This is a genomic window from Planktothrix pseudagardhii (assembly GCF_904830925.1).
GTDB lineage: Bacteria > Cyanobacteriota > Cyanobacteriia > Cyanobacteriales > Microcoleaceae > Planktothrix > Planktothrix tepida.
Genome location: NZ_LR882967.1, coordinates 1,845,488 through 1,903,158, shown reverse-complemented (window position 1 = coordinate 1,903,158; position 57,671 = coordinate 1,845,488). Strand labels below are relative to the sequence as shown.

At 38.9% G+C, this 57,671-nt stretch carries 53 protein-coding genes and 1 pseudogene (2 of these 54 running past the window's edge); 27 read left to right on the top strand and 27 right to left on the bottom strand.

Going from position 1 to position 57,671, the window contains the following annotated elements:
* Positions 1-112, top strand: partial view of an isoleucine--tRNA ligase gene (gene ileS, locus NMK36_RS08130; protein ID WP_254173497.1) — the end only. The gene continues 2,780 nt to the left of window position 1, outside the view; 112 of the gene's 2,892 nt are visible here — the last part of the coding sequence; its start codon lies off the left edge, out of view; it ends in the stop codon at positions 110-112.
* A gap of 343 nt (positions 113-455) precedes the next feature.
* Positions 456-968, top strand: coding sequence for a DUF29 family protein (locus NMK36_RS08125; protein ID WP_072720871.1), 513 nt, complete (start codon positions 456-458; stop codon positions 966-968).
* 115 nt (positions 969-1,083) lie between these two features.
* On the opposite strand, the gene NMK36_RS08120 is transcribed toward NMK36_RS08125, so the two are convergent.
* Positions 1,084-2,490: an ammonium transporter gene (locus tag NMK36_RS08120; RefSeq protein ID WP_245824327.1), complete on the bottom strand. Its 1,407-nt coding sequence runs from the start codon at positions 2,488-2,490 to the stop codon at positions 1,084-1,086.
* A 190-nt stretch (positions 2,491-2,680) separates the two neighbouring features.
* Positions 2,681-3,679: a PRC-barrel domain-containing protein gene (locus tag NMK36_RS08115; protein WP_072720859.1), complete on the bottom strand. Its 999-nt coding sequence runs from the start codon at positions 3,677-3,679 to the stop codon at positions 2,681-2,683.
* A 716-nt stretch (positions 3,680-4,395) separates the two neighbouring features.
* On the opposite strand from NMK36_RS08115, the gene NMK36_RS08110 reads away from it, so the two are divergent.
* Positions 4,396-4,923, top strand: a complete 528-nt coding sequence (locus tag NMK36_RS08110; protein WP_072720857.1) for a hypothetical protein — start codon at positions 4,396-4,398, stop codon at positions 4,921-4,923.
* A gap of 266 nt (positions 4,924-5,189) precedes the next feature.
* On the opposite strand, the gene NMK36_RS08105 is transcribed toward NMK36_RS08110, so the two are convergent.
* Both NMK36_RS08105 and NMK36_RS08100 read right to left on the bottom strand, forming a co-directional pair.
* Positions 5,190-10,580, bottom strand: coding sequence for a trifunctional serine/threonine-protein kinase/ATP-binding protein/sensor histidine kinase (locus NMK36_RS08105; RefSeq protein WP_072720855.1), 5,391 nt, complete (start codon positions 10,578-10,580; stop codon positions 5,190-5,192).
* 461 nt (positions 10,581-11,041) lie between these two features.
* Positions 11,042-11,797, bottom strand: a complete 756-nt coding sequence (locus NMK36_RS08100; RefSeq protein ID WP_072720854.1) for a COG4705 family protein — start codon at positions 11,795-11,797, stop codon at positions 11,042-11,044.
* A gap of 274 nt (positions 11,798-12,071) precedes the next feature.
* Between NMK36_RS08100 and NMK36_RS08095 the strand changes: the two genes are divergently transcribed.
* Complete coding sequence (locus NMK36_RS08095) at positions 12,072-12,257, top strand: hypothetical protein (RefSeq protein WP_072720853.1); 186 nt, start codon at positions 12,072-12,074, stop codon at positions 12,255-12,257.
* A gap of 210 nt (positions 12,258-12,467) precedes the next feature.
* On the top strand, positions 12,468-13,154 hold the full coding sequence (locus NMK36_RS08090) for a manganese catalase family protein (protein WP_072720852.1): 687 nt from the start codon (positions 12,468-12,470) through the stop codon (positions 13,152-13,154).
* Positions 13,155-13,355: 201 nt separating this feature from the next.
* Here the strand turns inward: NMK36_RS08090 and secA are convergent, their stop codons facing one another.
* The 7 genes from secA to NMK36_RS08050 all read right to left on the bottom strand — a co-directional run bounded on the left by secA (position 13,356) and on the right by NMK36_RS08050 (position 22,958).
* Positions 13,356-16,139 carry a preprotein translocase subunit SecA gene (gene secA, locus NMK36_RS08085; RefSeq protein WP_254173496.1) on the bottom strand — a complete coding sequence of 928 codons (2,784 nt, stop codon included), beginning with the start codon at positions 16,137-16,139 and terminating at the stop codon, positions 13,356-13,358.
* A 115-nt stretch (positions 16,140-16,254) separates the two neighbouring features.
* Complete coding sequence (locus NMK36_RS08080) at positions 16,255-18,024, bottom strand: ABC transporter ATP-binding protein (RefSeq protein WP_254173495.1); 1,770 nt, start codon at positions 18,022-18,024, stop codon at positions 16,255-16,257.
* Between the two features lie 260 nt (positions 18,025-18,284).
* Positions 18,285-18,617: a P-II family nitrogen regulator gene (locus NMK36_RS08075; protein ID WP_072720849.1), complete on the bottom strand. Its 333-nt coding sequence runs from the start codon at positions 18,615-18,617 to the stop codon at positions 18,285-18,287.
* 98 nt (positions 18,618-18,715) lie between these two features.
* Positions 18,716-19,864: a sodium-dependent bicarbonate transport family permease gene (locus NMK36_RS08070; RefSeq protein WP_072720848.1), complete on the bottom strand. Its 1,149-nt coding sequence runs from the start codon at positions 19,862-19,864 to the stop codon at positions 18,716-18,718.
* 697 nt (positions 19,865-20,561) lie between these two features.
* Positions 20,562-21,032: a hypothetical protein gene (locus NMK36_RS08060; RefSeq protein WP_072720847.1), complete on the bottom strand. Its 471-nt coding sequence runs from the start codon at positions 21,030-21,032 to the stop codon at positions 20,562-20,564.
* The gene (locus NMK36_RS08055) at positions 21,007-22,230 is read right to left on the bottom strand and encodes an urease accessory protein UreH domain-containing protein (RefSeq protein ID WP_306341366.1); all 1,224 of its coding nucleotides are present in this window, start codon (positions 22,228-22,230) and stop codon (positions 21,007-21,009) included. The genes NMK36_RS08060 and NMK36_RS08055 overlap by 26 nt, the downstream gene beginning before the upstream one ends.
* Positions 22,231-22,238: 8 nt before the next feature.
* The gene (locus NMK36_RS08050; RefSeq protein ID WP_254173494.1) at positions 22,239-22,958 is read right to left on the bottom strand and encodes a class I SAM-dependent methyltransferase; all 720 of its coding nucleotides are present in this window, start codon (positions 22,956-22,958) and stop codon (positions 22,239-22,241) included.
* A gap of 774 nt (positions 22,959-23,732) precedes the next feature.
* On the opposite strand from NMK36_RS08050, the gene NMK36_RS08040 reads away from it, so the two are divergent.
* From NMK36_RS08040 to NMK36_RS08030, 3 genes are all read left to right on the top strand, one after another.
* Complete coding sequence (locus NMK36_RS08040; RefSeq protein WP_254173493.1) at positions 23,733-26,264, top strand: mannose-1-phosphate guanyltransferase; 2,532 nt, start codon at positions 23,733-23,735, stop codon at positions 26,262-26,264.
* 112 nt (positions 26,265-26,376) lie between these two features.
* The gene (locus NMK36_RS08035; RefSeq protein WP_072720842.1) at positions 26,377-26,985 is read left to right on the top strand and encodes a single-stranded DNA-binding protein; all 609 of its coding nucleotides are present in this window, start codon (positions 26,377-26,379) and stop codon (positions 26,983-26,985) included.
* Between the two features lie 145 nt (positions 26,986-27,130).
* Positions 27,131-29,845, top strand: a complete 2,715-nt coding sequence (locus NMK36_RS08030; protein WP_186440432.1) for a bifunctional diguanylate cyclase/phosphodiesterase — start codon at positions 27,131-27,133, stop codon at positions 29,843-29,845.
* Between the two features lie 284 nt (positions 29,846-30,129).
* Here NMK36_RS08030 and NMK36_RS08025 read toward each other — a convergent pair.
* Positions 30,130-31,201: pseudogene (locus NMK36_RS08025) on the bottom strand (IS1634 family transposase).
* Positions 31,202-31,635: 434 nt separating this feature from the next.
* Here NMK36_RS08025 and NMK36_RS08020 point away from each other — a divergent pair.
* From NMK36_RS08020 to NMK36_RS08005, 4 genes are all read left to right on the top strand, one after another.
* Positions 31,636-31,938: an RNA recognition motif domain-containing protein gene (locus tag NMK36_RS08020; RefSeq protein ID WP_072720839.1), complete on the top strand. Its 303-nt coding sequence runs from the start codon at positions 31,636-31,638 to the stop codon at positions 31,936-31,938.
* A 184-nt stretch (positions 31,939-32,122) separates the two neighbouring features.
* Positions 32,123-32,443, top strand: a complete 321-nt coding sequence (locus NMK36_RS08015; protein WP_254173492.1) for an RNA recognition motif domain-containing protein — start codon at positions 32,123-32,125, stop codon at positions 32,441-32,443.
* Between the two features lie 293 nt (positions 32,444-32,736).
* Positions 32,737-35,529: a TIGR02921 family PEP-CTERM protein gene (locus tag NMK36_RS08010; protein WP_254173491.1), complete on the top strand. Its 2,793-nt coding sequence runs from the start codon at positions 32,737-32,739 to the stop codon at positions 35,527-35,529.
* A gap of 3 nt (positions 35,530-35,532) precedes the next feature.
* Positions 35,533-35,763 carry a type II toxin-antitoxin system Phd/YefM family antitoxin gene (locus NMK36_RS08005; RefSeq protein WP_072720833.1) on the top strand — a complete coding sequence of 77 codons (231 nt, stop codon included), beginning with the start codon at positions 35,533-35,535 and terminating at the stop codon, positions 35,761-35,763.
* Between the two features lie 51 nt (positions 35,764-35,814).
* On the opposite strand, the gene NMK36_RS08000 is transcribed toward NMK36_RS08005, so the two are convergent.
* Both NMK36_RS08000 and vapB read right to left on the bottom strand, forming a co-directional pair.
* On the bottom strand, positions 35,815-36,198 hold the full coding sequence (locus NMK36_RS08000; protein WP_072720830.1) for a type II toxin-antitoxin system VapC family toxin: 384 nt from the start codon (positions 36,196-36,198) through the stop codon (positions 35,815-35,817).
* A gap of 1 nt (position 36,199) precedes the next feature.
* Entirely contained in the window at positions 36,200-36,421 is a 222-nt protein-coding gene (gene vapB / locus NMK36_RS07995) for a type II toxin-antitoxin system VapB family antitoxin (RefSeq protein WP_072720828.1), read from the bottom strand.
* A gap of 214 nt (positions 36,422-36,635) precedes the next feature.
* Between vapB and NMK36_RS07990 the strand changes: the two genes are divergently transcribed.
* The 3 genes from NMK36_RS07990 to NMK36_RS07980 all read left to right on the top strand — a co-directional run bounded on the left by NMK36_RS07990 (position 36,636) and on the right by NMK36_RS07980 (position 38,689).
* Positions 36,636-37,469, top strand: a complete 834-nt coding sequence (locus NMK36_RS07990) for an IS630 family transposase (RefSeq protein ID WP_254173490.1) — start codon at positions 36,636-36,638, stop codon at positions 37,467-37,469.
* A gap of 729 nt (positions 37,470-38,198) precedes the next feature.
* The gene (locus NMK36_RS07985; RefSeq protein ID WP_254173489.1) at positions 38,199-38,414 is read left to right on the top strand and encodes a hypothetical protein; all 216 of its coding nucleotides are present in this window, start codon (positions 38,199-38,201) and stop codon (positions 38,412-38,414) included.
* Positions 38,414-38,689 carry a type II toxin-antitoxin system RelE family toxin gene (locus NMK36_RS07980; RefSeq protein ID WP_281250320.1) on the top strand — a complete coding sequence of 92 codons (276 nt, stop codon included), beginning with the start codon at positions 38,414-38,416 and terminating at the stop codon, positions 38,687-38,689. Before NMK36_RS07985 ends, NMK36_RS07980 begins: the two co-directional genes overlap by 1 nt.
* Before the next feature lie 144 nt (positions 38,690-38,833).
* Here NMK36_RS07980 and NMK36_RS07975 read toward each other — a convergent pair whose 3' ends face one another.
* The 7 genes from NMK36_RS07975 to NMK36_RS07945 all read right to left on the bottom strand — a co-directional run bounded on the left by NMK36_RS07975 (position 38,834) and on the right by NMK36_RS07945 (position 42,665).
* The gene (locus tag NMK36_RS07975) at positions 38,834-39,277 is read right to left on the bottom strand and encodes a type II toxin-antitoxin system VapC family toxin (protein ID WP_072718788.1); all 444 of its coding nucleotides are present in this window, start codon (positions 39,275-39,277) and stop codon (positions 38,834-38,836) included.
* A gap of 529 nt (positions 39,278-39,806) precedes the next feature.
* Positions 39,807-40,067, bottom strand: a complete 261-nt coding sequence (locus tag NMK36_RS07970) for a hypothetical protein (RefSeq protein ID WP_072718790.1) — start codon at positions 40,065-40,067, stop codon at positions 39,807-39,809.
* Between the two features lie 448 nt (positions 40,068-40,515).
* Positions 40,516-40,881 (bottom strand): clan AA aspartic protease, encoded by a 366-nt coding sequence (locus tag NMK36_RS07965; protein WP_254173488.1) that lies wholly within the window; start codon positions 40,879-40,881, stop codon positions 40,516-40,518.
* A complete protein-coding gene (locus NMK36_RS07960) occupies positions 40,878-41,150 on the bottom strand; it encodes a hypothetical protein (RefSeq protein WP_254173487.1) in 273 nt (90 codons plus the stop codon). The genes NMK36_RS07965 and NMK36_RS07960 overlap by 4 nt, the downstream gene beginning before the upstream one ends.
* A 131-nt stretch (positions 41,151-41,281) precedes the next feature.
* Positions 41,282-41,602: a type II toxin-antitoxin system RelE/ParE family toxin gene (locus NMK36_RS07955; protein WP_254173486.1), complete on the bottom strand. Its 321-nt coding sequence runs from the start codon at positions 41,600-41,602 to the stop codon at positions 41,282-41,284.
* Entirely contained in the window at positions 41,599-41,871 is a 273-nt protein-coding gene (locus tag NMK36_RS07950; protein WP_254173485.1) for a hypothetical protein, read from the bottom strand. The genes NMK36_RS07955 and NMK36_RS07950 overlap by 4 nt, the downstream gene beginning before the upstream one ends.
* A 233-nt stretch (positions 41,872-42,104) precedes the next feature.
* On the bottom strand, positions 42,105-42,665 hold the full coding sequence (locus tag NMK36_RS07945) for a hypothetical protein (protein WP_254173484.1): 561 nt from the start codon (positions 42,663-42,665) through the stop codon (positions 42,105-42,107).
* 220 nt (positions 42,666-42,885) lie between these two features.
* Here NMK36_RS07945 and NMK36_RS07940 point away from each other — a divergent pair, with 220 nt between their 5' ends.
* Entirely contained in the window at positions 42,886-44,265 is a 1,380-nt protein-coding gene (locus NMK36_RS07940) for an NB-ARC domain-containing protein (protein ID WP_254173483.1), read from the top strand.
* A gap of 8 nt (positions 44,266-44,273) precedes the next feature.
* On the opposite strand, the gene NMK36_RS07935 is transcribed toward NMK36_RS07940, so the two are convergent.
* The 3 genes from NMK36_RS07935 to NMK36_RS07925 form a co-directional block, all read right to left on the bottom strand.
* Entirely contained in the window at positions 44,274-44,939 is a 666-nt protein-coding gene (locus tag NMK36_RS07935) for a lysophospholipid acyltransferase family protein (RefSeq protein ID WP_254173482.1), read from the bottom strand.
* 32 nt (positions 44,940-44,971) lie between these two features.
* Entirely contained in the window at positions 44,972-45,190 is a 219-nt protein-coding gene (locus NMK36_RS07930) for a hypothetical protein (protein WP_072720802.1), read from the bottom strand.
* Between the two features lie 114 nt (positions 45,191-45,304).
* Complete coding sequence (locus NMK36_RS07925; protein WP_254173481.1) at positions 45,305-45,898, bottom strand: sulfite oxidase-like oxidoreductase; 594 nt, start codon at positions 45,896-45,898, stop codon at positions 45,305-45,307.
* Positions 45,899-46,196: 298 nt separating this feature from the next.
* Between NMK36_RS07925 and NMK36_RS07920 the strand changes: the two genes are divergently transcribed.
* The gene (locus NMK36_RS07920; protein ID WP_072720799.1) at positions 46,197-46,433 is read left to right on the top strand and encodes a hypothetical protein; all 237 of its coding nucleotides are present in this window, start codon (positions 46,197-46,199) and stop codon (positions 46,431-46,433) included.
* Positions 46,434-46,452: 19 nt separating this feature from the next.
* Here NMK36_RS07920 and NMK36_RS07915 read toward each other — a convergent pair whose 3' ends face one another.
* Positions 46,453-47,070, bottom strand: coding sequence for a hypothetical protein (locus NMK36_RS07915; protein WP_254173480.1), 618 nt, complete (start codon positions 47,068-47,070; stop codon positions 46,453-46,455).
* A gap of 109 nt (positions 47,071-47,179) precedes the next feature.
* Between NMK36_RS07915 and NMK36_RS07910 the strand changes: the two genes are divergently transcribed.
* From NMK36_RS07910 to NMK36_RS07900, 3 genes are read left to right on the top strand one after another with little or no spacing between them, the layout of a single operon-like run.
* Complete coding sequence (locus NMK36_RS07910) at positions 47,180-47,449, top strand: hypothetical protein (protein WP_254173479.1); 270 nt, start codon at positions 47,180-47,182, stop codon at positions 47,447-47,449.
* 41 nt (positions 47,450-47,490) lie between these two features.
* Positions 47,491-48,126 (top strand): uracil phosphoribosyltransferase, encoded by a 636-nt coding sequence (gene upp / locus NMK36_RS07905; RefSeq protein ID WP_254173478.1) that lies wholly within the window; start codon positions 47,491-47,493, stop codon positions 48,124-48,126.
* A gap of 22 nt (positions 48,127-48,148) precedes the next feature.
* The gene (locus tag NMK36_RS07900) at positions 48,149-49,627 is read left to right on the top strand and encodes a CoA-acylating methylmalonate-semialdehyde dehydrogenase (RefSeq protein ID WP_254173477.1); all 1,479 of its coding nucleotides are present in this window, start codon (positions 48,149-48,151) and stop codon (positions 49,625-49,627) included.
* Positions 49,628-49,744: 117 nt separating this feature from the next.
* On the opposite strand, the gene NMK36_RS07895 is transcribed toward NMK36_RS07900, so the two are convergent.
* Positions 49,745-50,932 (bottom strand): ferrochelatase, encoded by a 1,188-nt coding sequence (locus tag NMK36_RS07895; RefSeq protein ID WP_254173476.1) that lies wholly within the window; start codon positions 50,930-50,932, stop codon positions 49,745-49,747.
* Between the two features lie 133 nt (positions 50,933-51,065).
* Between NMK36_RS07895 and NMK36_RS07890 the strand changes: the two genes are divergently transcribed.
* The 6 genes from NMK36_RS07890 to NMK36_RS07865 all read left to right on the top strand — a co-directional run bounded on the left by NMK36_RS07890 (position 51,066) and on the right by NMK36_RS07865 (position 56,490).
* Complete coding sequence (locus tag NMK36_RS07890; RefSeq protein ID WP_254173475.1) at positions 51,066-51,692, top strand: hypothetical protein; 627 nt, start codon at positions 51,066-51,068, stop codon at positions 51,690-51,692.
* An 11-nt stretch (positions 51,693-51,703) separates the two neighbouring features.
* Positions 51,704-52,588: an alpha/beta fold hydrolase gene (locus tag NMK36_RS07885; RefSeq protein WP_254173474.1), complete on the top strand. Its 885-nt coding sequence runs from the start codon at positions 51,704-51,706 to the stop codon at positions 52,586-52,588.
* A gap of 94 nt (positions 52,589-52,682) precedes the next feature.
* Positions 52,683-53,348 (top strand): DUF3318 domain-containing protein, encoded by a 666-nt coding sequence (locus tag NMK36_RS07880; protein ID WP_254173473.1) that lies wholly within the window; start codon positions 52,683-52,685, stop codon positions 53,346-53,348.
* Positions 53,349-53,532: 184 nt separating this feature from the next.
* Entirely contained in the window at positions 53,533-53,895 is a 363-nt protein-coding gene (locus tag NMK36_RS07875; protein WP_254173472.1) for a four helix bundle protein, read from the top strand.
* A gap of 59 nt (positions 53,896-53,954) precedes the next feature.
* Positions 53,955-54,956, top strand: coding sequence for an ABC transporter ATP-binding protein (locus NMK36_RS07870; RefSeq protein WP_254173471.1), 1,002 nt, complete (start codon positions 53,955-53,957; stop codon positions 54,954-54,956).
* A gap of 136 nt (positions 54,957-55,092) precedes the next feature.
* Positions 55,093-56,490 carry a WD40 repeat domain-containing protein gene (locus tag NMK36_RS07865; protein ID WP_072720788.1) on the top strand — a complete coding sequence of 466 codons (1,398 nt, stop codon included), beginning with the start codon at positions 55,093-55,095 and terminating at the stop codon, positions 56,488-56,490.
* 121 nt (positions 56,491-56,611) lie between these two features.
* On the opposite strand, the gene NMK36_RS07860 is transcribed toward NMK36_RS07865, so the two are convergent.
* Positions 56,612-56,884 (bottom strand): hypothetical protein, encoded by a 273-nt coding sequence (locus NMK36_RS07860; RefSeq protein ID WP_072720787.1) that lies wholly within the window; start codon positions 56,882-56,884, stop codon positions 56,612-56,614.
* A gap of 345 nt (positions 56,885-57,229) precedes the next feature.
* Between NMK36_RS07860 and NMK36_RS07855 the strand changes: the two genes are divergently transcribed.
* Positions 57,230-57,671, top strand: partial view of a glycoside hydrolase family 10 protein gene (locus tag NMK36_RS07855; protein ID WP_254173470.1) — the beginning only. 2,450 nt of this gene lie beyond the right edge of the window; 442 of the gene's 2,892 nt are visible here — the first part of the coding sequence; it begins with the start codon at positions 57,230-57,232; the stop codon falls past the right edge of the window.

Here is a 57,671-nt window from a genome sequence, read left to right as displayed (position 1 = left end):
GGATGGGGAAAAATGCGATCGCTGTTGGAATTATTCTGTTCATGTTGGGGAATCAAAAGAAGATCCCACCATTTGTGAACGGTGTGTTGAGGCGTTAGCGGGAACGTTTTAAACCCGACTAGAAACCTGGTTTCTTTAAGAAACTGGGTTTCTAATAAATAAATAAATAAATAAAAATTAATTGATTTAAACCTTTGAGATTATGAAATCTATTAAAATTATTGTTGAAAAACATTCTGATGGTTATATTGCTTATCCTTTAGGAATTAAAGGTGTTGTTGTTGGGTAAGGAGAAACCTATCAAGATGCTTTAGTCGATGTTAATTCTGCAATTCGTTGTCATATTGAAATGTTTGGCGAAGAGGTTTTAGAAGAACAATCAGCTATCCTAGATGCTTTTATTGCTGAAGTGAGTGTTTAAATGTCCAAGCTTCTTAATATTGAGAGATTAATTTATGAGTCAAGAATTAATAGATTTAAAACAAAGTATTATAGAGGGTCGATATGACGATGCTTTAGCGATCATAGATGAATGGGAATGGATGAGTAAAGAACAAATTTTACAAAAAATTGAAAGTTTTTTAGTACGGTTATTAGTGCATTTAATTAAAAACCAAGTCGAACAACGTCTAACAAATTCTTGGGCGGTTTCTATTAGAGATTCTATCTTAAAAATTCAACGATTGAATCTTAAGGCTAATAAAACATCTTATTATATTAAAGTTAATGAGTGGGATGGTGATTTAGAAAATGCCTTTAAAGATGCTATCTTTGAAGCGAGTGTGGAAGTACAACAAGGGATTTATAAGCCGAATCAATTACGTCAAATGGTCGATAAAGTTGAGGTGAACAATACAGCGAAAAGATTAATCTCTTTGACTTACAATTATTCCACTGAAGGTTTGCGAGATGTGATTGATGATGAGTTTTGTAAATTACCTGGGGGTGAGGAGTGGAACCGAAAATAACATGAAATCTTTTCCTCTTAGCTCCCTATTATAATACAAAAAAACAGGTTTTTACTCCCTTCTGATGGGGCAAAAACCTGATTGATCAATTAATTATTTTGAATTTTAAATTTCTCTAACCTTCTTTTCGCGAAAAGGTTTCGGTGGCAAAACTCAAACCAGAAGCAAAGTCTTCACCATAAGCTTCTTCACCGTGTTGATCAACATCCAAACCTTGTTCTTCAACCATCGATTTAACTCGCAGTTCCATCAGAGAAGCGAGAATCTTGACAATTACAAACGTTCCAACAGCAGCAAAAATGTAAGTCGCCAGTACCCCAACAATTTGAGGAATTAATTGCCCTGGATTTCCATACACAACTCCATCAAACCCGGCAGGATTCACGCTTTTTGTTGCAAAAACTCCGGTTAAAATAGCTCCAATGGTTCCACCGACGCCATGAACCGAATAGGTATCTAAGGAATCATCAAATTGCAATTTCACCCGCCAACTCACGGCATAGAAACAGCAAACGGCTGTGATTGAACCAATTAAAATTGCACCAACGGGGGTAACAAATCCGGCGGCGGGAGTAATACCCACTAATCCTGCTAAGAAACCACTGGCAATCCCAACGGCTGTGGGTTTACCGCGTAAATACCATTCCACCAGAGCCCAAGTTAACCCTCCGGCTGATGTTGAGACCATGGTGGCGACAAAAGCAACAGTCGCTAAAGAACCTGAACTTAAAGCACTGCCAGCATTAAAGCCAAACCAGCCAAACCACAACATCCCAATCCCTAACAGGACAAAAGGAACATTATGGGGGACATGGGGAATTACCATAAAATGCTTCCGAGAGCCAATCATCCAAGCGAGAATCACCGCCGAGACCCCGGAACTGATATGAACAACAGTTCCGCCTGCAAAATCTAATGCACCAATGGCTTGTAACCAACCCCGACCCCAAACCCAATGGGCTAAGGGAGAATAAACAAACGTAGACCACAGCAAGACAAACCAAAAATAAGCTTTAAAGGTCATCCGTTCAACAATCGCCCCACAAATTAACGCGGGGGTGATGATGGCGAACATCATCTGATACACCATAAACAACTGGTGAGGGATGGTTCCTGCATAGCCAATGGGGTCAGGAGCATCGGCTGCGACGTTATGTAAAAAAGCCCAATCTAATCCACCAATAAACCGTTCAATGCCTTGACCAAAGCCTTCAGAAACGGGAGTCGAGACATCAAAGGCAAGGCTATATCCCCAGAATACCCAGGTTACACCAACGATTCCCATCAAGATGAAGCTCATCATCATCGTGTTGAGAACGTTACGAGAGCGGACTAATCCACCATAAAAGAACGCTAACCCCGGTGTCATAAATAGCACTAAGGCGGCAGAAACCAACATAAAGGCTGTATCCCCAGAATTAATCGGGTTTTCTGCGGCTTCTTGCGCCCAAGCGGTTCCCGTCAGAGGGCCGACCAGCAGAGCGAATGCAACTAATCCAATAATTCCTAATTTTTTGAGCACGTTACTATTCTTTCCCTATAACCAAAAATTATCCAGACAGTGAATCTGTATTTTGCCCATTGGTTCCAGCAATCATTCTGTATCCTAAAATACAAAATACCAGGAATCACGCTCGGTTAACATTTGGCATAGAAGCAGTTAGGAGCCAGGAATTCATCAATTCTTCCTCGGCTCCCGTGGCTCCCCCTAACTACTCCTCATATTCCGGCATTTTCTTCTTCTCTGGAATATTAATTCGGGGTGGCTGATAGGGTTTAGGCGTTTCATCATCATTCCAAGCATCGGAATCTACGTCATTTTCGTATTCGTAATTTAATTCTCTGGCGTAGAGTTTTTGTTCCTGACGGGGAGGTTCAATGGGAACTAATTCCCGTTCTCGGTAGCGATCATCTTCATCCCGTTCCACATCGCCCCAATTATCTTCTTCTTCATACTCATCATAAATCGGTTGGGGCTGACGCAAGGGTTGAACGGGGGCGGGATGTTCTTCCCAAGCATCATTTTCGTCCCAAGTTTCTTCCTGAGCCACAGCAGGGGCGCGACTGGCTCGTTGGGGGGGCGTTTGGGGAAGTCCGGTTCCTAACTGGTTGGCGGGTTTAACCGTTGGGGGATAATACATTCCCTCTTCTTCTTTTTCCCAAGGGGCTTCTCCCAAGCCTAAGCGTTCTAACAAACCCACAGACAACTGTTGTAAGCGATCTTCTGATCCTTCAAACACAATTAATCGATTGGGGCCACTACTGACAATTTCCTCAATGGACAATTCGTAGGTGCTGATCACTTGGTCGGGAATTTGAGGTAGACCAATGGAGGCGATAATTAAGGATTCTAATTTGCCATCCCGGGTATCGAATCTGAATCCTCGGACTCGTCCTAACGGTTCTCCCGTTTCGGTGATCACTTCACTATTGATCAGGGTACTGTAGCCTTCTACATCCACGTCTTCTTCGAGGACGGTATCATCATCCACCAAAATTACGTCACCGATTTCGCGGACACTACTCAGGTACATAAATTTTGGCATTCCAGCGATCGCCAGAATATTATCGCGGATTCCGATCGCTACAATTTCACGCTGATCTACGTCTACCCATAATTGGCTCACGATCCCAAGTCGTTTACCTCTGTCACGGGTGATAACTTGAGTGCCGAGAATTTCGGAGCGTTGGCGGATATGTTCAGATGTCATGCTAGGCAGAATTTCAGTTTTAACTGTTAAAGATACAGATTACTCTACAAATTCTAATGGCGTAGATGCGTATCCATGCCATTAGTTTTTCGGGTTTTCTCTACAAGGTGGATAGTCCACCGATAATCCATTAGTTCTGATGCTATCAGAATATTTTGTTTTTGGTTCCTATCAGGGGGTAGAGCATCGTTAATCTGCTCCCTCAATTATAAATTAGCGTAGGGAGACAAAAATGGTTGCTCGGTTGCCGAAAAACTGTTTCCGGGTCTGCTGAATCAGGATATCGGTTCAGCGTAGAGTTGCCAAGGTTGTCATGAATACTAGGCCCATCTGCATTTTCTCCCAGGGGAGTTGAATGGAGAGGATAAAGGAATAGATAGAAACGCGGGTAAAATTTTCTCTGACCATCTCACACCCCAGACCCGATATTAAAAGATAGTTTCAAAGGAACACTGTTTCTTGCTGAAGATAGATGTTTTTTGGAAAAATTAAAGACAGGACACTCTACATCTTCTGATAAATTCAATGATGGTTTAAGAATACAATTGATTTCCTAAAGTTTTAACCTGCTTTTTACCGAAATGAGTAGAATCAACTTTTAGGAACTCATCAAATTTCATCCCTGAGTTAGAGGTTCAAAACATTGAATATTCTTAAGCTAAGAGAGTAATAAAAGCAAATTCAATGATTTGAATGCCACTTTAGGAGTTATCAACATGAAAAAATTAATTCAAGCTTTGCGCTCTATCTCCTTAAAAAGTATTGTCGGTGTTTTTTTAGCAGGATCATTACTGTTTATCAGTACCGCTTGTAGTAGTAATCCTCCAACGGCTCGGTTATCAGGAGAAGGTAGTATTAATGAAACAAAAGGATATAAAACTGAACTTTATAACCCGGTTCAACCGGAACAGAAAGGGGGAATGTACCCTTATAGCGACACGGACACCCCTAACCGCAAAGCTGAAGCAAAAGGAAAAGCGTTAGTTGATAATGCTAAATCCAATATTAGTAAAGTCAACAACCCTAAAGAATTCGTTGAAAATTACAAAAATGGCAAGCCTTTTCCTGAACGGGTGAAAGATTTATCTGAAAGTATTGGTGACTCTGTTAGTGAAGTAGCGGACGATTGGAGAGGGGGAACCCAACGGGGACTTCGGAACCTCAAAAATAACGCCAAACAAGGTGTAGATAAAGCTCAGGACACCGCAGAAGATGCTGGACGGGCTATTGAACGTTCCCTATAAATGGACTGGAAAATTAATTCAGTTGGCATATCTATCTAAAGGTAGATGTGTCAGCCAATCTTGTCCGCTTATATTAAAAACACTATCGCACGTTCTCAATTCGCGCTTTCCCCAGTCAACCAAAAGCTGGGGATTTTTCATAAACAATCACGTCTCTTTTTTCAGCTTGATCCGGTTAATGAATTTCATAACTTTTTTCCCATCCCTTTTGTTATTAACTGATGACCACCCCGTCATCGATCAAGAGCGTTCAGTCCCCAAAACTTTCAATGGATGGGAATTAAAATCGTAAATTCTGCGCCTTCCCCAAGGGTAGAAGTACAACTCATTTCTCCTTGATGACGATCAACAATAATTGAGTAACTAATTGATAGTCCTAAGCCCGTCCCACTACCGACGGGTTTTGTGGTAAAAAAGGGATCAAAGATTCGTTGCAAAATATCTGGACTCATCCCTGAACCATTATCTAAAATAGAAATTTTGGCTTTATTATTATCAATTAAACGGGTAGAAATCATAATAGTGGGTCGTGCATCCCCAGGATTCATCAAGCTGCGACGATGTTCTAAAGCATCAATGCTATTACTAATAATATTCATAAACACTTGATTTAATTGGGAGACATAACAGTTGACTTTGGGAAGTTGACCATACTGTTTAATGATTTCAATTTCTCCGCTATGGGTAGAAGCTCGCAGTCGAGGTTGTAAAATCATTAAGGTGCTATCAATACCTTCATGAATATCCACAGGTTTCATCTCGGCTTCATCCAAACGAGAAAAATTTCGCAGACTTAAAACAATATTACGAATGCGTTCAGCACCCACTTTCATGGATACTAAAAGTTTTTGTAAATCTTCTACGAGAAACTCTAAATCAATATCTAAAATCGTTTCTTCGACTAAAGGTTGAGGTTGAGGATATTCCTGTTGATAAACTTGAATTAATCGCAATAAATCTTTCACATATTCACTGGCGGGGGTAAGATTCCCATAAATAAAGCTGACCGGGTTATTAATTTCATGGGCTACCCCTGCCACCATTTGTCCTAAAGAAGACATTTTTTCACTTTGAATCAGTTGAGCTTGGGTGCGTTGTAGTTGAGTTAACGCTTGTTCTAAACGTAAATTTTTCTCATTGATTTCTTGGGTACGTTCTTGAACTTTATTTTCAACGGAGGCATATAACAAAGCATTTTCTAAAGAAACAGCTGCTTGAGAAGACAGTAAGTTTAAAACTTCAATTCGTTCAGAGGTAAAAGCCCCCGCCGTTAAGTTATTTTCTAAATATAAAATTCCTAAAAGTTTTCCCTGGCTAATAATCGGGGTACATAAAATTGATTTAACGTGATGGGAATTAATATAAGAATCATGGGTAAATTGTCCTTCCAGAGTGGCATTCATTAACACCACATCTTGACTCGTGCGTTCAACATAATAAATCACCGTTAAGGGTAAATAGTTGCAGGTTTCAACAGGAGTTTTAGGATGAACAATCACATCTTCGATATCCGTTGAAGCTTCAGCTTCAATCACTAATTTTTCCCCCTGATATAAGATTAAAAAGCCTTTTTGAGCTCCGGCATTTTCAATCACAATCTTCATTAAATTTCCTAACAATCGTTCTAAAACAATTTCACGCGAGATCGCTTGGGATGCTTTAATCACTGTGCTTAAATCCAGCAACGCTAAACGGCTACCGTGAGAGGTATTTAAGGTAATAGATTGGGCTTCAAATAAAGAGCTTTTAAGCGACCCTAACTGTTTGAGTTGAGGATATTGGGTTTCTAACTGTTCTACTTTCCGAATTGCACCCCAACGTTGATAACTATAATACGCTTCTCGTAGGTGAAGATTGGCATATTTAACTTTTGCGTGAGTCATCCAAAATTTAGCTGTGAGTTCATGACTTAAAGCTACATTTTGAATTAATCCAGCTTCTTGGGCGGTAGAAATGGCTTGTTCATATAAATCAATGGCTTCAAAAGAACGTTGCGAAAATCGAGCGAGTTCTGCTTCTATTAACAGATATTTAGCCCAGAAATTAGCAGGACAATTTTCTGACCATTGTTTAAATTTTTCTTGGTTACTCTTGATTTTCTCTAACAATTCTTCCTGTTCTGATGCTGAAACCCGGTCTAAATTGGCAATAAAGGTTAAAGATGAATAAAAATAATATTCTGTCACCGAAATTAAGCCAACAATAAATTGCAGTAACGGTTCAGTCTCTTTGACTAATTGTAAAGCCTGTTCTACTTCGCCATATAAATATAACACTTGTATTTTAAAAATTTGATAAAGACCGAGAGAGTAAAATTTTTGATGATCTTGGCTACTCTTCAAATAATAAACTTCGGTCATTTCTAAACTATCAAAGGATGATAAATTGGGGGTTTCACCAATTAAATTTAGGAGAATGCCTCGCAGTCCCGTTAAACTATCAATCACTAACTGATTTTCTGCTTTTTTACTAAATTTTAAATAGTTTTTAACTTCAACTAAAAATTTTGGCAGATTGACTCCTTGTACCATTAAATTTAAAGATTGATTATTTAATATATAACTTGCATATTGTAAATCTCCTGATTCTAAAGCCGATTGATAACCGTCATGGCCCAAGGCATTAGAATTTTTAAGGGGTTCTAACCAATAATTGAGGCAACTAATTGAGGACGCAGCCACCTTATAGATAGGATAATTCCACTTTTTATTTAACTTTAATCCCAGTTGACCTAACTCATAGGAAGTTTGATATTGATTAAACAGCGTCGCGAGTAAAATTCCATAGGTCGCATAGAAAAATCCGGCTTCTGGACTATAACCAAATTCCAAAGCCACTTTTACACCGTTGAGAATGATAACTGTCCATAAACTGGGATTACTGACATAGGCGGATGGTGCTAAATTATTGAGTAATTTTAAAATAATTTTGGGCTCTGGTTCAACAATGGGGCTTTGATGAACTAAATTTGATAAGCTATTAAGATTAAGTTGATTTTGGAGATACTCTAATTCCTGGGAAATGACTGTTTGTAGGTTTTCTGTGGGAATATCTAACCCCAATAAAGCTAAGGCTTTAATCCCGGCATTGAGGGCGGATTCATATTTTAATTGTAAGGTATATTGAATTAAAAGAAGATTATAAACTTCGGCTTTTTCTAAAACAGATTGGGATTTTTCTAAAATTAATTGAATCAACGTTTCACTGTCTGCAAAATTTCCATTTAAGTATTCAACTTCTGCCTGTTCTCGATAAAGGATAAAGGCTAAAGGATAATGTTCTACCCAAATATCACCGGGCAAAGTTTCAATTCCTGCTCTTAAATATTCCCGTGCGGCGCTATAAGCCGTGGCATCCTTGGCTTTTTTTCCCGCTTCTAAATTTAAACTTGCCAGTTGTAATTTTTCTTGTTCATCGGTAATTAAAGATCGACCGACATTGAGATGATCGACTAAATCAAAAACCCGTTCTAACCAATATTGAGGGGGAGTATTTGCCAGTAGTAACCGACCAATAGTGAGATGAACGGATTGTTTTTGAGAGTTGGCAATTAAGGAATAAGCAGCTTGTTGTACTCGGTCATGGAGAAATTTATAATTTAAGACTAAATAAGGATTAATTTGTTCGGGTTTTAAATTATCAGCATCGGATAAGGGTTTAATTAATCCTTCTTTTAAAGCCGGTAATAAATCTTGAAAGGTTCCCAAGGATTCTTTGCCATAAATTAACGATAGGGTATTCAAATCAAATTGATTCCCGACACAGGCGACTAATTGCAGAACTTGTTGACTTTCTAGGGGAAGTTTTTGCAATTTTCCAATCATTAATTCAACGACATTATCGGTAATATCGAGAGCTTTTATTTCGTCTAAATCCCACTGCCAAGCAATTCGTTCTGAGTTGAATGTGAGGAGTTTCTCTTGATAGAGGGTTTTGAAAAATTCATTAACAAAAAATGGATTTCCGGCGGTCTTTCCTAACACTAATTCTGCCAAGAGTTGAACAGTGGTACGATCACTATGTAAGGTATCGGCTAGGAGTTCAGTGACTTGTTCTAAATTTAAAGCGGTTAAATGAATTTCATGAACTAAGTGATGAGAATGCTGTTGATTTTCTAAGGTGAAAGACTCAGATTTTAACACTTCTAACATCATCATTAACGGATGGGTTGGACTGACCTCATTATCTCGATAAGCGCCAATTAAAAATAAATACGGAGTTGAATCATCCGTTAACATTAATTTAATTAATTTTAGGGTGGCGGAGTCAGCCCACTGTAAATCATCGAGAAAAATGACTAACGGATGTTCGGGTTGGCAAAACAGACGAATAAAGTTTTGAAAGACTAAATTAAACCGATTTTGAGATTCCGCAGGGCCTAATTCTAAGACTGGGGGTTGGGTTCCGATAATCAGTTCAATTTCGGGAATCACATCAATAATAATTTGTCCATTTGGCCCTAAAATTTCTAACAGTTTTTCCCGCCATTGATCTAAATGCTGTTGAGTTTCACTTAAGAGCAATCTTGCTAATTCTGAAAAGGCACTGACCAAAGCAGAATAGGGAATACTGCGTTGAAATTGGTCAAATTTACCACTAATAAAATAGCCGTGTTGATCAATAATTGATTTAGAAATTTCTTGAACTAAAACCGATTTGCCAATACCGGAATATCCGGCAATTAACATCATTTCAGTTTTTCCTTGACTCACCCGGTCGAAGGCTTGCATTAAAGTGTCAATCTCGGTTTCTCTGCCATAGAGTTTTTTAGGAATTTTAAATTGATCGGAAATATCTTGCATTCCTAATGGAAATTGACTGACAGTTCCTGTCGCTTGAACTTGTTTTAAACTCTTTTCTAAATCAGCAATTAATCCCCAGGCACTTTGATAACGTTCTTCGGCAGTTTTGGATAATAATTTTAAGACAATTTCAGAAATAATCGGGGGAATTTCGGGGTTAATTTCATGAGGTGGAATCGGTTGTTTAGCCAGGTGAGAATGAACGACTTCCATCGCATCACCCGTAGGAAAGGGAACCTGTTGAGTTAATAGTTCATAGAAGGTTGCTCCCAGCGAATAAAAATCCGTGCGATAATCAACAGAGCGATTCATCCGCCCGGTTTGTTCGGGTGAAATATAGGCGAGGGTTCCTTCCAAATTTTGGGGGGGATGCAGACGTAAAGAGTCCTGAGTTAATCCACTAGAAATACTAAAATCAATTAATTTAACTTGTCCTGTGGCAGGATTAAAAACAATATTAGAGGGATTAATATCTTTATGAATTAAGTTAGCTGCATGAATTTCTCGCAACCCTTGGGCAATTTTTATAGCGATATTGAGAAATCCTAATAAGGTAAATTTTTGGGTTGCTAATAAGATTTTTAACGATTCTCCGCCAAAATCTTCTAAAGCCATAACTAAAGTATTTTGATAGGTTTGAAGTTCATAAACTTTAATAACGCTTTCTAAATTGAAGCAGTGCAGGATTTTATATTCTCGCTCATATTTTTGCAGATCGGACTGTGAAGGAAATTCTCCTTGAAGCACTTTCAAAATAACAGGTAAATTATCTTTTTCTCGAATGGCTCGATAAACAATGGAGTTAATACTTTCATAAATTTGTGCTAAAATTTGATATCCGGGCAAGGCAATCATATTAGTTTCCTTATGCACTGATTTTAGGATGAGTCCGTTAAGCTTTAGTAATTCATAAAAAGATCAATATAACCTAGAGATGAGAGTTGCTACACCTTAAAGGACTACGTTCTGTGAGTTATTTGAGGGACAGAACTTATATCGACCTGATAGTTTCACGGGTGATCTTCGGGAGAAGTAGAATTATAGCGGAGTAGTTCTATTCTAGCGTGATTTGAGGACAGGAACAAATTTATACCCTACGGAGAATAAAAAAGAATAATTAATTAAATTTAAGATTTATAACAAGCTCTCTTAATTTTAGAATTCTAGGACTTACACATTGACAAAATAATGGTATTGTGCAACTTTTATAGGGTGGCTTCAAGCTCTACAAAAGTTGCTTTGTTGTCCCTATTCAAAACACCCTGATTTTTTATACTCCCAGAGGGAGTTCGCTTCAACTTTCAATCCGCGAAATATTATTCATTGTCAGCAATTTTCGTGGCTGTTATTCCTCTTTGCTGTAAAGTAGTGAATAAGATACAAGCTACCAATATCGATAAAAGAACAATAGATGAGCCAATGGTTCCATAACCCAAACCGCCTTTCTCGTGAGTTTTTGTTAGAACGTCTCCCAATGTTGCCCCAAAGGGTCGGGTGAGAACAAATGCCATCCAAAATAACGCAACTTTAGAAATTTCAGTAAAATAATTCGCTGCTAATATTAAACCGAGTAAACTCGCAATTAACAAAGCTCCTCCTGCAAATCCCAAGCCGGAACTATCCGCTAGAAAATCACCCAATGCTGTACCTAACGTATTGGAAAATAAAATGGCAGTCCAATAAAGGATTTCAAGTGGAAGGGTGTTAATATTAGTAACCGATAAAGTCCCAAAACGGTATTTCCAGAACATAAAAATAGCCACGAGAATGGTGACTAAAATTAAAGAACCCTTGGCGTAGCCTAGCCCCAAAGTACGATCCATATAATCAGAAATCGTTGTCCCCGCCGTACTTGTTGAAAGAATCACAGTCCAATATAGGATAGGGTGATAACTTTTTGAGACTAATTGAATAATCAGGGTGGCTAAAAATATCCCTATCAAAATTAGAGAACTAGCTCCGTAACCGACATTCAGGGTCATTGATAAAAGATCTCCTGCGGTTTCTCCCAGAGTGGTTGCACAGATCTTCATAATCCAGAATAAGAGAGTAATTTGTGGAATTTTGCTCATTATTATTCCTACTTGCTGTCAGGCTTTTATATTATATCGGAACTTAAAATTTTAAAGCCGGTTGAATAGCAATATTCAAAACAGAATTTTAGGGTGCATTTTTTGATTTAAATTATTAAGAATTCTCTTAATAAACAAGATTAAGTAAAATTACTTAATTCCCTGAAGTTTGAGCAGAAGAAGGGATACAGCAGAGATACAAAATTCCACACCCAGATAGAGGAAAATTTGATTAAGGTCAGAGATACTAATAGGAAATTTAGGAGAAATATCAATGAAAAATAAAGCATTTCCTCTATTAATGTTCAGTTTGTTATTAATGCTAGTGATCACTCCGTTTGCAGGCTTAACCCCATTAATGTTGCTGTTATTAGTCACGGGAATTTTTTATGTTTGGGGTTCAATATTTTTAGTGCTAAAGGAAGGAAAACCTAATTCTGAACCCGCAGATCTGCCTTAAAAATTACCCCTGTCAAGACCGTATTACCGAGCGACGATGAATTAAAGATCCCCTCTTTCATTGGGTATAAATTAAGAAAATTTTAACTCGGTATTGAGACAGAGGTTAGGTCAAGAGGAAGTTGATACACTACTCCATAGATAGAACACATTTTAGCAATTTTTAATGTGATTTCTGAGTTTTATTAGCTGATTCAATTAGGAGAACTTCATGTTTTTTCATAAGAAAGAACCGATTGAAAAAGGAATCAATATTGATGAACCGAATCCTCGTTTTGCCCAATTACTTCTCGAACAATTTGGGGGAGCGACGGGGGAGTTAACGGCAGCTTTGCAATATTGGGTACAATCGTTTCATGTGGAAAATCCCGGTATTCGAGATATGCTTCAAGATATTGCCATTGAAGAATTTGGGCATTTAGAAATGGTAGGGAAACTGATAGAAGCCCATACAAAAAATGTCGATCAAACGGAAGCGTTTAAAAGTACCTTATTTACTGTTCGAGGAATGGGCCCCCATTTATTAGATTCTCAAGGTCAAGCTTGGACAGCCGCCTATGTGAATGAAGGAGGCGATGTTGTTCGAGATTTACGCGCTAATATTGGGGCGGAAGCCGGGGCTCGACAAACCTATGAAGAGTTAATTAAATTAGCGCCTGACCCCGGTACAAAAGATACCTTAGTGTATTTACTGACCCGTGAAGTTTCCCATACCAAAATGTTTATGAAAGCCTTAGATTCGTTAGGGAAATTAACAGATCCGTTATTTGGAAATATTCAACCGGATGAAACGGTTAATATTTACTATAATCTCTCCAGCAATGGTCAAGATAGTCGAGGCCCCTGGAATTCGGAACCTGATTTTCAATATATTGCTGATCCGCAAGTTAGTCGTTAACTTTTGGCGATTCCTGGACGGTTTTTGGCTGGAATTATTAATAGAAAAAGCACCTGGGAGTCTGGCCGAGTTTCGACCCCAAGTGCTTTTTCTTTTCAGACCTCACTCCTCACACTCCTCAAATATACACGATAATTTTGGGATGTCAAGAAAAAAGTGAGGAATCTCTATCTTAAGAAATTCTAAAACCGACCTAAACCCCTAGGCTGTCATGGGTTGAGGCTGGAATTGGAACATGGAATAGATAACATTTCGGCGAATATCGGTCATCATATCCAAGAACAATTCATAGCCTTCGCTCTTGTATTCGATTAAGGGGTCTTTTTGTCCATAACTCCGCAAGCCGACGGACTCGCGTAACGCATCCATTTGTTGTAAATGTTCCCGCCACAACGTATCAATTTGTTGCAGAATAAAAAAGCGTTCTGCTTCCCGCATTAAGCCAGCGCGAATTTGATTGACTTGTGCTTCCTTAATATCATAGGCATTGCGTAACTGCTCATGGAGGAAAGTTTTAATTTCATCCACCGATAAATCTACAAATTGATCGGCGGTTAAATCGGCTAAAAGATAAACAAATTCCTTCGCTTTACTCACCAGATTTTCTAAATCCCATTCTTCCGACGGTAAATCAGGATTAATATAAGCTTCTACGATGTCATCCATCGTTTGTTCGCCATATTTAATCACTTGTTCTTTCAAATCTTGCCCTTCTAAAACCCGGCGACGTTCCGCATAAATTGCCCGTCGTTGGTTGTTCATTACCTCGTCATATTCAAACACCTGTTTACGAATATCGTAATAGTAAGTTTCGACTTTCCGTTGGGCATTTTCTAGCGATCGCGTTAATAATCGAGACTCAATGGGCATATCTTCATCAACATTAAAAGCATCCATTAATCCCGCAACCCGATCACCGCCAAAAATCCGTAATAAATTATCCTGTAAACTCAGGAAAAACCGCGTTGAACCGGGGTCGCCTTGTCGTCCAGCCCGTCCCCGCAGTTGGTTGTCAATGCGTCGAGATTCGTGGCGTTCTGTTCCAATCACATGAAGTCCACCTAGTTCCACCACTTCGTTATGTTCTCGCTTGGTGAAGTTTTCATACTCTTTAACAATCAAGTTATACACCTCGCGGAGTTTCTGAATCACCGGATCAGAGGTAGGAGCTTTTTCCGAGGCGACGGCTAATAAATCCTCCGCTTGTAACTCCGGTAAACTGCGTTCTCCATGCACTCCCACAGCAAAATCAACGGCTTCTTTTAGCTTTTGTTCGGTAGATTTTGATAATTCTGTGGGGAATAATTGCGTCGCCACTTTCCAGGTTTTCGGTTTTTTACTCATATCAAATCCCTGGGCGGCTGGACGACGACTACCCGGTACACCCACGACGGCTAATTCTCGTTCATCGTCGGGTTTAACAATTTTCGGCATCAAATACTCGCGCATTTTTAGCCGTCCCATAAATTCCGCATTTCCACCCAAAATAATATCCGTACCCCGTCCCGCCATGTTCGTCGAAATAGTTACAGCCCCTTTGCGTCCAGCTTGGGCAATAATTTCCGATTCTCGTTCAACGTTTTCCGGTTTAGCGTTTAATAAATTATGGGGAATTTTGCGTTGTTGTAATAAATTCGAGAGAATTTCTGACTTTTCAACGCTGGTGGTTCCCACTAAAACTGGGCGACCTTCTTTATGCAAATCAGCGCATTCTTCCGCAATAGAAGTCCATTTTCCTTCTTCGGTTTTATACACCACATCGGGTAAATCTTGCCGTCCTGTAATGCGGTTAGTGGGAATAATGGTAACTTGTAGATTATAGATGCGTTCAAATTCCGCTTCTTCAGTTTTTGCTGTTCCCGTCATCCCCGATAATTTGGGATATAAGAGGAAGAAATTTTGATAAGTAATCGTGGCTAAAGTTTGAGTTTCCGGTTGAATATCCACCCGTTCTTTCGCTTCAATCGCTTGGTGCAACCCGTCACTCCAACGACGACCCGGCATTACCCGCCCAGTAAATTCATCAACAATGATCACTTCCCCATTGCCAACAATATAGTTAACGTCTTTAATAAATAATTCTTTAGCTTTTAGAGCATTAAAAACAAAGTGCGCCCAAGGATCATTGGGATCATATAAATCTTGAACGCCAAATAGTTCTTCTGCTCTAGCAAACCCTTCATCGGTCATCAGAACATTACGGCCTTTTTCATCCACTTCATAATGTTCTTCTTTTAGCATCATTTGGGCAACTTCCGCCGCCCGCATATATTTTTGACTCGGACGTTCCACTTGACCGGAAATAATTAACGGTGTCCGAGCTTCATCGACTAAAACCGAGTCTACTTCGTCAATAATGCAATAGTTAAAGGGGCGCTGCACCACTTCATCCATTGAAGTTGCCATGTTGTCGCGCAGGTAATCAAACCCCATTTCACTGTTTGTTCCGTAAGTAACATCACAGTTGTAGTTTTTTTTGCGCGCATCGGGACTCATATCTTGTTGGATAAGCCCTACACTCAAGCCAAGGAAACGATGAATTTGTCCCATCCATTCCGCGTCCCGACGGGCGAGATAATCGTTAACGGTGATGACGTGAACTCCTTTTCCCGTTAAAGCGTTGAGATAGGCGGGAAGGGTGGAAACCAGGGTTTTACCTTCCCCGGTTTTCATCTCGGCAATTTGCCCCGTGTGTAGAATAATGCCACCTAGGAGTTGGACATCAAAGTGTCGCATCCCCAAAACTCGCTTTCCAGCTTCTCGAACCACCGCAAAGGCTTCGGGGAGAATTTCATCGAGGATTTGATTTTCGTCGTCTCGGTTTCGAGCTTTGGCTAATTTTTCCTTAAATTCTCCTGTCTTCGCCCGCAACTGATCATCCGAGAGGCTTTGAATTTCTTCCTCTAAAATGTTGATATCCGTGACAAGAGGCTGATATTTTTTAAGTTTACGCGCATTCGGATCACCCAACAGAGCTTTTAACATGGCAAGAGCAGGATATGGTTACGAAAATTTATAGGGTTTGAATAAATCACTGATTATTCTAGCATTTCCTGGTTGCCTATTGTTAAGTTAACAGGCAAGATGCCTGTTCCACGGGCTAATTTAAACCGGACTGCACCCGCCATAACCCCGCATAAATACCGGGTGCTTCTAAAAGGTTTTCATGGGTTCCTGATTCCACTAATTTACCGTGTTCCATCACATAAATACAATCGGCATTTCTAACCGTTGAAAGGCGATGGGCGATGGCAATTGTGGTGCGATTTTTGGTAATTTTTTCTAAGGAACGTTGAATGGCGGCTTCGGTTTCATTATCCACCGCAGAAGTCGCTTCATCTAAGATTAAAATCGGGGGATTTTTTAACACGGCTCTGGCGATCGCAATCCGTTGTCGTTGTCCACCGGATAATTTTTGACCCCGTTCTCCGACTATTGTATCATATCCTGATGGTAAATCGTTAATAAATTCATCGGCTTCTGCCACTTTTGCGGCTGCAATAATATCAGTTAAAGACGCATCAAAGGTTCCATAGGCAATATTTTCAGCAACGGTTCCATGAAATAAGAAAACATCCTGACTAACTAACCCGATGGCTTGCCGTAAATCTCCTAACCTTAAGCGATCTAATTCAATTCCATCTAGGGTAATCACTCCTGCATTAATTTCATACAATCGTAATAACAATTTAACTAAGGTACTTTTTCCCGATCCCGTAGAACCGACAATTGCAATCGTTTTCCCTGCTGGAATTTTGAGGGATAAATCTTGAATCACGGGATAGCGATTTTTATAGGAAAAATAGATATTTTTAAATTCAATTTCTCCCCGAACAGCAGAAATAGGAAGAGGAATATCCCCTGGATGAATTTCAATCGGAGTATCTAGTAAATTCATCACCCGGTTAACAGAAGCCATCGCCCGTTGATATTGATCAAAGGTATCTCCTAACCGAGTTAACGGCCATAATAACCGTTGGGTAATAAACACTAAAACGCTATAGGTTCCGACAGCTAATTGTCCTGAAGTAACTTGTAATCCCCCTAATAATAAAGTTGCAATAAATCCAAATAAAATTAAACTTCTAATCACGGGAACATAAGCCGAAGATAAGGTAATTGCCCGTTTATTACTTTGACGATAGGCTTCACTATGATAATTTATCCGTTGACTTTCATAGTTTTCAGCCGTGAAACTTTTAATCGTTGTAATACCGCCTAAATTATTGGCTAATTGTCCATTCAGTAAACTCACTTTTTCCCGAACATCGGCATAACGAGGGGCGAGTAATTTTTGAAACCAAACGGAACCCCAAACAATAAATGGCATCGGTAACATTGCCCACCAAGCCACACTCGGTGCTAAAATAAAAAAGGCTGCCCCAATTACAATTACTGTTGTAATGACTTGGATAATTTCATTCGCACCAATATCTAAAAATCGTTCTAACTGATTAATATCATCATTTAAAATAGACATTAAACTGCCACTACTGCGTTCTTCAAAGTAGGCAATTTCTAATTCTTGTAAATGTCCGTAGGCTTCTAATCTTAAATCATGTTGTAAGGTTTGGGCTAAATTGCGCCAGAGGATTTTATACGCATATTCAAAAAGCGATTCTAAACTCCAGATGATTAAACTTAATATCGATAAAAACAACAGTTGATTAAACGCTCCTTGAATTCCCCAGTTGACTAAAAAAGAAGTTTTAGGATTAATCACCACATCAACAGCCCAGCCAATTAAAACCGGAGGAGCTAAATCAAAGATTTTATTTAAAATTGAATAAAGCGTTGCTAACCCAATGGTTTTTTGATAGGGTCGAGCATACTGTAGAAGACGCTGTAATGGATGAGTCGTTTTAAACATTATTTTTGCTTTCTAAGTTTTTGAGCTTCGCTATGATGGTTTTGAGTAAGATTATTTCTATTTTCTAACCTGGAGAATATTAGGTCGAAGTCTAATTGTAGTTTATCGAAAAAATTGGGTTTAAACCCAAGTCCCGCAAGCCAGAAATGCGGCTATAGCACGACGCATTACGGTTAGGACATTTTTAAATCCGGCTTCTTGCGGAAGAAGCTAAAAAGCCGGGGTCATGCCCCGGCTTTTTGTGTCTACGTCATCTTGATTCAACAGCCGTCTGGCCCACAGAAACTGTGCCCGTACAGTACCTCTGCGTCACAAATATAGATAATGCCCGCATAATCCATAAAGAACTTTATTGCGACCTGATCCGCAATATTCTCAGCCATATCCCGATCTGGGGTGAGGACTTCAAACTTTATATTCGCCGTGGTGTCGGAAACGTTAGGTTGTCCCGATGAGCGCACATTGCGACTGCCTCTACCACCCGTCTCCACCACCGTATAACCATTTGCCCCGCATTCATCGATGATATTGGCAATCTTTTTCAACAGAATCTTTTCCGTGACGATGACAAGCTTTTTGGCTGGCTTTGCCATATTGGTTACCTCCTTACCTAAGATATATTGATCTTATATGTTCAGTTGCTTGGTCTGCCAGGTCAAGGGAGTACCAACAGACCGTAGCTCGTCTGAGATTAGCCACCGATCGCTTGGGCAAGCCCGATAAAGAACGGAATACACAAGCCGATCGCAACGGGTGTACCGATGGCGGTGGAAGCACCAATGTAAGCAGAGGGATTGGCTGATGGAATCCCGGCGCGCAGCGTAGGTGGGCCTGAGATGTCTGAACTAGAGGAAGCGATAACAGCTAAGATGACAACACCACCCATGCTGAATCCGGTGGCGTAGTGGGCAATCATGCCGAGACCGAAGGCGATTAATCCATGTACAAACGGTGCAGCCACACTATACACAACGTACCATTGGGCTACCTTACGCAGTTCGCCAATTCTCGACCAAGCTTCCATACCCATGACCAGCATCAAAATCGAAAGCAAGCCACGAAAGGCGGGATCGTAGAAGCTTTTATAGACACTTTCTGGCTGGGTGAACAGTCCAAGAGCGAGGCCTAACAACATTGCTGATAAAGCTGGCCCCCGAAGGCTTTCCTCGATGATCGGCCAGATCTTAACCCCATTATCCCGAGAGGCCTTCTGCTGGCTGAGATATTCTTGCCGACTGCTAGGATATTCTGGCTGATCGGGATAATTACCTGCCGCAACGGGCTGCTTACTGAGATACTCTTGCTTGCTAAGATACTCCTGCTTACTGAGAGACTCTTCTTCTACCTTACGTTTTTTCTTGTTGAGATAAATGTTAGCCACCACAATTGCAGTTACGAGCGCGGGGATATCCATGAAGGGATAGAGTGCGCCAGCCCATGCTTCGTATGAGATTTTTTCTTCTTCCAGTAGTGTCAGGGCGGCAGCCATGGTAGAGCCACTCACCGCACCAAACAATCCCCCGGTCGCAATTGCATCAACGGTTTTGACCTTTGGCAGATTGGCTAAGGTATAGCGTGCGATGAATACAACCAGAATCCCGACTGCTACAGAAAATAGTGCAGGTAAAATCATCTCTGTTAGGTTGGAATTGCGGATCGCAATACCACCGCTCAGACCGATTTTGGTGAGTAGCATGAAGACGATGATCGTACAAATTGACTCTGGAATTACCAATTCGCTACCAAGGGCAGCAATGATCATCCCACCAATCAAAAAGCCGAGTGTGGGGGACTGCAATTGCTTAATGAAGTCCATTACAAACAAGGAAAAAAAATCCACGAATACCTCCTCCTGCCTTCTCTAAAGAAGACTGATTATTGTGATAAGTGAGTTTTAAAAAGTAAGGATGCAGCGATTCACCCCTACAGCATAGGTTTTAGACGAACACCTGTCAGCAGGAAGTTCAGAGATGAGCACTCTCCGAATAGGACGGGAAGGTGTCGCTGTCCCGCAGTAAGTTCTATAGACCAAGATCTATTAAGATTCAAAATCTTATGTACTTCACTCTATCCTTAAAGTTGCATCAACTTGTGATCGCTTTACATGGAGATGTCTAATAACTTCAAATTCAAATCATAAGTTTTCCTTACTGACAGCCCAACAAAAAAGTTTAGGCGTGAGACGAATCCAGTACGCAGAATAGGTGTTGATCACTGTTATAGCACGATTTGAAGCGAGAACAGCGAACCGAGAACATTTCGACAAGCTCAACTACCGTTCATGCCAAAATCTTAGTGCTTTACCGTAACCATTACGCTTTAACGAACTTCTGTTACTTGGGTTAAAAATCGATAACCTTGACCAGGAACCGTTTCAATCGGGCAATCACAGTTATATAGCACTATAGCTGGCTAATTTACGCCTTACCAGTCGCATCCGGGCTGCAACCACTTTGCTAATTGGTTCTTCATCAAGATCCCAAAGTTGCACTAAGGAACAGGGAATTATAAATGTGTAAATAATGATGTTTGGATACTTATCGAACCGTAACCGAATAATCAGCTTTAAACGGTTTAAAACTATTGTTAGTTTTAGCAGTTCCTTTTAATTCCAATTGATAAATTCCCACTGTGGGAAAGATCACCTCGGTTCCGGGAATACCTTGATATTTTTCGGCGGAAATTGCTTTGAGTTGAGGCTGAATTAACGGTTTATCAGTGGCTTTTCTGGGTTCTCGATAAATTGACAATTGACAATTACATTGGGATAAAGGAATCATTTGTCCTCCCCGACGAGTTAAAACAAACCATATCGTTGCTTTTTGTCCGACACGGGGATTATGATTGGGTTCGAGGTGAAATGTTACCGCTACATCCCCAGAAACTTCTACTTCATGAGCGATTGCTGGGTTAATATAGGGAGATTTTTGTAGCGGTGGGAAGGCGAATAATGTTCCCAGAATTAATAATAATTTTAAGGACTTATTTTTGTTTAAGGGGTGCAACATATAACTTTTTTAACCCAAAGAATGACCAAACGGTTTGATAGCGAATTAATAATACCACTAAACTTAACAATAGAAGCAATGCAACTCTAATTTTAATCATTAGGGTTAATTCAAATCCGCCTAAATAGTTTGACCCAATTAAGAGAGTATGAATCACCGCTAAAATAAAGGCTGGAACCGCTAATAAATGAATTCTACGCCAAAGAATACCTAATTGATTTTGAATTTTATCAAAACTGGTAATCGCCAGAGGAACCATTAATAAAAAAGCCAATCCTCCGGCTATAATTCCGCCTTGATGTTGAGGAATCATAAAGTCAAACCCGGTTAAATTCCATTGAAAGGTATGATCTAACATTTGTACCGTATGAACAACGGCTAAGATAAAAGCACTCACTCCAAACACTCGTCTATATTTTAAAGGTTGTGACCATAACCGACTAATAGGACGAGCAATTAAGGCAACTATTAAACAAATTAAGGAACCATAACCAGAATAATCAACATGATTTCCGGTTCTTAATAAGGTTAAAATTCCGATTAATAAAGTAATCCATCCCCCCAGTCTAAACAGTTGACTACGACGGTCTGCGGTGAATTTTCCGGTTAATAATCCCACCCCTAACATCGTTGGGAAGGTTCCTAAACCAAAGGCTAACATCGTTAATATTCCCCAGCCAATATTGCCTGTTTCTGCGGCTTTAATTTGGGCGGTATAGAGAAAGCCACAGGGAATAAAGCCCCAAATTAATCCTAATAATAAGGGAGTAAAAAAATGCTTTTGTAAGGAAACATTCACCATGAGTTTACTCAGGTGATGATGCAAATTTTGGGGAGATAAAGGATGAATAATCGGGAAGCGATGAAAGATTGTGGGGTTAATTTGAGCTAATCCTAAAATAATTAATAATATTCCGGTTAAAATGGCAATTCCTTGGCGAAAAAAACTGCCTATTCCTGCCATTTGCCCACTGGCAATTAAGACCGAACCTACTCCACCAATGAGAGCCCCAACCAAGGCATAACTGAGAATTCGACCTAAATTTAATAACAGATAAAATTGAAAGGGAATTTTACGAGTCGGTAAAGATTCATCGGAAAAGGAAAAGGCAACGGTTAAGGGGCCGCACATTCCCAAACAGTGTCCAAAACTTCCTAGAAATCCCAATGCACCAATTAACAACAGGTCAATGATCATGATTCCGTTTAAAAGCGGATTTTATAAAGTTGAAATAACGTTCCGGGTTTGCGTTTTAAAAGTTTAGCCCCTGTTGATTTAATAAGGGTTTCCCAATTTTCTAAGGGTTCTAAAAACACTTCTGTCCCTAAATAAGTTTCTAAAATTGCCCAATCTTCTGATAATTCAGCGTCGGGAATTAACACATCAAACACAAAATCGCCACCGGGTTTAACCACTCGTTTAACTTCTTTTAAGACTAATTCCCAATAACTCAGAGGATAGTAACAACTCCATCCGGTTGCGATCGCTAAATCAAACTGATGAGCTTCATATTGCAATTGATGACCCGGTGCTAAGGTTACTCCTTTAAACAGTTTAGAATTTAACTGGGGGCCTCGAACATTTAAAGCATCTTTGGCAACGGTACTAATTTCTTGCCCATAAAATAAAGCGTCCCAATCTCGCCAAGGATAGATGAGAAAACTAACCCCACAACCAATATCTAAACAGCGTTGATTTTTGTGAGGTTTGGCAATTTCCCAAAAAGGGGAAGTGATTTTTTCTGCTAAAGTTCCCGCCATACGATCGCGAAAAATTTCTAGGGTTTCTACTTCCGGGGGCAAATCAAATGCACCCCCTTGATATTCTCGGTTAAAACGATGGGCAACGGTCGCCAGTGCCGTTTCCAAGGGGTCAGACCCTACGGATAAATTAAAAAAATTGGATGGATTAGAAGATTTAGCCATTCATTATAGATTTATCTCTATTTTGAGCCTTTTAATGCTTTGGTAAAGTTTTTCCGATAGGAGGAATTGAACACTAACACAGGCCAGAATAATGAAAGGATCAGACGATTCTGGAAACTGCGGTTGAAGTTGGTCTTTTCAAACCCACTCCAAAACTTCCAGATTCCGCCTCCATAAATGACAAGTAGCAATAGGCTAATGATCGAACTCATACCCAAAAGATTTTGCTGTGAAGGATTAAACAGAAGTTAATGGTGATCTATTGTAGCAGTTGATTCGAGAGAAGTGTCATTTATAACCGATGAGTAACTGCTCTCCTCAACCCTCCTGCATCAGTTTCCTCCATTTCCAGCTTGAAAAAAACCTTGCCCCATCTAGTGATTAACGCCTAGGCGGGAGACTTCAGCCGGGGAGAACCCCAAGAGATTAATAAAAATTAACGATTACAATAGATAATCTTTCTATTATTTTGAGCCAGGAAATAAGAAATTTGCTATCCTATGAAGAGTGGGTTGTTAATTCTAATAGTTTTAAGGCCTTTCGATTCAAACTTTAAATCGGTAAGCTGTAGAGTTAATTTCGTTGAAAGCCTCTCCAAAATGATGTCGTATTTTTGATTAAAAATTTGAGTTAATTAGCTCTCAACGATTGTAATGTATTTTCAGTAACCCCCGATTTAAGGAACCCAACACTGATCGGATTCACCTTAACTTAACGGTGAGAAAATCAGGAAAATTTAGATCATTAATCAGCCTAAATCAATCAGGAGGATATATGCGAGCAGTGCTAATGGCGGGTGGATCAGGAACACGACTGCGACCCTTAACGTGCGATCTTCCTAAGCCGATGGTACCGATACTGAATCGTCCCATTGCTGAACATATTATTAATTTACTCAAACAACACAATATTATAGAAATAGTTGCCACATTACATTATCTTCCTGATGTGATGCGCGAATATTTTCATGATGGCAGTGATTTAGGTGTCCAAATTACTTATGCTGTCGAAGAAGATCAACCCCTGGGAACCGCAGGCTGTGTTAAAAATATTGCTGAACTTTTAGATCAAACCTTTTTAGTGATTAGCGGAGATAGTGTTACGGATTTTGATTTAACCGCCGCTATTGAATTTCATCATCGCAAACAATCAAAAGCCACCTTGATTTTAACCCGAATGCCGAATCCTATTGAATTTGGGGTGGTGATTACTGATGAAAATCAGCGCATTCGTCGCTTTTTAGAAAAACCCGCCACCAGTGAAGTTTTTTCCGATACGGTGAATACAGGAACCTATATCTTAGAACCGGAAGTTTTAGAATATCTTCCCTACGATCAAGAATGTGATTTTTCTCAAGATTTATTCCCCTTACTCTTAGAAAAAGATGAACCCATGTATGGGTTTATTGCCAATAACTATTGGTGTGATATTGGTCATTTAGATATCTATCGAGAAGCCCATTATGATGTCTTAATGGGGAAAGTAAAACTTAAAATTCCCTACCCGGAACGCTTTCCGGGGTTGTGGGTGGGAGAAAATACTTATATTGATGAAACAGCCCAAATTGAAACCCCCGTTTTGATTGGTCGCAATTGTCGGATTGGCGCTAGAGCACAAATTGAAGCCGGAACCGTCATTGGGGATAATGTTACCATCGGTGCCGATGCTAATATTAAACGGCCGATTATTTGGAATGGTGCGATTATTGGGGATGATGCCCATTTACGAGCCTGTGTGATTGCTAGAGGAGCGCGTGTAGACCGTCTTGCCCACGTTCTCGAAGGGGCGGTGGTGGGTTCCTTATCCAGTGTGGGAGAAGAAGCCCAAATTAGCCCAGGGGTGCGAGTCTGGCCCAGTAAAAAAATCGAATCCGGCGCGACCCTAAATATTAATTTAATTTGGGGTAATACCGCCCAACGCAATTTATTTGGTCAACGGGGAGTACAAGGATTAGCCAATATTGATATTACGCCGGAATTTGCGGTTAAATTAGGGGCGGCTTTTGGATCAACCTTAAAACCCGGTTCAACGGTGGCGGTTTCGCGAGATCAACGACCGATTTCTCGCATGGTGACTCGTTCCTTAGTGGCGGGTTTAATGTCCGTTGGCATCGATATTATTAACTTAGATGCGACTGCCATTCCGATTACCCGCACGGCCATTCCGTCGTTAAAAGTTGCCGGGGGAATTCACGTCCGACTTTCTCCCGAACGGGCGGATTATCTATTAATTGAATTTTTAGATCATAAAGGAATTAATATTACCAAAGCCAAAGAAAAGAAAATTGAAGGAGCTTATTTTAAAGAAGATTTACGACGGGCGCAAATTCCTGAAATTGGTAACGTCAGTTATACGATTGATTTACTCGATATTTATAGTATCAGCTTTGGAAAACATATCAATCCCGAAGTGTTACGCTACAGTAATGCTAAAGTTGTTATTGATTATGTTTATGCCGTTTCTGGGGCAATTCTACCGCAACTTTTAGCCAAATTTGGCTGTGATGCGGTGGTCTTAAATGCCAGCTTAAATCATACCGCTTTATCGGTTCCTGAACGAGAAAATTTACTCGATCAATTAGGGCGAGTCGTTGAAGCCTTACGCGCTAATTTCGGGGCGCAAGTCTATGCCAACGGCGAACAATTTATGTTAGTCGATGAAACCGGAAGTCCCATTCGGGGAGAAATCTTAACCTCGTTGATGGTGAATATGGTTTTAACCTCCCATCCCCGCAGTACCGTTGTAGTTCCAGTTCATACTTCCGCCGCCATTGAACAAATAGCCCGCCGTTATCATGCCAAAGTCATTCGCACCAAAGCCAACCCGACGGCTTTAATGGAAGCCTGTCACCGCAACCCGAATGTAGTTTTAGGCGGAAGTGGAGATATGGGGTTTATTTTCCCCCAACTGCATCCAGGGTTTGATGCCATGTTTTCTATTGCTAAAATTATAGAAATGTTAACGACCCAAGAGCGATCGCTCACCCAAGTTCGGGCAGATTTACCCCATGTTGTCCATCGTCGGTATACCGTGCGTTGTCCCTGGACAATTAAAGGCGGATTGATGCGACATTTAGTTGAAACTCATTCCCCAGAAAACCTAGAATTAATTGATGGGGTCAAATTAATTAATTACCAAGATGATAACTGGGTGTTGATTTTACCCGATGCTGGAGAACCTCTGGTTCACATTTTTGCCAATAGTGTTGATCGCGATTGGGTTGATACAACCTTGCGAGAATATCGCAATTTAGTCCATGAGTTTGTGAATCAATCCCAAGGGATGGAACACCCAGATGATGTTTAACATCCAAAATTAACAGAAAAAGAGTTTAAAGATTAGACTAAAAATGTCATGATCAAAAAAACTCAACTCCCAGGGAGTTTTTAACCTTGTACTGGAATTTGTTGCTTAACCTATGAACAGTATTATTTTGATGGCGGAGATTGTTGAAGATCCGCAACTACGTTATACCTCTGATAGTCAACTCGCCCTAACAGAAATGTTAGTTCAGTTTCCAGCACTGCGGGATGTCGATCCTCCTTCCACCTTAAGAGTCATTGCTTGGGGAAATTTTGCCCAAGAAGTTCATGAAAAATATCATCAAGGCGATCAAATCATTATTGAAGGTCGTTTAGGAATGAATCTGATTGAGCGAAAAGAAGGGTTTAAAGAAAAACGGGCAGAATTAACGGCTCAACGGATTTATCCGGTGCAAATGCCATTCAAAACTCAATCTCAACATTCTGATCCCACAGCCACTAACCCTAATAAAGTGGTTCCTTTAGGATCTCGCCGCGCCAGCACTCCAACTTCTGTTTCTGAAGATTCCCTAGAATCCCGTCGCCCCCCAGCTAATCCCAGCCCCAGTCGAGTCACTCCCCCCAGCGAACCGGAAAACCCGGATTATGATCCGATTCCCTTTAAACGGGCGGTTGCATTTTCAAGTGTTGAAGCGGGACTGGTTGAGGGTTGGGAATTAGAGATCAATCGTCCCCGTGTTGGATTTGAGTGGACAAAATTTTAATTGCAGTTTGTAGAAGCGCTGAAATTTAGGAACAAAGCGCTCTACAAAAGGATTCATTGTTCAGAAACGATGACTGATGCAATGTCAGCGATTTGAATTGAGTCATCCGTTGATTAGGCTTTACTTTTTAAGGAGATCAGCACTTGTGAAGTTGCCACTCCGTCAATTGCTTGTTATTCCGTTTGTGTTACAAATCTCTATTGTAGTCGGAATGACAGGATTTTTTTCCTATAAAAACGGACAGAAAGCAGTCAACGATTTAGTAATTCAGTTGCATCAAGAAATTAGTACCCGCATTGAGTTAAACCTAAAAACGTATCTGAATGCAGCCCATCTTGTCAATCAGACGAATCAAAATGTCCTGAGTGAAAAATTATTCGTCTTAAAAGATGTAACCCGTTTTAAACCTTGGTTTCTTCACCAATTCTATGCTTTTCCCTCTGTGGATTATATCGCCTGGGGAAATGAGCAAGGAGAATATTTGGGAATCAAGAGAAGTCAAAATCAGCAATTTCAGCTAGAAATTGTTCAAGCTTTCACTCAAAATCAGTATTATACCTACGCTTTGAATTCTAATGGCAAACCGGGTCAACTCTTAAGAATATTTCCTAATTATGATCCCCGCACTCGCCCTTGGTATCAAGCTGCTATTCAAGCGAAAAAAGCAACTTGGAGTCCGATTTATTTATGGTTTGATCACAGCACCTTAGCCATTGATGCGGTCTTACCGATTTATAATCAACAAGGCCGTTTATTAGGAGTCCTGGATACACCTTTAACCTTATCAGAAATTAGTGATGTTCTGCGAGGGTTGAAAATTGGTCAATCTGGACAAAGTTTTATTATTGAGCGTTCCGGGATGTTGGTTGCTAGTTCTTCTAGGAGTAATCCTTTTAGGGTTAAACAGGGTCAACTCCAAAGAATTAAAGCCATAGAAAGTCAAGAGTTTTGGATTCGAGAAACTACGAAACAGTTACAAAATCAGGTTCAGAGTTTTCAGCAGATTCAAGGAGCGGTTTTCTTGGATTTTAAATGGGATAATAAACGATACATTGCACAAATTTTTCCCTATTTAGATGGAAAAGGAATTGATTGGTTAATTTGTGTTGTTGTTCCTGAAAGTGATTTTATGACTCCGATTACAGAGGCTCAAAAAATTACGATTTTGCTGTGTTTTTTGGCTTTGGGTATTGCTACTGGTCTGGGAATAATAACGGCTCATTGGATTACGGCTCCCATTATTCAATTAAGTCAAGCTAGTCAAGCGATCGCTCAAGGAGAATTAGACCAAAAGATTGAACTCAATCGCACAGATGAACTGGGAATTTTAGCTCGGTCATTTAATCTCATGGCAATGCAGTTAAAGGCTGCTTTTGAGAAATTAGAAGTGCGAGTGCAAGAACGCACGGCAGAATTGCAACAAGCCAAAGCAGCGATTGAAAGTTCTAATAAAGAATTAGAGGATCGAGTCTATCAACGAACAGCAGAACTTTCTTTAGCTTTAGAACATTTAAAAAAAACACAAGCAGAATTATTAAAACGGGAAGAAAAACTCAAATTTGATGCGTTTCATGATAGTTTGACTGGGTTAAAAAATCGAACCTGGCTGTTAAATAGACTCCAGTATTTAATTCAAAAAACAAACCATAAAAAGCATTATTTATATGCAATTTTGTTTTTAGATTTAGACCGATTTAAAGTCATTAATGATAGCTTGGGTCATTTAGTCGGAGATGAATTATTAAAAAGTGTTGCCCACCGTTTAACAACGATCGTCAAATTTAAGGATACTGTTGCACGAATCGGAGGAGATGAATTTATTATTTTATTAGAAAATATTAAAGATGTCAATGAAGCAACAGATGTAGCTCAACGAATTATTGAACAGCTTAAACATCCTTTTTATATTCATCAAAATCCGATTTTTACAGGGGTTAGTATTGGGATTTCCCTTAGTTCAATGGGATATTCTCAACCAGAAGAGGTGATTCGAGATGCGGATATTGCGATGTATCATGCCAAGCGTTTAGGGAAGGGATGTTATCAAGTTTTAACCAGTGCGATGCAAATTCCAGCCATGGAACGGTTGCAACTAGAAAATCATTTAAGAGAAGCATTAATTCGAGAAGAATTTTTATTATATTATCAACCGATTATTTCTTTAGAGACAAGACGATTGATTGGATTTGAAGCGTTAATTCGTTGGAATCATCCTCATAGAAATATGATTAGTCCCAGTGAATTTATCCCCATTGCTGAAGAAACAGGATTAATTCAAGCCATTGATTTATGGGTCTTAAAAGAAGCCTGTCAGCAAATGAATTACTGGAACCAACAATTTCCTGATTTACCTCCGTTGAGTATGAGTGTTAATCTCTCTCCTGTTGATTTAAGGCAAGTTAATTTAATCGAAAATTTTAAAAAAATTCTTGAAAATTATCCGCTTAAAAATTGGCTATTAAAGCTAGAAGTGACTGAAACGTGTTTTTTGGAATTTTTAACCTTTGAACAAAGTTTACTTCAACAACTTCAAGAACTCGGAATAAAATTGTGTATTGATGATTTTGGAACCGGATATTCTTCTTTAAGTCGGCTCCATAACTTTCCACTCTGCACTTTAAAAATTGATCGTTCTTTTGTGAGCAAAATCCAGTCTGAAACCGAAGGAACAGAAATTATTCACACGATTATTATGTTAGCTCATAGCCTAGGGATGGATGTAGTCGCTGAAGGAATTGAAACCCCAATTCAACTGGAAAAATTAAAAGAGTTGGGATGCAATTATGGACAGGGTTATTTAATTTCTCAACCGTTAGATCGTTTAAAAACCACAGAATTTTTAATCCGCTTTCTTTCTTAAGATTCATCCCACATTCCGCAGATGGGCATCGAATTTTCCACTAATTCTAAAAAATTGAAAACCCTTACAGTTCTTCGTTGAACTTCCGAGGCTTTACTATCAGATTTTATAGCGTATTTACCGGTTTTTAACTAAACATAAATAATTGCTATTTTTTCATAGAAATAGAATCCTCTTTTTTTAACACATTTGTATTTTATAACCAAGTTCGTTCCAGCCAAGAGTTCTCATCTTGACTCATAACTTAGATTTGTTTTTAACTATTTTCCCCTTTCTCTCAATCTTTATCCCCCAGAAATCATTAAATAGTATTCACAGCAAGATTTCCCTAGATGCTGCAATATTTCTTGACGTTCTTGGGTTAAGTTACTCACTTGTTTCTCCCCATTTATCCTGACTAAATGTACCGCTTGGAACATTTGAAATATCCACCGCATTGTCGGTTTATTCGTTAATTTTTTGACCTGATTTCTCACCCCTTCTTGGGCTGCTTCTAATTGTTTTCTCAATTTTCTTTGCGCTAGGTTATACACTAACAAGCACAATCCCATTATCATCGCTATTACTTCCACTCTCTCTGGTTTTTTCACGAATACACTCGCTGTAAAAAATAAATGGCACTCTCGTTATCCATTTCATTCCTGTCATTGCTCCTATATTCTCTGCTGTGTATAACGCACTGTCTGCTACACATATTCCTTCAAATGTCCATTGATGAGTAAATTCTTTTAGTCTTTCTACAAATACACTTTTATCATCGGCATTTCCATCATCTATTTTTAGATATAATGGCACATCTCCATCTCCACTTACCACCATATCTATTATAAATTGCTTCAGATCTGGTCTTTTATCTCTTGAGTATCCATGCACTATTTTTATCGCTTTCATTTCTTCTTCTTCTTCCTGATTTTCTTCTTCCTTACTTTTGTATTCTCCCTCTACTGATATCGAACTACTATCTAGGTGTACGTTCTCCCTTTCTACTTGAAATTTTTGAGCAGCTTTTAGGGCTATTGCTGTGAATAACTTTGTTGTTCCTACTTCATAATATTTATCTAATGCTCTTCCAATTCGGTCATCATTTAGTTGCTCTGCTGTTACTCCTTCCCCTATTAAATGCTCTGTTGCCTTCCCGATGAAAAAGTTCTCGAATAGGTACAACGGCGCGCTCAAAAACCCTAATCCATTCAAAATCATTGCTTTCATTACCTGTCCTGGGCTTACTGCTTCTTTTGCTCTTAATCCCACTTTTTTATTCACTTCTTCTACTAATTCCATCTCATCTATTATCCCTGCCACTATTCCTAAATGGTCTAAATTTACGATTTCCATCGCTTCTAGGGGGTTTTTCATCTTTTTATTTGTTCAGTTACTCCAATTATTATTCTATATTAAAAATAGCCCAAATCATTACATGGCAATCATTTGGGCTTTTATTTAGAACAATTTAATTGAAAATCCAATTGGCTTAAATATCTGCGGAATGTGGGATTCATTGCAACCGCATCATAATAAATACTGAAATTTTTCTTTACAATCTGTAACAATGTAACAAAAACAAGATACAATCGCTGTATATGAGAATTATTATAAAAAAATTTAAGTCTATCAAAAGATAGATATAGTTTTTTGGGAAAAAAATGTTATTATCTTAAAAAGATTAGATATCGGTAGCCTAGTTTGCGATGGCATCAGGAACAATTTTGCTCTCTATGTGTAAGTTCTGCCCGCGTCCCTCCGAATTCCAATCTCCGCACACCCTTGATTTTTGACTGAAAAGGTAAGTAATGACGATCTATGTAGGTAATTTGTCTTACGACGTCACAGAAGACGATCTCAGAGAAGTTTTTACTGAGTATGGTTCTGTGAAAGAAGTTCAAATCCCTGTTGACCGGGAAACTCGGAAAAAACGGGGATTTGGCTTTGTTGAAATGATGACTGATGATGAAGAAACTAAAGCCATTAATGAACTTGATGGTGCTGAGTGGATGAGTCGAGTTCTGAAAGTGAATAAAGCTCGACCCCGTGAAGAACGGAAACCCGCCAGAGGGAGTTGGGGAAATAAACAAAATTATTCCCGTCGCTACTAAGTGAGTGATTTAACGCAACATTAATTCGGATCTGTTTTTTAACAGGTTGTGCTAGAGTAATCAGTGAGAGTAAAATTCGGTTGTAGCTTTTGTTTGTAGTCTTGATGGGCATTTCCCGTTTGGTTTGGACAGGCTTCTCTCCGAAATTCCAACCTCTGCACTGTCTTGATTTTGGAGATAACCCATGTCTATTTATGTCGGCAATCTTTCCTACGAAGTCACCCAAGACGATCTAACCAGCGTGTTTGCAGAATATGGTTCTGTTAAACGGGTTCAGCTTCCTAAAGACCGTGAAACTGGTAAGGTACGTGGCTTTGCTTTTGTAGAAATGGAAACGGAAGCGGAAGAAGCAACCGCCATTGATGAACTCGATGGCGCGGAATGGATGGGTCGGAGCATGAAAGTGAATAAAGCCAAACCCCGTGAAAATGCAGGGGGTGGTAATGGTTCCTTTGGTGGTGGTGGTCGTAGTGGTGGTGGTGGTCGTGGTGGTCGTCGCTACTAAACAACTCTTGGACTGGTTATTTCGATTCAGATTGAACCCCATCAGTTCCTAGATTTCATCCCCTAAAAGAAAGAAAGCTCAAGCTTTTTTGTGGCTTGGGCTTTTTTTATGTTTAAATCTAATATTTTTATTTTTGAATTGAGTAATTGGGTTGAGTAACAAATTGTAAAGTTCTGCCTCGGAAATTCAGTAATCACTGATAGCTCAACTGTAGATGGTTAAACTAGAAAATGAAGTTAGGCCCAAAATTTTCTGTTTAACTTTTATCTTCCTAAAGGCGTTGATGGAGTGATATGAATCTAACGAAAACCCTACATTCCCTATTCAAAGTAATTTTTTGGGTTTGGAATGCAACCTTCCTAGGTGTTGTTTATCTTTGGATTTTACCTTTTCTGGCGATTTTCTTAGTGGTAGCAACCTTTACCGGGGAAATTGAACTAGAATTTACCCTCACTATTCTCGCTTTAATTGCAATTCCCACCGTTTGTACCGCTATAGGCTCACGATATTTTCGTCAACGACCTATTGAGTTAATCCGATTATTTTATGGTGTAGAAGCACCCCTGTTTCTCTTTTGTTTGGTACGATTATTTATTTTCCGAGAACTCACTCCAGCCAGCCGTTTAGTTTTAAGTACAATTCTGATTTGTATTTCTGCTTTTTTCGTAGAATTATTATGGGGATATTTAGGAAATAAGCAGAATAAAACTCATCGATTTTTATCAGGAATCCAACTGGTTATCCATAGCTTAATGTTATTAGTCGGGTTATATGTGGGAATTTTCCTCTTCTATTATGCTGTTCCCCTTGCTGTTATTCTCCTGCGCCAGTTCTTTTCATTGCAATGGTTAACTTTTCTGTGGGAATCTTTAACTCATGATTTCTTATTATCTTTTTCTATAGTGACAATTCTATTGACAGGAACAGCCACCCTATTTTTAGGAATGCCTTCCGCTTTTGTTGCCCTTTATATTCATTCAGGACAACGAATTATACGCAACTTTGCTACTCAATATGGTCGTATTCGTACTACCCAAATTATATTAGGAACCCTAACCCTTTGGATAATTTTATTTATAAATTTTATCCATCAACCGCAAGTTTTAGCCTTTCAAAAGTTAGAAACAATTCCCCAAACTGATCAACAAAAACAAGAATTATTAGCCGAATCTCAACCCATCCGTAAAGGATTAATTAATGCCTATCTATCCGCCTATCGTTATTTAGGAGCCGTCAAAGATAGTAATTCTATTGAGAGAATATACAAAGATGTTTTTAACCTGCCTCAACCTCTCTTAGATACCATTCAGAATAGTTATAATCAAGTGATGTCCCCCTTTCTCTATCAAGGAGATTTAGATAAAGATGCGGAGAAAGCCGAAAAACTCTATGCTGATTTTTTTGATACTTCCATTCAAAAAGGAGAACGGCTTGCGATTCAACACGCACTCAAATCTACTGCTATTTTAGATGAAGCGAAAGCAGGGTTATTGAATATTAATCAGAAGAAAGTTTGGTTAGCAAAACAAGACGTTACGGTTCAAGAAAAGGGAGACTGGGGAGAGGTAGAAATCCATGAAGTATATCAAAATCAAACCAACGATGTAGAAGAAATTTTTTACTCCTTTTCCTTACCCGAAACAGCCGTAATTACAGGTCTTTGGTTAGGAGATACGAATAATAAAGCGACTCGTTTTCCCTTTACCGTTTCCCCCAGAGGTGCGGCTCAAAAAGTGTATAATTCCCAAGTCAAACGGGAACGTCCTGTTGACCCAGCATTATTAGAACAAGTCGGAACCCAACATTATCGACTGCGCGCTTTTCCGATTCCTGCTAAATCAACTTCTTGGAATATAAATAATTCGAGTCTTCCTACAGAATTGCATCTTTGGTTAACCTATAAAGTCATGGGTCAAGGGAATCAATGGCCCTTACCTAAAGTGGGTGAAAAACGCAATATTTTCTGGACAAAAAGCACCCAACGCATTCGCAATCAAAAAAGAATTAGAGGGTTTGACAAGAATTGGTTAGAGGCAAGTTTACCCGCTTCTAAAGCGTCAATTCAATCCCATCAAGTTAGTTTAGAAGGCTACAAAATTACCGCTCAACCTTTAACTGAAAAAGATTATAGTTTACCCCAAGGGAAACAATTTGCAATTATTCTGGATACTTCTCGAAGTATGGGAAACCATCAACAGGAATTAGCTAAAAGCTTAGACTGGTTTAAAACTAATGTTCTTCCAAATAATCAAGCGGATTTATATGTAACCGCAACGGAAGGAAATCAACCCCAATTAATTGATGATTTGCATCAGTTTCAGGTGAATCAAAAAGCCTTTTATGGAACCCTGCAAATTAAGGAAATGTTACGTCAATTTATGGAGTTGAAGGGAAATAAACCCTATGACGGGATTATATTAATTAGCGATGAAGGAAGTTATGAACTATCAGAAGATAAAACAAGGGTTCCTCAGATTTCTGTTCCCCTGTGGATTGTCCATTTAGGCTCCCTTGCTCCGGCTTATGAAGATGGAACCTTAAAGATGATTCAAACCAGTGGTGGTGGCGTTTCTACTGATATTTCTGAGGTAATGAAACGCATCGCAACCACTGAACAATTAACCCAGAAATTAGTCAGTTCACCCCAACCCAAGCCGACCGTTTTAACGGTAGCAGATGGTTATGAGTGGTTCATGGAAAAAACCACAGAAAAACCTACAAATTCTCAGGGGTTTGAACCTATCGTCGCACGATTATTAGTTCGGGGATTAAGTCAGAAAACCTCGGATCAACAATTAACAGAATTAGATGGGATTCATGCGATCGCCAAAACCTATAATATTGTTACCCCTTATTCTTCAATGATTGTTTTAGTTAATGATGAACAACGTCAAGCTCTAAAAGCCGCAGAAGCTTCTGCTGATCGATTTAATCGTAAGATTGAAACGGGGAAAGAACAGTTAAATAAACCCAATAATCCCTTAAATAATACGGCTAGTGTTCCTGAACCGGGAATGGTCGTTGGCTTAGGAATTATTGGGTTATTTATGATTGTTAAATCTCAAAAAAATAATATGAACCCTTAAAAAATGACACAAATTACCACGACTGAATTACCTCAAACCTTCCAAACTCTATTAATAGAGGTCGAACGTACCAAAACCCCCCTAACTGTTATTCATAAAGGAAAACCATTAGTAATTATCTATCCTGCCAACAGCCAACATTCACGCTCCGCTTTTGGGGCTATGAAAGGAAGTGGTAAAATATTAGGAGATTTAATCATTTCTGTTGCCGAACCTTGGGAGGTTTTAGAGTGAAACTTCTGGCTGATCTTTTCCCTGATGCTAGTCATGTTCAGTTTCATGACCTTATAACCACAACCTCTGAATTAGATAATTATCAAAAGCTGGATCACGACTAATTAAAATAAGGGAATGATTCATCGCCTGTGCTACGAGGATGCGATCAAAAGGATCTCGGTGATGTAGGGGCAGATTTGCATAAAACTCGGTATCTTTAACTGTAATTGGTAGAATTTGAACATTAAGATATTGCAATTCCTTTGATAAATCTTCAAAGGGTCGATTGAGTTGAAGCTTACCGATATTAATTTTAATTGATATTTCCCAAAGGCTGGCAATACTAAAATACAAATCGGTTTTAGTATCAATTACTTCTTTCGCTTTACTGCCTAGATTAGGATCGCCAGTTAAATACCACAAAAAGGCATGAGTATCTAACAAAAATGTCATCTTACATATATTCCTTTAGATCTTCAAGTGGTTGATCGAAATCATCAGACATAAAGATCTGACCAACCCAACTTCCATAACCCTGAAATTCTTCAAGTTTTTCTTGAGATGATTCACTTTTGGCGTGTTTCTCAAGTAGATATTGTGCATAATCCAATATCTCTTTTTTTAAAGATTCTGGCATCTTGACGATAGTTTGAAAAATCTCTATATCAATAGTCATGATTACTAGGCAATATTGGCAAGATTATTTTTACTTATTATACCATAATTACATTGATATGAAGAAAACTGGTGATATAATAAATTAAGTAATTCTGAGAGTGCAATGGCTAAACTTCAGATTGAAAACTTGCCTGATGAACTATAGCAGTCCTAAATCATTATCAAGAGCATGATATAATGATATACACTACTTGATTATAACAATAAAAATTATGAATGGCTTACAACAGGCAGAAAAAGAGGGGAACAAAGAAATAGCTGAATTAGAAATTTTAATTGAGAGTAATCTAAAGTATTGGGATTTAGATGAGTTAGTTATTTATGTGGAGCAAGAATTTGGGGTAATATATAAATCCAAACAAAGCTACTATAAACTGTTTGAGCAGGCAAATATTAGTTGGAAGAAGTCTCAGAAAGTGAATCCCAAATTTAGCGAAGAGCAGGTAAAAAAAAAGAGAGAAGAAATTAATGAGATGTTATCGAAACAAAAGACTGGCATAGAATCGGGGGAAGTAATAGTATTTTTTTTAGATGAATGTCATCTACTTCATGGAGATGTTAAGGGCTACGTTTGGGGTCAATCAAATCTAAGAATTGAAGTTCCAATTACCAATGAAAAAGAGCGACAAACTTATTTTGGAGCACTGAATTATCAAAGTAAAAGATTCCACGTTCAAAGTTACCCATCTGGGGATGGAAAATCAACAGTTGAATTTATAAAATACTTACAAAACCAATATAAAAACAAGAAAATTATCTTAATTTGGGATGGAGCCACCTATCATAGATTTGGAGAATTTAGAAAATTTTTATCAGAAATAAATGAGGATAAAGAACCTGATGATTTTTTAATTACTTGTATTTTATTTGCTCCTAATGCTCCGCAACAAAATCCGGTTGAAGATATTTGGTTACAAGCGAAAAACTTTTTGAGGAAGTATTGGTATTTATGCAAGTCGTTTAAGATTATCAAATTTTTGTTTGAGTTCTTTACCAAAGAACATAAATTTGATTTTCCCAAAATTCATCAGTATACTTATACATAGAAAATCATTTAGGATTGCTATATATAGTCAGATTGAGTGTCTAGCCTCAGAGAAAAATTTTACTCTTAATGAGGCAGTTATTCATCTGTTGACGCAATCCTTATTATTTGATCTTGACAAAGTAATGATAAATCGGACGCAAGAGAACCAACATAAGTCAGCAATTCTACAAAGAATTCGTAATCGTCCGAGAGTTAATCCCAGGGATTTTGGATTAACAGATAGCACTATTTTAATTCAAGAGGATCGCAATAGATGACCGTTGCTTTACGATGCGTAATTGATACAACTTTCTGAGAAACCGGGTTTCTTAACAACAATCTCGGTCGAGATCCGCTCATCTTTCTGAGAAACCCGGTTTCGGGTTCACTTTTCCTAATTATTATCAGAAAATGGGAACACTATTTTTTAATCGTGCGATGGCGTAGCCGCCGCCTGTCGGCATCGCACTCCCAAAAATTATCATGCAGAAAGGGCGATCGCTCTTTTTTTAAGAATGCGATCACCTAGCCACCGCCTGTCGGCATCGCTTTCCCTAAAATCATCACATTGATAGAATAGAAATAGATCTGATTATGAACCCTTAAAAAAATGACACAAATTACCACGACTGAATTACCTCAACCCTTCCAAACTCTATTAATAGAGGTCGAACGTAAGATCTTCTTGCCGTATCATTTGCAGATCAGATAGAATGACTAATAGTTTCTGAAGTTTAAAATGGAAACAATGCTAAACATTGAATATCTGACAAGCCAAGATGGAGAGGCGATCGCCGTGGTAATTCCTATTGCTCTATGGCGACAACTTTTGCCTGATGAAGAATCTTCCTTGGAGGAACTTCGGGAAGCGGTAGAAGACTATTGTTTGAATAAAGCGATGAATGAAGCTGTTAATACTCCCTTGCTTGATCGAGCGATGGCTTTGGCTTATCTTGAGGAGTAATGATTTTGGAAGTTCAATACCGTCAGGCTTTTCTAAAAGACTTGAAGCAACTTAAGAGTTCGACATCATACCAACGCATCTATGAAGTTGCGTTTACAACTCTAGCAGCTATCAACACTTTGGAGGAAATTTCTGACATTAAAGCCATGAAAGGTTACAGTTGTCGCTATCGTATCCGTATCGGCGATTACCGTATTGGAATAGAGGTTAATGGTGATGTTATAGAAGTGATGCGGGTTCTACATCGTCGAGAATTTTATCGTTATTTTCCGTAAGTTTTAAAAATTAAAATTTGTTCATAAGAAACGCGATCGCTTTCCCTAAAATTATCACCCATAAAGTGCGATCGCTCTTTTTTTAAGACTGTGATCGCTTTAATACACTACAGTGAAAAAACCGTATATTCATAGGGGCGATGTTCAGATCCAAGATTCCAAGTCGAATGGCTGTACTGCTTGGATACGCTGAAAGTCTTTATCAGTTGTTACTAGAGTAAGTTGATGTTGAAGTGTAACAGCGACAATCCACAAATCATTTTCACCGATGCCTAATTGAGTTATGTTGGTTCTACGGCGTTGGGATCGCTCTTGTGGGGCATAGCGATCAAAGACTGCTGCTTTGAGGTTGCCGTAAATTTCGGCGGTGGTTTCGTCGATGGGGTAGATGTATAGTCCAATCAAGAAACGTTGAACTAGGGCAAGATTAGCCTGTCGTTGTTGAGATCGAGCCGCCATGTCAATCAATTCACCCTTGACAATTGTGCAAGTTGCGATTGACTCATCCGCAAGATTGGCAAGGCGATCAAGCACTTGAGTGTTGCCGAGTATAGCGTAACTACAGTGATTTGTGTCGAGCAGAAACATTACTCGAAAGGATTGGGGTTGTGGTCAAATTGTATTTCGCCTCGTGAGTATTGGACGGCTTCTAAACATTCTTGGAAATCGTCCCCTGACCAAGTGCCGATTGTCTTGAGATGAGCGAGAAAGGATCTAGCGGATGTGTTACGAGGTTTGCCCGGAAGAGAGTTAACAAAAGTGAGGACTTCGGCAAGGTGATCACTTGGCAAAGTTTCAATTGCTTGCAGGAGTTGTTCTTTTAAGGTCATAAGCTGTGCGAGGGTTGTTATTTATGCGTTGATCCTAATGGGCGTTCGCTGTTTATATTTTAGGCGATCGCACCAAACTGAGAAGATCGGTGAGCAGTTCGTCAGGGGTGCTATCGATTTCTTGGAGGAGGAGTTCTTTGATGGTCATCGCCACATCTCAGGAGGATTGATAGCTTAGATTATAACGAGTTTTTCCAAACAAAACTGAGAAACCGGGTTTCTGAATAAAATCTCGGCGGTGATGCTTGAGTTATCTGAGAAACCCGGTTTCTTAAGTTGCGATCGCACTAGACTGTTGCTTGAACAAGCATATCCTCTACCTGTCTTAGAAGTTTCCAATCAATTGCTGCAACCCAAAGACTTTCCTCTTCAGAATATTGCACCACGCCATCAACTTCTAATTCTTCGCTATAGAGGGTGAGCAATTTACCATTTTGTAACTTAATATTTTGGCGACTCAAATCTTCAATTGTACCAACACAATTTAGGCGAAGGCGACTCTGTTCATCAGCATTATGAAAGTCTGCAAAGATTCTGGGATAACTCATGTTTTTACTCGATTTAGGATGATGGTTGTGATGGGTTAGGAATTGTTGGTGTCAGCAGAAAACTTGCTTTTTCTGGTATTAAGCCAGTTAATGTTGCATGATTTGGGCTTCTGCCAGAAGTACGGATGACATCTCCACCACAAGAGCGAACTTCACCTACTGTGGTAACACCAACTTGTCCATGAGGGATTGCTAATGTTAATTCTGCTACTGACAATCCTACTGCACATTCTACAGAAATTCCCGTAATACTGCTAGGGTGGGTTCCTGTGGCTTATTGAATATCTTCTGGGCGATTACGACCGCCACGAACTACTAAGGCTTTGTTTGGAATTATTTCCACAAGTGTAGGCTGTTTGATTTATATATGCGCTACAGTTTACCAGAAATCTTTGCCTAAGCGCGATCGCTCTTTTTTTAAGAATGCGATCGCTATTTATAAAATTATCTACAATTCTTCAATTGTTATCAATCCACCCTCGGTAAACTGCACTACAAGTTCATGTTCCTCTAGCATAGCAGTTCCAAGTAATGGTCGCCGTCCTGTAGCAATTACACTAACTTCCCTTTCTTCTCCATTCCAGATAATAACTGCTTCATGGACTGGTACTAAAACCTCGCTGTTATCTGCTAAGTTTGCCGCGAGATCATATACAAAAGGTAGCCTTAATAATGAAACGGCTTCTTGTGGTAAGCAAAGATGTCCTGAAAATCCTGTATCGATCACAAATTCAATGGGTAGAGTTGAGCCATTGAGGAGCAAAAATGTCAACCTGACAGTTGCGTGTCTATCAGTTACAATGCCAGCAATCACTTGTAAACACGCTCCATAATCCCACCAAATGACACCGCTACATTATATCCAATGCGAATACCGAATAGACGAGCATTAGGATGTTTTTTGCCCAGGTTGCGGGCTGCTTTTAACCCAATTTGATCTACTTCATAATCTCCTGATTCAAAGTCGATGATCACCATCTTGCCGATGTTCTCATCCACCTCTACTTTTTGACGGATGCTGTTCTCGTACAATTGTCTTGCACGCTTTCCTACTTCTTCTCGACTTAAAAGGATGGCTTGCATAGTTTGACTTCAGGATCACTACACAAATATTGTACAGCATACACCAATTGCTCTTTTTTTCAGACTGCGATCGCTCTCCCTACAATTCTTACAAGAATGTGGGATCACCCTTTATGAAATATTTAATGCGATTACTCTGACGGCTCAGTACCTAGAGGAGCTTGACGGCGGTGACGAATGTGTAATACCGCAATGGTATCGCCCTCCACCACAAACAGAATCCGATAGGTTTTTGCTTTACCAACCCAAAGTTGTCGAATTTCCCGACCAATGATGTCAGCTTCGGGTGCAACTGGGCAACGGTAAGGAAACTGTTGCAGTGATGCGATCGCGTCTTGGAGGTCGTAGTACCACTGGTTCGCAGCATCAGCACTCAGATAGTCACACATCCAACGATAGGCGGTTTCAATTTCTTCAAAGGCGGGTGGTTGAATTAGGACTTGATACGTCATAGACGAGGGGGAATGTTGAACTGCTGCTGTAGGGATGTCATGGCTTGATCGGCTGGAATACCTTCACCTTGAGCGAAGCTTTCGAGTCCTTTGCGGATACCGATGATGGCTTCGAGGTAGTCGATTCGCTCTAGCAGTTGTTCATAGATATTGAGTTGGCGGTTTGGAGAAGATTTGAGCGATCGCACCAAGCTGAGAAGATCGGTGAGCAGTTCATCAGGGGTGCTATCGATTTCTTGGAGGAGGAGTTCTTTGATGGTCATCGCCACATCTCAAGAGGATTGATAGTTTTAGATTATAACGAGTTTTTCCAAATAAAGTTGAGAAACCGGGTTTCTTAACAACAATCTCGGTTAAGATCCAAAAGCTTTTTGAGAAACCCGGTTTCTGGTTCACTTTTTCTAATTATTATCAGAAAATGCGATCGCTTTTTTTTAGACTGCGATCGCTCTCCCTAAAATTATTACAATAAAGTGCGATCGCTCTTTTTTTAAGACTGCGATTAATAGTAGCTGCAACCGACAAAGTAATTATAGTTTGGCAATGTCTGACACGCTGTATTATTAACAAGTGCAAACATATTATTTCCAGTACCACCTACACCGTTGATTCTGTAGATAACTCCTGAACCGTTATCAATTGCTAACACACCATTGTAACTCATATTTTTGACTCTCATCAACTGCGACCCTAAGCGGTAATTATATCCAGAAACTGAGCTTCCATCTGGTGCTAAAGCAAACATATTCTGTCCACTTCCACCAGTAGATCGAATTTTCACAAGGACAGGTTGATTACTTCCCTCTAGTTTACCTGCTACAAAGAGAACACTGTTCTGAGGTTCCCACATCATGCCATAAAACTCAACAAAGTCTTGCTGACCCAACCATTTTCCTGTATCTGCGTCTGTTTTAGTAAGCACTTTACCCGAATTACTCAAAGAAAGATTGATATTACCAATCTTCAAATTTGTAGTTGAAAATAGGCCATCAGCATAGACAGGAGATGAAGCAAAAGAGATCAGTGCTGTTGCTAAACTAATTGCTACTGTTTTGTTAAACATAAAATATTTTTTCCCAAATTACCCAAAATATCTTAAATATTTCTCTTATAATATTTATAAATGACAGATTTGTATAGGTCGAAAAAGTTCAATTTTGTTCACGATTTTTACTGTCTTTTAAACTATTTAATCTAGTTTTATACAAAAATATACCAAATTGTCTAAAAAAGTCCGCTAATGTGCGCTATAATACACGAAACTTTCGCATCTCCTAGCCGTAATGAATCTTAAAGAAATGTTAAAAGTGGCTGATAAAATAGTTTTTGCTAAAACGGGCCAACATCTTGATGATCTAGAGGAAGCGGTACTGCGGGGAACACTGGAACGGGAGACATACAAACAAATTGCTAAAGATTTTGATTGTTCTGAAAGTAATGTTAGGAATGCGGGATCAAAATTATGGCAGATTTTTTCAGAGAAGTTAGGGGAAGATGTTAATAAATCTAATTTTAAATCTGCAATGGAGAGGTTACAAAACTCTAATCTTTTCAACTTTGCACAAAATAATAATAATGTTAGTAATAGTTTTAATATTTGTGGAGAAAGTAGACATCCGCCAGATATACCCAACTCCTCTCAGCAAAATGAGAATAGTTATAATACTAAACAATCTAAAAACCAATGTTATGATTTAAGTGAAATGCCTGATTTAGGTGCTTTTTATGGTCGCACGCCTGAATTAGAAACCTTGACAAATTGGATTTTACAACAACGCTGTCGTTTGATTGCCATTACGGGTATTAGCGGGATAGGGAAAACGGCGTTAACGGTGCAATTGGTTCAACAAATTAAAGATGAATTTGAGTCTGTAATTTGGTGCAATTTTGACTCATCTCCAAATTTAGCGGAATTTCAAACTAACTTAATCGAATTTTTTTCGCAGTCAGAAGAACTCGATTTATCAGCACCTCATCCGAAAGCTTTACCCCTAATCAAATATTTGCAAAAGCATCGCTGCTTAGTGGTTTTGAATAATATTCACAATGTTTTTAGTAGCGGAGAATTAGCGGGAAAATATAAACCCGGATATGAAGACTATCGAACTTTATTTAAACAGATTAAAGAATTATCTCATCAAAGTTGTTTATTATTAATGGGTTGGGAACAACCTCGAATTGTAACTGAGGTTAAAAGCCAAAATTCTGTAATTCGGACTTTACAATTAACGGGTTTAGATCTTGTTGCTGTACGCGAAATATTTAGAGATTATGGGTTAGCTGAAATTGAGAATTTTGAGACAATTATTCAACCTTATCAAGGCAATCCCTTCTGGTTAAAAAGTATAGCAAATTTGATCCAAGAGTTGGGAGGATGTGCAACTGAAGTCTTATTGAAAGATACCCTATTGTTACCCGAAGAGGTGAAAGAGAGTTTACAACAACAATGCGATCGCTTATCAGAGGCAGAAAAACAAGTGCTGTCTTTATTGGTAGCCGAAAACAATCCAGTGAATTTAGTTAAATTGTTAGAAAATAGCCAAGTTATCTCATCAGATTTGCTCAACGCCATTCAATCTTTATTACGACGCTGTTTAATCGAACAACAAGGTAATTGTTATACTATTTTACCTTTAATTAAACAATACATATCAAGTAAATAGAAAATTAATCATCTATGATGTAACATTTTAATGGCTGTTTCTAAATCTGAAGTTAAAGATTTTGTTGCTAGTTTAGGAGATTGTTCTGTATAGTTATTAACCTGAATTGCTTCTCCAATTTTGATTTTTACAGAAGACCCTTTAGAAATCGGTGCAGGTCGATCATAACGAATACTAATGGGAATAATTTTTAAATCTAAATCCGGTTTTTGGGATAAAGTTTGTAATGCAATTCGCGCGACTCCGGGTTGAATGGGATGAATATCCCATTCTAAAAAAATATGTCCTTCGGGAAATAAAACTAAAATTTGTTCTTGTTTTAACACTTCAATACTATAGCGAATACTGGATGTTCCAGGGTGTTCTCGGTTAACAGGAAACCCTCCCAACCGTTGAATAAACCACCCTTGAAACCCCTGAGTTTGTTCTAATAAAACCATATATCTTAAGTCTCGTCCTGTTACCCAACGTCCGGCTGAATATGCTAATAAAATTGCATCCCATCGGGAACGATGAGTAGGTGCTAAAATAACTGCACCTGTTCGGGGTAAATAGTCTTGACCTTCAATTTCAATATTCTTAAAATAGAAGGGGATAACTACACTAGAGCATAAAAGATAAGCAATGGGTGTTAACCAAGGGGAAATTTTAGAGTTAGAAAGACTTTCCAACATTAGATTAGAGTTTGAGACTGTTAATTTCTGGTTTATTCTAAATGTTCTGCATATAAACTTTGAACTAAATTCTCTAATTTCTCTTCAGAACAACAGTCTACTAACATATCAAACGCATCAAGCAGTTTAGCTGCATTTTCTCCTAACATAGGGCTCATATCCCAAACATCCTGTACCCAGTCTCGCGGACGTTCATTATCAAAAATCATCCGTTCTAACAGTTGTCTGGCTTCGGTTTTAGTTAAACTCATAAAAGTCAAGGGTAATTTAGAGAGGCACTTTAATCATTATATCTAATTTAGTTTATCAGTAGGATTGCCAAAATTACAACCCTACTTTGACCCGATAATGCTTAAGGGTTGAAATTAATCACTATAGCGTTCTTCTGCCCAAGGTTCCCCCCTTTTATGATAACCATTTTGTTCCCAAAATCCCAATTCCTCATGATCAAGAAATTCTAACCCATTAATCCATTTTCCACTTTTCCAAGCATATAAATGGGGAATCACTAACCGCAGGGGGCCACCATGATCCGGGGGTAAGGGTTCATCAAAAACCTCATAGGCAAAAAAGTTGTCTTCGCGTAAGAAATCCTCCATTGAAACATTAGTAGTATAACCTCCATAACAGTGTTCCATAACATGAATGGCTTGGGGGTTAACTTCAACAAATTTCATGAAGTCAGTAACTTTAATTCCTGTCCATTTCACCTCTAATTTTGACCAGTGAGTTACACAGTGAAAATCGGCGGTAAAATTACTTTTAGGCATTGCCATTAAATCCGACCAAGTAAAGGTTTTGGGTGTGGCTAAACCCCAAACTTTTAACTGCCAATCTTCAAGAGAAATTTCAGGAGTTTCCCCATAGGTTAAGACGGGAAAACCTTTACTTAAATGTTGTCCCGGTGGAACGCGAACACTCTCATCAGAAGTAGGTTTATGGAAAAATTGGCCTAACATGATCAACACTCAATGGCTATTTTTTTAGTTAGTATAGCACTCTTAGAATAGGGAACAGGGAACAGGGAACAGGGAACAGGGAACAGTAAGTTATGACCCTTATTACAAGGTTTAGTATTGTTAAATCGCTTAATGGGTAGTGCTATATAACGTTAAATTTGGGTTTTTAGGCGATCTGCTCTCGAACTGCTTCTTCCTTTATATATAAATGTTAAATTTTAGAGGTCTATCAGGAGAAGTTGGAACAAAGTTTGTAATTCAGTATACTATGAATAAGATCTGTTAGGGCACAACAACAATGGCTCCGATTTACTTGATTCCTTTGTTGATTAGTTGTCTAGCCGCTTGGGTTAGTCTTGGTAATCCCCAATGGAAAATTGATGACTTACCCAAACTTTTAGCAACTTTAATTGGTGTAGCCTGTCTGATTTGGTTCTTTGTAGCTACACCTTGGTTCATTAAACTCAGCCTGATTTTTTTGTTACTCATTCTAGGTAATTATTCCCTGGAAAAATCCTTAACCACAGATGAGTAATTTCAGGTTTAGTGGATTTTTAATTAGAATTGGAGGCGGGTTTCCCTAAAATTGTAAATGACATTTTTCCTGTTAATCCGCTTTTCCAAGCCATCCCATCTTGATCTCGAAAAAATATTTTTAGATCCACACCCAATAACTGAGTTTTGGGATCAGTAGTCATCCATAACCAATCATCAGAATGACCCTGAGTATTATTAACAATGGAAAGTAAATAACGTCCCGGTTCTAATCTAAAGGGTTGCACTAAACCCACATAATTAAAAACAGGATGGGAAAAACGCTCAATATCCGTTTGAGTTTGGCGAACTTCCCTGATCTGTATATTAATTTGGGGTGTAATTTCTGGTATTGCCTCAACAATTTTAAAAATTCTGATGGAAAATTGAGCCTCTGAAGGTTTCCCATCGGGAAAATATTGACCATTCCAATGAATTTGATCAATTTCAACGGTTTGGGGAATCAAAAATTCATAACCAATTTGTTGTTGTCCCGAAAAGTATTTGCCATCAAAATCACTCAATAATCCAAAAGAACCATTACCTTCCCCAGAAGAAAAAATGACCTCAGCTTGTACCGGAAGCAGGGAATAGTTAAGCGTTATCCAACTACTCATTAAACTTGTTAAACCAATCATACACTGCTTCAAAACCCAACTTTTTTTCAACATCATAAAACTTGAGATTTGTCCTAGAAAACTAAAATTAAGATACAATAGCAACTGTTGACTCAAACTTGATGCTATTATGATACCTGCTCTGATTCCCAACACCGAAAAAGAACGATTAGATGCACTGTATCACTATGAAATGTTGGATACACAAGCCGAACCTTCTTTTGATCAACTACCCCTTCTGGCTACCTATATTTGTAAAACACCCATTGCTTTAATTAGTTTACTTGATCGCGATCGCCAGTGGTTTAAGTCTATTATTGAGCCTAGGCTAACCCAAACCGCAAGAGATATTACTTTTTGTGCTGATTGTATTTTACAAAATGTTATTAAGATCAGTTAATTTCCATTGAAATTATATTCACCAATTCCCCCAAATTACTCATGTATCCAAACGTTACGCTCATTCAACATCCTCTAATTCAACATAAACTCACCTTGATGCGAAGGGAAGAAACCAGTACCGCCAAGTTTCGTCAATTGTTGAGGGAAATTAGTATGTTATTGGCTTATGAAATTACGCGAGATTTACCCCTCCGTAAACAGTTAATTAAAACCCCTCTAGGCCCGATGGAAGCACCGATTTTAGCCTCGGAGAAAAAAATGGTTATTGTTTCAATTATGCGGGCAGGTCAGGGAATTTTAGATGGAATTTTAGAATTAATTCCTTCAGCACGAGTCGGCCATATTGGGTTATATCGAGATCCGCGAACGTTTATTCCAATTGAATATTATTTTAGATTACCAGATGATATCGAAGAACGAGAAGTTTTAGTGGTTGATCCCATGATTGCTACTGGAAATACAGCCGTTGCCGCCATCCAAAGATTGAAACAAACAAACCCTTTATCCGTGAAATTTCTGTGTTTAATTGCCTCTCCAGAAGGCATTGATCATTTCCATTCTTATTATCCCGAAGTTCCTTTGTATACTGCTGCTATTGATGATCATCTCGATGAACACGGCTATATTATTCCGGGTTTAGGAGATGCAGGCGATCGCTTATTTGGAACAAAATAACCCTATAATTTAGGATAAAAAAATGACAACCCCCCCAATTCTCAGCAACTATATTAATGGTCAATGGTGTTCTTCTGAAGCCATAGAAACCCTAAATGTGATTAATCCAGCGACCTTAGAAATATTAGCAAAAGTTCCCCTTTCTCCGGCAGCAGAACTTAATCATGCGGCAGAAATCGCCCAACAATCCTTTGCATCCTGGCGAAGAACCCCTGTTACAGAACGTATCCGCTATTTATTTAAACTCCGAGAATTATTAGAGCAAAATCAACAGGATTTAGCTCAAACGATTACCCTAGAATGTGGAAAAACCTTCGCTGAATCTCTCGGAGAATTACAACGGGCAATTGAAAATGTTGAAGTGGCTTGTGGTGTTCCCACCTTAATTCAGGGCTACAATTCTGAGGATATTGCTAGGGGAATTGATGAAATTATGATTCGTCAACCTTTAGGAGTTGTGGCAATTATTGCCCCCTTTAATTTTCCGGGGATGATTCCCTTTTGGTTTTTTCCCTATGCGATCGCCTGTGGCAATACTTGTATTATTAAACCCTCCGAAAAAGTGCCCTTAACGATGCAAAAAGTTTTTGCTTTAATAGATAAATTAGGATTACCCCCAGGGGTGATAAATTTAGTCAATGGGGCTAAAGAAACCGTTGATGCTATTTTAGATCATCCTCATATTAAAGCCATTAGTTTTGTCGGTTCCACTCCCGTTGCCAAATATGTGTATAGTCGGGCAACTGCTAATGGAAAACGAGCGCAATGTCAAGGTGGAGCCAAAAATCCGGTGATTATTTTACCGGATGCTGATTTAGAAATGACCACAAAAATTATTGCTGATAGTGCCTTTGGTTGCGCCGGACAACGATGTTTAGCCACCTCCATTGCCATTACCGTTGGTCAAGCTAAAGAAAGTTTTACAGATGCGATCGCCACCGTTGCAGAAACTCGAATTGTCGGCTATGGATTAGATGAAACTGTACAAATGGGAACGGTTATTTCTGCCCAAAGTAAAACTCGAATTGAAGGATTAATTGAACAAGGAAAAAACGAAGGCGGGAAAATTTTAGTTGATGGTAGAAACCCCAAAATTTCCGGTTATGAACAAGGTTATTTTGTACGTCCAACAATCTTACAAGATATTAATCTCCAGGGAGAACTTGCTCGCACAGAAATTTTCGGCCCCGTATTAAGTTTAATTCATCTGAATACCATTGAAGAAGCAATCACTTTTATTAATCAAAGCGAGTATGGAAATATGGCTTGTTTATTTACCCGTAGTGGCGCGGCGGCGCGGAAGTTTCGCTATGAAGCTCAAGCGGGAAATATTGGCATTAATATTGGAGTTGCGGCACCAATGGCATTCTTTCCTTTTAGTGGTTGGAAAGATAGCTTTTTTGGAGATTTACACGGTCAAGGACAACACGCCGTTGAGTTTTTCACCCAAACCAAAGTTATTGTTGAACGATGGTTATCCGACTGGTCACGACAATTTTAACCCAAGTTTATAGATAACAAATCAACGAAAAAAAGTCGAAAATAATGAGGTTAGGAAAGGTTAAATCCTTGGATTTTGTTGATGGTTAAGGGCGAGAAGACCTCGCCCCTACCTGCTTTAATGGTGGTGATGATGACCGTGATCATGATGATGGTGATGATCATGATCATGACTGTGATGATGGTGATCATCATGGCTATGAACATTCGCTAAAGCAGGATTAACTGCTAAAGCCATTTCATTAAACAGCACGTCAATTTGGGGGTTTGCCCAGTCTGCGGCCATTTTCAGAAATTCTGGATGGTCGTTGACACATTCCATTTGAACGTAGGTAATTTCAGAATATTTGCGACGTAAAGCCTCAATAATATGTTCAACATCTAACAGCGTTTCATGGTTTTCGGTCGCAAATCCAATGGGCATAAATACAATCGCTTTTGCCCCTAATTCAATTAAATTATTAGCAGCAAGTTGAGCGTTGGGTTGTGTCCATTCAATTAAGGGTGTATCATGGTTTAACCAACCCACCGAAATTAAGGGATAACGGTTAATTAAAGTTTCCCGTACCTGTTCATAAAGAGCTTGACTTTCATCAATACCAGACGTAAACCCTTTGGCTTTGTGGGGACAGCCATGATTCATTAAAACAATACCAATTTGCGAGGGAAGATAAGCTTGAATTAGCTCTTTTTGAATCTTGTCTTCTACTAACTGTCCTAACAGTTGAATATAGTCAGGTTCATTATAAAAGGAAGGAAGATACCGTTGACCTTTTACCCAATGTTCATCCTCATCTGCCAATTTTTCTAAGGCTTTATTCACCTGTTCAACGGCGATACCACTGGTAAAAATAGAGTCAACAACTAACAAAGGATAAATCAACAGTTTATCAAATCCTTCGGCTTTAATTTCAGTTAAAACCTGTTCAGGAAGAAACGGAGCGCAAAAGTTAAAGGCTTTAAACACTTTAATGCGATCGCCCCATTTTTCTTTTAAATGTTGCTCAATTCCTGCCCGTTGTTTCTCAAAAATTGCATTATGGGGAGAAATAAAATTACCATGTTGATGACTCCATTCATGGAGATCAAACATTGCTAAAAGTTTAGCCAGAGGCGGATAAATCCAAGTGGGAACGGGGGCAAATTTAGCGGTTAAAAGATTTAACGCTTGTTCGTTATAATTAGCAAAGTCCTCATAACTTTCGACTTCACCATAACCCATGAGCAAAACCGCCACTCGATTTTGGCCCTCTGTTGAGGTAGATGCTGAAGTAATGGTTTCCAGTTTTTCAGGAGTCGCAACCACGTTTTTGTCCTCGCGTTCAAGTGCTGCTATCAAGTCCTTCTAGGGAAATGTTCTCTTCCCTAGATAAACTCTCCTTAAAAGTTTAACATCCCCTATGGGGGGATAGGGAAGGGGGTAATGTGGAACAGGCATCTTGCCTGTTAAAATTTGCCTGTTAAGATTTGCTGATTATGGGTTGGGTGGGGAAACCCCACCCCTACGAGCAAAAATGTTATTAATTTGCCCTGGAATTCATGAAATTGAATTAACAGAATGTTTTTTAAATGGAATTATAGAAAATTGGAAAGAGCAACAACAATTAGGAGAATTATTGATTTTACCAACTCAGAAATATCCGGCTTATTCAAGTTTTGATATTTATAATTTTATTCAAAAAAATCCCCCTAAATCTGATATAATAATAATTAGTTTTAGTGCGGGAGTTGCGGGGGCAATTGGGGCAGCTTTGGCTTGGGAACAATTCGGTGGCAAGATTAAAGCCTTTATTGCCATTGATGGTTGGGGAGTTCCATTAGTGGCAAATTTCCCCATTTATCGAATCAGTCATGATTATTTTACCCATTGGAGTTCAGCTTTATTAGGAAGCGGAAACGAAAGTTTTTATGCTGAACCTGCTGTCGAACATTTAGAATTATGGCGATCGCCCCAAACCACAAAAGGATGGTGGAACCATGAAACATCAACCGGATTAAAAACAGCAACACCAACAACAGTAACATTATTTATTCAAAATATTTTAAAATCAAACTTATTGATTTAACCTTTAAGAAAATGACTGTAGCCACAAATCTAAATAAAACCTTAATTTCTGTGAATGGTGTCGAGCATTACTGCGAGTGGGTGACAACAGGTAATTCTAAACCGGGTTCAAAACCCGTGATGGTGTTTATTCATGGTTGGGGCGGTTCAGGACGATATTGGGAAAGTACCGCCGAAGCCTTATCAGATCAATTTGATTGTTTAATATATGATTTACGCGGGTTTGGACGCACAAATTTACCCCTAGCGGTAACGGATACAGGCGCATCAGAGCGTTATGAATTAATTGAATATGCTGAAGATTTATATACGTTATTAGATCAATTAAATTTAGATACAATTTATCTGAATGCTCATTCAATGGGGGGTTCTATTGCTTTATTATTTTTAAATCGATATCCCCAACGAGTCAAACAAGCGATTTTAACCTGTAGTGGCATTTTTGAATATGATGAAAAAACCTTTAACGCCTTCCACAAATTTAGCCGTTATGTCGTCATGTTTCGCCCCAAATGGTTAAGCTTAATTCCAGGGGTTGATAAAATGTTTATGGCTCGATTTCTTCACCGTCCCATTCCTAAACCCTTAAGCCAAGCCTTTTTAGAAGATTTCTTATTAGCTGATTTTGATGCCGCTTATGGAACCGTTTTAACCTCGGTTTGTAAAGAAGCAACAGAATGGCTACCAGAAGAATTTAAAAAATTAACTGTTCCAACGTTATTAATAGCCGGAGAACATGACCAAATTATTCCCGCCGAAATGGGACGACAAGCTGCTGCTTTAAACCCTAAAGTTCAGTTAGCGATTCTCAAAGATACCGCCCATTTTCCCATGTTAGAAGATCCCGAAACCTATTTACAAAACGTCCGACAGTTTTTAAACACGGTTGACGGTTAACCCTTGACTGTCTCAAGATAGTTGCAAACAAACTACGATACAATAAGATGTAAGAAAACCCGTTGTTTTTGGAAACTTCGTTGAGCCGGAAACTATGACATCCTATGCAACCTCCACTGCCAGAGCCGAAATGAGCGAACTCCGGCGATTAAAAGGCTTACTTCCCCCTGAGTTGCAGAGTTGGGTGACGGTCGAGAAAACCGTCGAAGTGAACCCACCCCTCGTCCGTTGCGAAGAAATTGGCAAGGATCAAGTTGAAATTCAAATTGACTTGGTTCGCTGGGAACAGTTGGCAATGGATCAGCGCAATTTGCTATTTTGGCATGAAGTAGCCCGGATTCAAAATGATACGATTCCCAGAGATGGCTGGGAAATGGCAGCCTTAGCCATTGGTTTAGGGGGCGCCGTCGGAGAACTGTGGGTACAGGACGGACTGCTGCTGTTATTAGCCTTGGCATTATGTGGCGTTTCAGGCTATCGTCTCTATCAAAAAAATAATGGAGAACGGACGTTACAGGAATCGTTAGATGCGGATGAAAAAGCCATTGCTCTAGCAACCCGTTTCGGTTATACCTTACCCAATGCTTATAAAAGTTTAGGAAGTGCGTTAAAAACTTTAGTCGATCAAACTCCGAAAAAACGTCAAAAAGCTCGTTACGAAGCTCGACTGCAAGCCCTCAAACGTAGTGCAACTAAAGCTAAAGCTAGAGTCAAAGGTGGAAGCGATGCTTCTTCTAGTTCAGAAAATGTATTTAATTAATTGATTGAGCTTAAATCAAGCTGCCATTATTCTATCTAGGGTGCGTTACACTTAATTGTTAGCGCACCCTAAAATTTATTAGAAGGGAACAGGGAACAGGGAACAGGGAACAGGGAATAGGCAATAGGAAATAGGCAATCTTGCAATAGAAAAGATATGATAAAAGCTGATTGGGAGTGAGTTAATGTCAGATGTAAAAGACTACAAAGACTTGATAATTTGGCAAAAAGGGATAGATATTGCTGAGAAATGTTATTACCTGACTAAGAACTATCCTAAAGATGAAATGTATGGCATAACTCAACAGATCCGTAGATCTGCGGTTTCTATTCCTGCAAATATTGCAGAGGGTTATGGAAGAAGATATACAAAAGAATATGTTAAATTTCTAAATATAGCTCAAGGATCAGTAAATGAATTAGAAACCCATTTAATTTTATCTGCTAGAGTAGGACTCTGTACTGATGATGATCTAAAAGACATAATGAGTCTTTTAAAAGAAGAAGCTAGAATGATTATCGCTCTTATCAAGAAACTAGAAAACTAATTTCTATTCCCTATTCCCTATTCCCTGTTCCCTGTTCCCTGTTCCCTGTTAATAAATTTATGTCAATTATTGTTGCTGAACAACTAAGTAAAGTTTATCCCGTTGCGATTAAAGAACCTGGATTTCGAGGAACAATTCGCCATTTCTTCAAACGAACCTATCGGAATGTCCAGGCTGTTCAGGGGGTGTCCTTTAAAATTGAATCCGGTGAAGTGGTTGGATTTCTAGGGGCAAATGGGGCCGGAAAAACCACCACATTAAAAATGCTAACCGGGTTAATTTATCCCTCTAGTGGATATGTTGAAGTGGCTCACCATACCCCCTTTAAACGTCAATCTAAATTTTTACAAAAAATTACCCTAGTCATGGGTCAAAAACAGCAATTAATTTGGGATTTACCCACCTTAGATTCTTTGAAAATTAATGCGGCTGTTTATGGACTATCGGATGCAGAATATCGGCAACGGGTGGGGGAATTAACGGAGATGTTATCCCTAGAAGGGAAGTTAAAACAACCCGTGCGAAAATTGTCTTTAGGGGAACGGATGAAAGCCGAATTAATGGCAGCTTTATTACATCGTCCGCAAGTCTTATTTTTAGATGAACCGACGTTAGGATTAGATGTCAATGCTCAAGTGAATGTGCGGGAGTTTTTAGCGGAATATAATCGCCGTTATCAAGCAACGGTGTTGTTAACCAGTCATTATATGGCGGATATTACAGCACTGTGTAAACGAGTGATTTTAATTCATCAAGGACAGCTTATTTATGATGGTAGTTTAGAAGGTTTATTAGAACGATTTGCCCCCTATCGAGAAGTGAAAATAGAATTAGAGCATTGTTCAGGAGATACCTTAGCAAGCTGTCAGCAGAAATTATTAACCTATGGAGAAATAGAATCGATGGAAGGTCAAGTGGTACGATTATTAGTAGAACGGGATACTTTAACGGCTACGGTTGCTAAAATATTAGCTGAATTCAATGTCCTTGATTTAACCGTGAGTGATCCTCCGATTGAAGATGTTATTGGTCGAGTTTTTAAAGCTGGAATTGTTAATTAACTAAGATTGTTGTGGCTACGCGATCGCATACCGCTATAACGATTAGCAAAGGTTATAATAAAAACCGAATTTCTAAAAGCGATCGCCGGATAAAATTAATGAGCGATCGCTTTTTTTAACGGATATCTTGGGCGACGTGCGCGTTACCCCTAATGGTCAATATATTGTAACGTCAGAAGGTGGCTCTATGCCTACCATTTGGAATTGGTCAGGTCAGCCTATAGCAAAACTCAAAGGCTATAAAGTTAACTTTAGTTTAGATAGTCAGTTTCTTGCAACGACTGAACCCGATGGTCAAGCTTATCTTTGGAATATATCAGGAAAACTCTTGGCAGAACTTAAAGGTCATAAATCTGGTGTTTTAGATGTCAGTTTTAGCCCTAATAGCAAACAGTTAGTAACTGCTGGAAAAGATGGTATTGCTAGAGTTTGGAATTTTTCAGGTGAACAAATAGCAGAACTTAAAAGACATCGAGGAAGTGTTGCATCAGTGAGTTTTAGCCCTAATAGTCAACTCATTGCAACAGGTGGGGCAGATGGTAAAATTCGCCTTTGGGATTTATCAGGTCAAGAACAGCTTGAACTGACAGGACATCGAGGAACTGTACTTTCTATTGATTTTAGTCCTGACAATAAAAGTTTAATTACTTATGGAGAAGATAGCCTAATTCGCCTTTGGGATGTATCAGGTCGTCAGGTTACTCAACTTAAAAATAGCAAAAATACGGTTAGAGATGTTATTTTTAGTCCTGACAATAAGTACATTGCTACAATTGAAAAAGATGGAATTGCTCAAGTTTGGACATTTTCAGGTCAAATTTTAAATTCAATCAAAACCCAGTCAGATTATATTAATAGAGTCAATTTTAATCAGGATGGTAAAACGATTGATGTCTTAACAAATAAAAATGTTCAGACTTGGAGCTTGTCAGGCCAATTATTAAACACTGAGAACACTAATCATCAAAGTCCTGCTCAAAGTAACCCTCAAATTGGCGAAAACCTTAAAGTTGAAACTGAAAAAGATGGGACAATTTTGATTAATAATAGTTCAGGTAAAAATTTATTAAAATTAAAGGATAAAATTTATGACTCAATTTTTAATGCAATCTTAAGCCCAGATGGTCAACATATTGCTGGAATAGATCAAGACAGAATCGTATATATTTGGGAATTGTCGAGTAAAATTTTAACTGTTTTGAAAGTCAGCCAATTAGGATATTTTAGCTTTAGTCCAGATGGACAAAGGATCGCTATAATTACTAAAAATGGAGTAGTAGAAATTTATGATTTACTCGGTCGGAAATTAGCTCGATGGGAAGTTAACCCTCATCCTGACTATGGGGTTCTTGCACGTTTTAGTCCTGATTGGCGATATGTGGCTATTGTTGGAGAAGATAATAAAGTTGTCGTTTGGTCTGTTCCTCAAAACTTAGATGAACTCCTTGAAAGAGGTTGTAATTGGTTATCAAGTTACTTTGCTAATCGTCCAGATGAACGAGAACGCTTAAAAATTTGTCAAGATGACGAATGAGGACTTTTTGTTGAGAATGATCATGCTAGACTCTGTTGAGAAGAAGAGCTCATAATTTTGCTATTATTTTCATCCACCAAACACCAACTAATTGCTACTGAACAATCTAATATAAACCGCATTAAAACCTACGTCCTTCTTCAATCATTTCTCGAATTGAATTTTTATCCAATCCTACTGTTTTTCCTAATTGTTGGATTTGGGTAACGGCTTCAGTCATTGATTCTTTAGTTGTTAGTTTTCCCCAAGCGTTATACTGGGGTTGAGTTTCCTCAGATGGTAACGGCTCTAAAACGACTACCACTTCAACAGAAGTATTTTTAAGATCGGTAGGTATTTGGATTTGCAATATGCCATTGATTCCAATATGCGATCGCAATTTCATAGTTTCCATATTAGAGTCTCCTTCAGATTGAAAGACGGACATTAACCAAGTTATAGGATTTGAGATGGCAACATTAAGATTATTAATATAACAGGTTGCTCTCTTTAGCAAGGGATGATCAAAAGCACGATTAAAGCAACAAACATCTAAATCGAGTTTATCGTTTTGACTCCTATCCCTGATAGAATAGTAAAGATTTGTGTAAGACTCCTCCAATTTTAGGGGTGTGGAATTGGAATGAGAGGGAATTGGGCAGAAATTAAGGTTTAGTCTGGAAAAATAGACTTGACAATTCTGTCTATTTATGATATACCACTTCGTTTTATTTTATTAGTCAAAAATTAATAGAAACCAATGGTTCAACGGCGATCGCAAACGTTTTTTAAACAGATTCTCCTGGGGACTCTTGCCAGTACAATTTTACAATTATCGATTCCCCTAACCTCCCTCAGCCAAGCCAACGCAACGTTAGGGGTGATTCGTGACAGCGAACAACTCGCCGAATGGAATACCATTGAACAACGGTTAAAAGCCAGCCGAATTCGCTATCAAACTGTTGATTTAAACACGATTAAAAGCATTGCCGATCTTCAAGGAATTCGTGTTTTATTCCTACCCAATACAACAGTAATTAAAACCGAACAAGCCAAAATTCTGCAAGAGTGGGCCAAACAAGGGGGACAGGTCATCGCCAGTGGCCCTGTGGGAGAACGGTCTACCCCCTTAGTCCGTCAACTGCTGCGCTCAATTTTAGGTTCCTATTGGGCTTTTCCCCTCACCGTCCCCGCTAAACCCC

Excerpts from the sequence above, each read along its gene's own strand:
- NMK36_RS08125 (WP_072720871.1), top strand. The coding sequence starts at position 456 with ATGAGTCAAGAATTAATAGATTTAAAACAAAGTATTATAGAGGGTCGA.
- NMK36_RS08115 (WP_072720859.1), bottom strand. The coding sequence starts at position 3,679 with ATGACATCTGAACATATCCGCCAACGCTCCGAAATTCTCGGCACTCAA.
- NMK36_RS08110 (WP_072720857.1), top strand. The coding sequence starts at position 4,396 with ATGAAAAAATTAATTCAAGCTTTGCGCTCTATCTCCTTAAAAAGTATT.
- NMK36_RS08105 (WP_072720855.1), bottom strand. The coding sequence starts at position 10,580 with ATGATTGCCTTGCCCGGATATCAAATTTTAGCACAAATTTATGAAAGT.
- NMK36_RS08100 (WP_072720854.1), bottom strand. The coding sequence starts at position 11,797 with ATGAGCAAAATTCCACAAATTACTCTCTTATTCTGGATTATGAAGATC.
- NMK36_RS08095 (WP_072720853.1), top strand. The coding sequence starts at position 12,072 with ATGAAAAATAAAGCATTTCCTCTATTAATGTTCAGTTTGTTATTAATG.
- NMK36_RS08090 (WP_072720852.1), top strand. The coding sequence starts at position 12,468 with ATGTTTTTTCATAAGAAAGAACCGATTGAAAAAGGAATCAATATTGAT.
- secA (WP_254173496.1), bottom strand. The coding sequence starts at position 16,139 with ATGTTAAAAGCTCTGTTGGGTGATCCGAATGCGCGTAAACTTAAAAAA.
- NMK36_RS08080 (WP_254173495.1), bottom strand. The coding sequence starts at position 18,024 with ATGTTTAAAACGACTCATCCATTACAGCGTCTTCTACAGTATGCTCGA.
- NMK36_RS08075 (WP_072720849.1), bottom strand. The coding sequence starts at position 18,617 with ATGGCAAAGCCAGCCAAAAAGCTTGTCATCGTCACGGAAAAGATTCTG.
- NMK36_RS08060 (WP_072720847.1), bottom strand. The coding sequence starts at position 21,032 with ATGTTGCACCCCTTAAACAAAAATAAGTCCTTAAAATTATTATTAATT.
- NMK36_RS08055 (WP_306341366.1), bottom strand. The coding sequence starts at position 22,230 with ATGATCATTGACCTGTTGTTAATTGGTGCATTGGGATTTCTAGGAAGT.
- NMK36_RS08050 (WP_254173494.1), bottom strand. The coding sequence starts at position 22,958 with ATGGCTAAATCTTCTAATCCATCCAATTTTTTTAATTTATCCGTAGGG.
- NMK36_RS08040 (WP_254173493.1), top strand. The coding sequence starts at position 23,733 with ATGCGAGCAGTGCTAATGGCGGGTGGATCAGGAACACGACTGCGACCC.
- NMK36_RS08035 (WP_072720842.1), top strand. The coding sequence starts at position 26,377 with ATGAACAGTATTATTTTGATGGCGGAGATTGTTGAAGATCCGCAACTA.
- NMK36_RS08020 (WP_072720839.1), top strand. The coding sequence starts at position 31,636 with ATGACGATCTATGTAGGTAATTTGTCTTACGACGTCACAGAAGACGAT.
- NMK36_RS08015 (WP_254173492.1), top strand. The coding sequence starts at position 32,123 with ATGTCTATTTATGTCGGCAATCTTTCCTACGAAGTCACCCAAGACGAT.
- NMK36_RS08010 (WP_254173491.1), top strand. The coding sequence starts at position 32,737 with ATGAATCTAACGAAAACCCTACATTCCCTATTCAAAGTAATTTTTTGG.
- NMK36_RS08005 (WP_072720833.1), top strand. The coding sequence starts at position 35,533 with ATGACACAAATTACCACGACTGAATTACCTCAAACCTTCCAAACTCTA.
- NMK36_RS08000 (WP_072720830.1), bottom strand. The coding sequence starts at position 36,198 with ATGACATTTTTGTTAGATACTCATGCCTTTTTGTGGTATTTAACTGGC.
- vapB (WP_072720828.1), bottom strand. The coding sequence starts at position 36,421 with ATGACTATTGATATAGAGATTTTTCAAACTATCGTCAAGATGCCAGAA.
- NMK36_RS07990 (WP_254173490.1), top strand. The coding sequence starts at position 36,636 with ATGAATGGCTTACAACAGGCAGAAAAAGAGGGGAACAAAGAAATAGCT.
- NMK36_RS07985 (WP_254173489.1), top strand. The coding sequence starts at position 38,199 with ATGCTAAACATTGAATATCTGACAAGCCAAGATGGAGAGGCGATCGCC.
- NMK36_RS07980 (WP_281250320.1), top strand. The coding sequence starts at position 38,414 with ATGATTTTGGAAGTTCAATACCGTCAGGCTTTTCTAAAAGACTTGAAG.
- NMK36_RS07975 (WP_072718788.1), bottom strand. The coding sequence starts at position 39,277 with ATGTTTCTGCTCGACACAAATCACTGTAGTTACGCTATACTCGGCAAC.
- NMK36_RS07970 (WP_072718790.1), bottom strand. The coding sequence starts at position 40,067 with ATGAGTTATCCCAGAATCTTTGCAGACTTTCATAATGCTGATGAACAG.
- NMK36_RS07960 (WP_254173487.1), bottom strand. The coding sequence starts at position 41,150 with ATGCAAGCCATCCTTTTAAGTCGAGAAGAAGTAGGAAAGCGTGCAAGA.
- NMK36_RS07955 (WP_254173486.1), bottom strand. The coding sequence starts at position 41,602 with ATGACGTATCAAGTCCTAATTCAACCACCCGCCTTTGAAGAAATTGAA.
- NMK36_RS07945 (WP_254173484.1), bottom strand. The coding sequence starts at position 42,665 with ATGTTTAACAAAACAGTAGCAATTAGTTTAGCAACAGCACTGATCTCT.
- NMK36_RS07940 (WP_254173483.1), top strand. The coding sequence starts at position 42,886 with ATGAATCTTAAAGAAATGTTAAAAGTGGCTGATAAAATAGTTTTTGCT.
- NMK36_RS07935 (WP_254173482.1), bottom strand. The coding sequence starts at position 44,939 with ATGTTGGAAAGTCTTTCTAACTCTAAAATTTCCCCTTGGTTAACACCC.
- NMK36_RS07930 (WP_072720802.1), bottom strand. The coding sequence starts at position 45,190 with ATGAGTTTAACTAAAACCGAAGCCAGACAACTGTTAGAACGGATGATT.
- NMK36_RS07925 (WP_254173481.1), bottom strand. The coding sequence starts at position 45,898 with ATGTTAGGCCAATTTTTCCATAAACCTACTTCTGATGAGAGTGTTCGC.
- NMK36_RS07920 (WP_072720799.1), top strand. The coding sequence starts at position 46,197 with ATGGCTCCGATTTACTTGATTCCTTTGTTGATTAGTTGTCTAGCCGCT.
- NMK36_RS07915 (WP_254173480.1), bottom strand. The coding sequence starts at position 47,070 with ATGATTGGTTTAACAAGTTTAATGAGTAGTTGGATAACGCTTAACTAT.
- NMK36_RS07910 (WP_254173479.1), top strand. The coding sequence starts at position 47,180 with ATGATACCTGCTCTGATTCCCAACACCGAAAAAGAACGATTAGATGCA.
- upp (WP_254173478.1), top strand. The coding sequence starts at position 47,491 with ATGTATCCAAACGTTACGCTCATTCAACATCCTCTAATTCAACATAAA.
- NMK36_RS07900 (WP_254173477.1), top strand. The coding sequence starts at position 48,149 with ATGACAACCCCCCCAATTCTCAGCAACTATATTAATGGTCAATGGTGT.
- NMK36_RS07885 (WP_254173474.1), top strand. The coding sequence starts at position 51,704 with ATGACTGTAGCCACAAATCTAAATAAAACCTTAATTTCTGTGAATGGT.
- NMK36_RS07880 (WP_254173473.1), top strand. The coding sequence starts at position 52,683 with ATGACATCCTATGCAACCTCCACTGCCAGAGCCGAAATGAGCGAACTC.
- NMK36_RS07875 (WP_254173472.1), top strand. The coding sequence starts at position 53,533 with ATGTCAGATGTAAAAGACTACAAAGACTTGATAATTTGGCAAAAAGGG.
- NMK36_RS07870 (WP_254173471.1), top strand. The coding sequence starts at position 53,955 with ATGTCAATTATTGTTGCTGAACAACTAAGTAAAGTTTATCCCGTTGCG.
- NMK36_RS07860 (WP_072720787.1), bottom strand. The coding sequence starts at position 56,884 with ATGGAAACTATGAAATTGCGATCGCATATTGGAATCAATGGCATATTG.